General features: G+C 52.3%; 51 protein-coding genes and 1 pseudogene (2 of these 52 cut by a window edge). 28 read left to right on the top strand and 24 right to left on the bottom strand.

What is annotated here, in order from left to right:
* The 3 genes in view from LQK91_RS20660 to LQK91_RS20650 are tightly spaced (at most 29 nt apart) and all read left to right on the top strand, a layout consistent with a single transcriptional unit that may run on beyond the window.
* Nucleotides 1-785, top strand: partial view of a sucrose-specific PTS transporter subunit IIBC gene (locus LQK91_RS20660; protein ID WP_105100089.1) — the 3' portion only. 586 nt of this gene lie to the left of the window's left edge; the window shows 785 of its 1,371 coding nt (coding positions 587-1,371); its start codon lies beyond the left edge, outside the window; its stop codon occupies nt 783-785.
* On the top strand, nt 785-2,194 hold the full coding sequence (locus LQK91_RS20655; RefSeq protein ID WP_008926791.1) for a sucrose-6-phosphate hydrolase: 1,410 nt from the start codon (nt 785-787) through the stop codon (nt 2,192-2,194). The genes LQK91_RS20660 and LQK91_RS20655 overlap by 1 nt, the downstream gene beginning before the upstream one ends.
* Nucleotides 2,195-2,223: 29 nt before the next feature.
* Nucleotides 2,224-3,228, top strand: a complete 1,005-nt coding sequence (locus LQK91_RS20650) for a substrate-binding domain-containing protein (RefSeq protein WP_003850633.1) — start codon at nt 2,224-2,226, stop codon at nt 3,226-3,228.
* 33 nt (nt 3,229-3,261) lie between these two features.
* Here LQK91_RS20650 and LQK91_RS20645 read toward each other — a convergent pair whose 3' ends face one another.
* The 3 genes from LQK91_RS20645 to LQK91_RS20635 form a co-directional block, all read right to left on the bottom strand.
* On the bottom strand, nt 3,262-4,452 hold the full coding sequence (locus tag LQK91_RS20645) for a cytochrome P450 (protein WP_105100088.1): 1,191 nt from the start codon (nt 4,450-4,452) through the stop codon (nt 3,262-3,264).
* A 22-nt stretch (nt 4,453-4,474) separates the two neighbouring features.
* The gene (locus LQK91_RS20640) at nt 4,475-5,020 is read right to left on the bottom strand and encodes a chorismate mutase (RefSeq protein ID WP_008926793.1); all 546 of its coding nucleotides are present in this window, start codon (nt 5,018-5,020) and stop codon (nt 4,475-4,477) included.
* Between the two features lie 214 nt (nt 5,021-5,234).
* The gene (locus LQK91_RS20635) at nt 5,235-6,146 is read right to left on the bottom strand and encodes a hypothetical protein (RefSeq protein WP_039661953.1); all 912 of its coding nucleotides are present in this window, start codon (nt 6,144-6,146) and stop codon (nt 5,235-5,237) included.
* A gap of 478 nt (nt 6,147-6,624) precedes the next feature.
* Between LQK91_RS20635 and LQK91_RS20630 the strand changes: the two genes are divergently transcribed.
* The gene (locus tag LQK91_RS20630; RefSeq protein ID WP_003850629.1) at nt 6,625-6,834 is read left to right on the top strand and encodes a hypothetical protein; all 210 of its coding nucleotides are present in this window, start codon (nt 6,625-6,627) and stop codon (nt 6,832-6,834) included.
* A 396-nt stretch (nt 6,835-7,230) separates the two neighbouring features.
* Nucleotides 7,231-8,814, top strand: a complete 1,584-nt coding sequence (locus tag LQK91_RS20625; protein WP_003850628.1) for a sensor domain-containing diguanylate cyclase — start codon at nt 7,231-7,233, stop codon at nt 8,812-8,814.
* A 24-nt stretch (nt 8,815-8,838) separates the two neighbouring features.
* Here LQK91_RS20625 and LQK91_RS20620 read toward each other — a convergent pair whose 3' ends face one another.
* Nucleotides 8,839-10,620: a sensor domain-containing diguanylate cyclase gene (locus tag LQK91_RS20620; RefSeq protein ID WP_105100087.1), complete on the bottom strand. Its 1,782-nt coding sequence runs from the start codon at nt 10,618-10,620 to the stop codon at nt 8,839-8,841.
* 346 nt (nt 10,621-10,966) lie between these two features.
* Here LQK91_RS20620 and LQK91_RS20615 point away from each other — a divergent pair, with 346 nt between their 5' ends.
* Together LQK91_RS20615 and LQK91_RS20610 are read left to right on the top strand one after the other, a co-directional pair.
* Nucleotides 10,967-12,349, top strand: a complete 1,383-nt coding sequence (locus LQK91_RS20615) for a methyl-accepting chemotaxis protein (RefSeq protein WP_105100086.1) — start codon at nt 10,967-10,969, stop codon at nt 12,347-12,349.
* A 1,080-nt stretch (nt 12,350-13,429) separates the two neighbouring features.
* Nucleotides 13,430-15,559 carry a putative bifunctional diguanylate cyclase/phosphodiesterase gene (locus tag LQK91_RS20610; protein ID WP_008926797.1) on the top strand — a complete coding sequence of 710 codons (2,130 nt, stop codon included), beginning with the start codon at nt 13,430-13,432 and terminating at the stop codon, nt 15,557-15,559.
* Nucleotides 15,560-15,620: 61 nt separating this feature from the next.
* Here the strand turns inward: LQK91_RS20610 and LQK91_RS20605 are convergent, their stop codons facing one another.
* Nucleotides 15,621-16,187, bottom strand: a complete 567-nt coding sequence (locus LQK91_RS20605) for a GNAT family N-acetyltransferase (RefSeq protein ID WP_078805282.1) — start codon at nt 16,185-16,187, stop codon at nt 15,621-15,623.
* Between the two features lie 264 nt (nt 16,188-16,451).
* On the opposite strand from LQK91_RS20605, the gene LQK91_RS20600 reads away from it, so the two are divergent.
* The 3 genes from LQK91_RS20600 (at nt 16,452) to LQK91_RS20590 (ending at nt 19,884) form a co-directional block, all read left to right on the top strand.
* A complete protein-coding gene (locus tag LQK91_RS20600; protein ID WP_078805281.1) occupies nt 16,452-17,021 on the top strand; it encodes a pyridoxamine 5'-phosphate oxidase family protein in 570 nt (189 codons plus the stop codon).
* A 291-nt stretch (nt 17,022-17,312) separates the two neighbouring features.
* Nucleotides 17,313-18,785 (top strand): DUF2382 domain-containing protein, encoded by a 1,473-nt coding sequence (locus tag LQK91_RS20595; protein WP_078805280.1) that lies wholly within the window; start codon nt 17,313-17,315, stop codon nt 18,783-18,785.
* Between the two features lie 502 nt (nt 18,786-19,287).
* A complete protein-coding gene (locus LQK91_RS20590) occupies nt 19,288-19,884 on the top strand; it encodes a helix-turn-helix domain-containing protein (RefSeq protein WP_003850609.1) in 597 nt (198 codons plus the stop codon).
* A gap of 221 nt (nt 19,885-20,105) precedes the next feature.
* Here the strand turns inward: LQK91_RS20590 and LQK91_RS20585 are convergent, their stop codons facing one another.
* Both LQK91_RS20585 and LQK91_RS20580 read right to left on the bottom strand, forming a co-directional pair.
* The gene (locus LQK91_RS20585; RefSeq protein ID WP_003850608.1) at nt 20,106-20,552 is read right to left on the bottom strand and encodes an SgcJ/EcaC family oxidoreductase; all 447 of its coding nucleotides are present in this window, start codon (nt 20,550-20,552) and stop codon (nt 20,106-20,108) included.
* 685 nt (nt 20,553-21,237) lie between these two features.
* Complete coding sequence (locus LQK91_RS20580; protein ID WP_078805279.1) at nt 21,238-21,441, bottom strand: hypothetical protein; 204 nt, start codon at nt 21,439-21,441, stop codon at nt 21,238-21,240.
* A gap of 743 nt (nt 21,442-22,184) precedes the next feature.
* Here LQK91_RS20580 and LQK91_RS20575 point away from each other — a divergent pair.
* Nucleotides 22,185-24,719: an excinuclease ABC subunit UvrA gene (locus LQK91_RS20575; protein ID WP_105100085.1), complete on the top strand. Its 2,535-nt coding sequence runs from the start codon at nt 22,185-22,187 to the stop codon at nt 24,717-24,719.
* Nucleotides 24,720-24,836: 117 nt separating this feature from the next.
* Here the strand turns inward: LQK91_RS20575 and LQK91_RS20570 are convergent, their stop codons facing one another.
* The 7 genes from LQK91_RS20570 to budA all read right to left on the bottom strand — a co-directional run bounded on the left by LQK91_RS20570 (nt 24,837) and on the right by budA (nt 32,026).
* A complete protein-coding gene (locus LQK91_RS20570; protein WP_003850603.1) occupies nt 24,837-25,091 on the bottom strand; it encodes a Txe/YoeB family addiction module toxin in 255 nt (84 codons plus the stop codon).
* On the bottom strand, nt 25,088-25,339 hold the full coding sequence (gene yefM / locus LQK91_RS20565) for a YoeB-YefM toxin-antitoxin system antitoxin YefM (protein ID WP_003850602.1): 252 nt from the start codon (nt 25,337-25,339) through the stop codon (nt 25,088-25,090). The genes LQK91_RS20570 and yefM overlap by 4 nt, the downstream gene beginning before the upstream one ends.
* A 103-nt stretch (nt 25,340-25,442) precedes the next feature.
* Nucleotides 25,443-26,756: a CitMHS family transporter gene (locus LQK91_RS20560; RefSeq protein WP_033762133.1), complete on the bottom strand. Its 1,314-nt coding sequence runs from the start codon at nt 26,754-26,756 to the stop codon at nt 25,443-25,445.
* A 339-nt stretch (nt 26,757-27,095) separates the two neighbouring features.
* Entirely contained in the window at nt 27,096-28,547 is a 1,452-nt protein-coding gene (locus LQK91_RS20555; RefSeq protein WP_105100084.1) for a flagellin, read from the bottom strand.
* Between the two features lie 205 nt (nt 28,548-28,752).
* Nucleotides 28,753-29,526: a (S)-acetoin forming diacetyl reductase gene (locus tag LQK91_RS20550; RefSeq protein WP_003850595.1), complete on the bottom strand. Its 774-nt coding sequence runs from the start codon at nt 29,524-29,526 to the stop codon at nt 28,753-28,755.
* 23 nt (nt 29,527-29,549) lie between these two features.
* The gene (gene alsS / locus LQK91_RS20545) at nt 29,550-31,229 is read right to left on the bottom strand and encodes an acetolactate synthase AlsS (protein ID WP_003850593.1); all 1,680 of its coding nucleotides are present in this window, start codon (nt 31,227-31,229) and stop codon (nt 29,550-29,552) included.
* 14 nt (nt 31,230-31,243) lie between these two features.
* A complete protein-coding gene (gene budA / locus LQK91_RS20540; RefSeq protein WP_105100083.1) occupies nt 31,244-32,026 on the bottom strand; it encodes an acetolactate decarboxylase in 783 nt (260 codons plus the stop codon).
* Between the two features lie 104 nt (nt 32,027-32,130).
* Here budA and LQK91_RS20535 point away from each other — a divergent pair, with 104 nt between their 5' ends.
* Both LQK91_RS20535 and LQK91_RS20530 read left to right on the top strand, forming a co-directional pair.
* Complete coding sequence (locus LQK91_RS20535; protein WP_105100082.1) at nt 32,131-33,024, top strand: LysR family transcriptional regulator; 894 nt, start codon at nt 32,131-32,133, stop codon at nt 33,022-33,024.
* Nucleotides 33,025-33,107: 83 nt separating this feature from the next.
* Entirely contained in the window at nt 33,108-33,353 is a 246-nt protein-coding gene (locus LQK91_RS20530) for a hypothetical protein (RefSeq protein ID WP_003850587.1), read from the top strand.
* Between the two features lie 59 nt (nt 33,354-33,412).
* Here the strand turns inward: LQK91_RS20530 and LQK91_RS20525 are convergent, their stop codons facing one another.
* The 4 genes from LQK91_RS20525 to LQK91_RS20510 form a co-directional block, all read right to left on the bottom strand.
* Complete coding sequence (locus tag LQK91_RS20525; protein ID WP_105100081.1) at nt 33,413-36,457, bottom strand: efflux RND transporter permease subunit; 3,045 nt, start codon at nt 36,455-36,457, stop codon at nt 33,413-33,415.
* Nucleotides 36,454-37,587 (bottom strand): efflux RND transporter periplasmic adaptor subunit, encoded by a 1,134-nt coding sequence (locus tag LQK91_RS20520; RefSeq protein WP_105100080.1) that lies wholly within the window; start codon nt 37,585-37,587, stop codon nt 36,454-36,456. Before LQK91_RS20520 ends, LQK91_RS20525 begins: the two co-directional genes overlap by 4 nt.
* Nucleotides 37,588-37,680: 93 nt before the next feature.
* Nucleotides 37,681-38,850, bottom strand: coding sequence for a sensor histidine kinase (locus LQK91_RS20515; RefSeq protein ID WP_003850582.1), 1,170 nt, complete (start codon nt 38,848-38,850; stop codon nt 37,681-37,683).
* A complete protein-coding gene (locus tag LQK91_RS20510; protein ID WP_105100079.1) occupies nt 38,847-39,542 on the bottom strand; it encodes a response regulator in 696 nt (231 codons plus the stop codon). The genes LQK91_RS20515 and LQK91_RS20510 overlap by 4 nt, the downstream gene beginning before the upstream one ends.
* Before the next feature lie 128 nt (nt 39,543-39,670).
* On the opposite strand from LQK91_RS20510, the gene LQK91_RS20505 reads away from it, so the two are divergent.
* Nucleotides 39,671-40,459, top strand: coding sequence for a MipA/OmpV family protein (locus LQK91_RS20505; RefSeq protein WP_105100078.1), 789 nt, complete (start codon nt 39,671-39,673; stop codon nt 40,457-40,459).
* An 8-nt stretch (nt 40,460-40,467) separates the two neighbouring features.
* Nucleotides 40,468-40,590 (top strand): hypothetical protein, encoded by a 123-nt coding sequence (locus LQK91_RS22015; protein WP_003850579.1) that lies wholly within the window; start codon nt 40,468-40,470, stop codon nt 40,588-40,590.
* A gap of 70 nt (nt 40,591-40,660) precedes the next feature.
* Here the strand turns inward: LQK91_RS22015 and LQK91_RS20500 are convergent.
* The 3 genes and pseudogenes from LQK91_RS20500 to LQK91_RS20490 form a co-directional block, all read right to left on the bottom strand.
* Nucleotides 40,661-40,828: pseudogene (locus LQK91_RS20500) on the bottom strand (family 1 glycosylhydrolase); the annotation flags it as partial.
* A 164-nt stretch (nt 40,829-40,992) separates the two neighbouring features.
* A complete protein-coding gene (gene fabF, locus LQK91_RS20495; protein ID WP_008926810.1) occupies nt 40,993-42,276 on the bottom strand; it encodes a beta-ketoacyl-ACP synthase II in 1,284 nt (427 codons plus the stop codon).
* Nucleotides 42,277-42,513: 237 nt separating this feature from the next.
* Nucleotides 42,514-43,128: a TetR/AcrR family transcriptional regulator gene (locus LQK91_RS20490; RefSeq protein ID WP_105100077.1), complete on the bottom strand. Its 615-nt coding sequence runs from the start codon at nt 43,126-43,128 to the stop codon at nt 42,514-42,516.
* 194 nt (nt 43,129-43,322) lie between these two features.
* Between LQK91_RS20490 and LQK91_RS20485 the strand changes: the two genes are divergently transcribed.
* From LQK91_RS20485 to LQK91_RS20465, 5 genes are all read left to right on the top strand, one after another.
* Nucleotides 43,323-44,267, top strand: a complete 945-nt coding sequence (locus LQK91_RS20485) for a winged helix-turn-helix domain-containing protein (protein WP_105100076.1) — start codon at nt 43,323-43,325, stop codon at nt 44,265-44,267.
* Nucleotides 44,264-44,755, top strand: a complete 492-nt coding sequence (locus tag LQK91_RS20480; protein WP_105100075.1) for a FidL-like protein — start codon at nt 44,264-44,266, stop codon at nt 44,753-44,755. Before LQK91_RS20485 ends, LQK91_RS20480 begins: the two co-directional genes overlap by 4 nt.
* A 712-nt stretch (nt 44,756-45,467) precedes the next feature.
* The gene (locus LQK91_RS20475) at nt 45,468-46,058 is read left to right on the top strand and encodes a helix-turn-helix domain-containing protein (protein ID WP_008926814.1); all 591 of its coding nucleotides are present in this window, start codon (nt 45,468-45,470) and stop codon (nt 46,056-46,058) included.
* Nucleotides 46,059-46,090: 32 nt separating this feature from the next.
* Nucleotides 46,091-46,726: a helix-turn-helix transcriptional regulator gene (locus LQK91_RS20470; protein WP_105100074.1), complete on the top strand. Its 636-nt coding sequence runs from the start codon at nt 46,091-46,093 to the stop codon at nt 46,724-46,726.
* A gap of 239 nt (nt 46,727-46,965) precedes the next feature.
* Nucleotides 46,966-47,214, top strand: coding sequence for a putative hemolysin (locus tag LQK91_RS20465; protein ID WP_105100073.1), 249 nt, complete (start codon nt 46,966-46,968; stop codon nt 47,212-47,214).
* Between the two features lie 487 nt (nt 47,215-47,701).
* On the opposite strand, the gene LQK91_RS20460 is transcribed toward LQK91_RS20465, so the two are convergent.
* Together LQK91_RS20460 and LQK91_RS20455 are read right to left on the bottom strand one after the other, a co-directional pair.
* Nucleotides 47,702-48,139: a PACE efflux transporter gene (locus tag LQK91_RS20460; protein ID WP_105100072.1), complete on the bottom strand. Its 438-nt coding sequence runs from the start codon at nt 48,137-48,139 to the stop codon at nt 47,702-47,704.
* Between the two features lie 248 nt (nt 48,140-48,387).
* Nucleotides 48,388-48,513, bottom strand: coding sequence for a LacI family DNA-binding transcriptional regulator (locus tag LQK91_RS20455; RefSeq protein ID WP_003850568.1), 126 nt, complete (start codon nt 48,511-48,513; stop codon nt 48,388-48,390).
* 104 nt (nt 48,514-48,617) lie between these two features.
* Between LQK91_RS20455 and LQK91_RS20450 the strand changes: the two genes are divergently transcribed.
* The 4 genes from LQK91_RS20450 (at nt 48,618) to LQK91_RS20435 (ending at nt 51,624) form a co-directional block, all read left to right on the top strand.
* The gene (locus LQK91_RS20450) at nt 48,618-49,631 is read left to right on the top strand and encodes a Gfo/Idh/MocA family oxidoreductase (RefSeq protein WP_008926818.1); all 1,014 of its coding nucleotides are present in this window, start codon (nt 48,618-48,620) and stop codon (nt 49,629-49,631) included.
* A 143-nt stretch (nt 49,632-49,774) separates the two neighbouring features.
* Nucleotides 49,775-50,311, top strand: a complete 537-nt coding sequence (locus LQK91_RS20445) for a tetratricopeptide repeat protein (RefSeq protein WP_003850566.1) — start codon at nt 49,775-49,777, stop codon at nt 50,309-50,311.
* A gap of 87 nt (nt 50,312-50,398) precedes the next feature.
* Entirely contained in the window at nt 50,399-50,914 is a 516-nt protein-coding gene (locus tag LQK91_RS20440; protein ID WP_231001660.1) for a sigma-70 family RNA polymerase sigma factor, read from the top strand.
* The gene (locus LQK91_RS20435) at nt 50,845-51,624 is read left to right on the top strand and encodes an anti-sigma factor family protein (protein WP_003850564.1); all 780 of its coding nucleotides are present in this window, start codon (nt 50,845-50,847) and stop codon (nt 51,622-51,624) included. The genes LQK91_RS20440 and LQK91_RS20435 overlap by 70 nt, the downstream gene beginning before the upstream one ends.
* Before the next feature lie 35 nt (nt 51,625-51,659).
* Here LQK91_RS20435 and LQK91_RS20430 read toward each other — a convergent pair whose 3' ends face one another.
* Nucleotides 51,660-52,229, bottom strand: coding sequence for a YceI family protein (locus tag LQK91_RS20430; protein WP_003850563.1), 570 nt, complete (start codon nt 52,227-52,229; stop codon nt 51,660-51,662).
* Nucleotides 52,230-52,916: 687 nt separating this feature from the next.
* On the opposite strand from LQK91_RS20430, the gene arnB reads away from it, so the two are divergent.
* The 4 genes in view from arnB to arnD are tightly spaced (at most 1 nt apart) and all read left to right on the top strand, a layout consistent with a single transcriptional unit that may run on beyond the window.
* On the top strand, nt 52,917-54,053 hold the full coding sequence (gene arnB, locus LQK91_RS20425; RefSeq protein ID WP_078805307.1) for a UDP-4-amino-4-deoxy-L-arabinose aminotransferase: 1,137 nt from the start codon (nt 52,917-52,919) through the stop codon (nt 54,051-54,053).
* A gap of 1 nt (nt 54,054) precedes the next feature.
* Nucleotides 54,055-55,038, top strand: a complete 984-nt coding sequence (arnC, locus tag LQK91_RS20420; RefSeq protein ID WP_003850561.1) for an undecaprenyl-phosphate 4-deoxy-4-formamido-L-arabinose transferase — start codon at nt 54,055-54,057, stop codon at nt 55,036-55,038.
* Nucleotides 55,035-57,014, top strand: a complete 1,980-nt coding sequence (gene arnA / locus LQK91_RS20415) for a bifunctional UDP-4-amino-4-deoxy-L-arabinose formyltransferase/UDP-glucuronic acid oxidase ArnA (protein WP_003850560.1) — start codon at nt 55,035-55,037, stop codon at nt 57,012-57,014. The genes arnC and arnA overlap by 4 nt, the downstream gene beginning before the upstream one ends.
* Nucleotides 57,014-57,671, top strand: partial view of a 4-deoxy-4-formamido-L-arabinose-phosphoundecaprenol deformylase gene (gene arnD / locus LQK91_RS20410; protein ID WP_003850559.1) — the 5' portion only. 245 nt of this gene lie beyond the right edge of the window; the window shows 658 of its 903 coding nt (coding positions 1-658); its start codon is at nt 57,014-57,016; the stop codon falls past the right edge of the window. Before arnA ends, arnD begins: the two co-directional genes overlap by 1 nt.

Raw genomic sequence — 57,671 nt, 5'->3', positions numbered from 1 at the left:
GCGTGGCAGCCGGTTTCCACACGATGAACTTCTTCGGCATTGAAGTCGCGATGATTGGCTATCAGGGCACGGTATTCCCGGTACTGCTGGCGGTGTGGTTCATGAGCATGCTCGAAAAACAGCTACGTCGGGTAATACCGGATGCGCTGGATTTGATCCTGACCCCGTTTCTGACGGTGATTATCTCCGGATTCATTGCGCTACTGATTATTGGTCCTGCGGGCCGTATGCTGGGTGATGGCATCTCCTTTGTCCTCAGCACGCTGATTGCGCACGCCGGATGGCTGGCCGGGCTGGTATTTGGTGGGCTTTACTCGGTGATTGTCATCACCGGCGTCCATCATAGCTTCCACGCCATTGAAGCGGGACTACTGGGCAATCCTTCAATCGGCGTGAATTTCCTGCTGCCCATCTGGGCGATGGCGAACGTGGCTCAGGGCGGTGCCTGTCTGGCAGTGTGGTTCAAAACCCGTGATGCGAAGATCAAGGCGATTTCGTTGCCCTCCGCGTTTTCTGCATTACTGGGGATCACCGAAGCGGCCATTTTTGGTATCAACCTGCGGTTTATGAAGCCCTTTATCGCCGGACTGGTGGGCGGTGCGCTGGGCGGTGCCTGGGTCGTGTCGGTTCATGTTTCTATGACCGCGGTCGGGCTGACCGGACTACCGGGCATGGCGATTGTCCAGGCTGGTTCTCTGCTGAATTATGTCATCGGCATCGCAATCGCCTTTACCACCGCGTTTGTGATTTCATACCTGCTCAAATACAAAACGGATTCTGAATAATGGCCTCATCAACACGTCTTGCCACCATTCTGCAGGCGGTGATGCAGGGTATGCCAAAGGCGCTGGGCGACAGCCATTATCCAGGCTGGCATCTGGCTCCGGTCACCGGGTTACTGAACGATCCTAATGGATTTATCCATTTCAACGGTGACTACCATCTTTTCTACCAGTGGAACGCGCTCGGCTGTGCGCATCAGCACAAATGCTGGGGACACTGGCGTTCAGCCGATCTGCTGCATTGGGAGCATCAGCCCATTGCCCTGATGCCGGATGAGGAGTATGACCGCAGCGGCTGCTACTCCGGCAGCGCGGTAGACGATAACGGTCAGCTGACGCTGATCTATACCGGCAACGTCAAGTTTGATGATGGTTCGCGTACGGCGTGGCAGTGTCTGGCGCAGCAGAACAGTGCGGGGGGTTTTGACAAGCTCGGCCCGGTTATTGCTGTACCGGAAGGGTATACCGGTCACGTTCGCGATCCCAAAGTATGGCGCCATGAAGATTACTGGTACATGGTGCTGGCCGCGCAGACGACGCAGTTACAGGGCAGGGTATTGCTGTTGCGTTCTGACAATCTGCGGGAGTGGCAGAATCTCGGCGAGATTGCGGGAAGCGAACGGGGGGGTCTGGACGCGGCAGGCTATATGTGGGAGTGCCCGGATATGTTCACGCTCGGCGACAGCACCTATCTGATTTGCTGTCCTCAGGGCGTAGTACCCGAAGAGAAGCGCTATCTGAACAGTCACGCCTGCGCCTGGCTGAGTGGTTCGCTTGATTATCAGCAACCTCTGTATCAACACGGTCCGCTTAACGAAATGGATGCAGGGTTTGAATTTTATGCCCCGCAAACTACGTTGACCGCTGACGGGAGACGTCTGCTGGTGGGCTGGATGGGGACGCCGGACGGTGAAGAGATGGCTCAGCCAACCGTGGCACAGGGCTGGATCCACCAGATGACCTGTGTGCGCGAACTGAGCTCACGCAATGGGCGGCTCTGTCAGCAGCCGGTGGTGGAACTGCAGGCGTTGCGGGAGAAAGAGCAGCACTATAAGGGGCGTGCAGATGATGCGCCACCTATGGGCGCAGAGCGGCTGGAGCTTGAGCTGGAGAGTCGGGGCGACGTTGAACTCAATTTTGCGAATACGCTGATCCTGACATGGCAACAGAATGAACTGCGGCTTGCCCGTCGCAGCCTGGTAACGGGTGAGTGGACATACCGCTACTGGACCGGAGTCGCTAGTCGGTTACAGATCCTGTGTGATCACTCCAGTGTTGAGATTTTCATTAACGATGGGGAAGGGGTGATGAGTAGCCGCTATTTTCCAGACCATCCTGCGTTGCTAACCCTGCACGGGCACGCAGAACTGCAGGTCCGCTACTGGTCGTTACGCCGCTGCATGGTAGAATAAGTACTTGTTTCACTAAACGATGCCTTGCCGTGAGAAAAACAAAACGCGTTACTATCAGTGACATTGCCGGGCTTGCCGGGGTTTCAAAAGCCACGGCCAGCCTGGTGCTTAACGGCCGTGGCGAAGAGTTACGGGTCGCGAAGGAGACGCGTGAGCGGGTTCTTACGCTTGCCCGCGAACACCATTATCAGCCCAGCATCCACGCCCGGATGCTGCATGATGCCCGCAGTCATACACTGGGGCTGGTGGTGCCAGAAATCACTAACCACGGCTTCGCTGCCTTTTCTCATGCACTGGAGAATCTTTGCCGCGCGTCCGGGCTGCAGCTGCTGATTTCCTGCACCGACGAAAATGCCGGTCAGGAGATGGTGGTGGTCAACAACCTGGTCGCGCGGCAGGTCGACGGACTCATTGTTGCCTCCAGTATGCTGACCGACAGTGACTATGTCAGTCTCAGCGAACAGTTGCCGGTACTGCTGTTTGACAGGACCATGAACAATACTAAGCTGCCCTGGGTCATCACCGACTCGATAACGCCTACAGCTGAACTGGTTGAAAAGCTGGCACGCGCCTGCCCGGAGGAGATCTACTTTATGGGTGGACAGTCTGATCTCTCCCCGACCCAGAATCGTCTGGCGGGATTCAGGGAGGGGCTGGCTCGGGCGGGTGTGACGCTGCAGCCTGAGTGGATTATTCAGGGTAACTACCACCCTGGCAGTGGCTATGAAATGTTTGCAGCGCTCTGTAACCGGCTGGGCCGACCGCCCAAAGCGATGTTTACCGCCGCCTGCGGTCTGCTGGAGGGGGTTCTGCGTTACATGAGCGAGCATAGTCTGCTGACCAGCGACATCCGTATCGCCAGTTTCGATGATCACTATCTCTATGATTCACTTTCCATTCCGATCGATACGGTAGAGCAGAACGTTCCGGCACTCGCGCAGGCCTGCTTCACTATGCTGACGACCATGATTGCCGGAGAGGATCCCGTTAACAGCCAGCTTATCCTGCCAGCTACTCTGCGGCTGCGTGTCTGATCATCGGTTCTTCTGGCCCGACAATACAATACCTCACCATTCGACCGGCAGAGCGTTGACGCCGCGTAAATTGGCCCTGTGATTGCGGCGAACGCCAGCGGTTATGGGGCGCAACTCTGGTAACCGGGTCAGTAATACATGAAGGGCTACTTCCATTTCTGCAAGGGCCAGCCGGTAGCCCATGCAGTGATGAATTCCGCCACCAAATGCCAGACAGCGTCCTTCATGCCGTCGGATATTCACTCGTTCTGGCGAGGTAAATACCCGCGGATCGTGATTAGCTGCGCCCAGACTCAAAAAGAAGCGGGTTCCGGTCGGGATCAACTGACCTGCCAGCTCTATCTCTTCCAGAGTCGTCCGGTAGAGCATCTGAACCGAACTATCGTAACGCAGACACTCCTCTATGGCATTGGGTATCAGCGCAGGGTTCCGTTTCAGGCATGCCAGTTCCTGTGGATGGTCATGCAGGGCCAGAATGGTGTTGCAGATCATATTTGATGTGGTCTCATGGCCGGCAAGAAACAGAAGTACTACATTGGCGATGATCTCATCGTGACTTAGTCGGTCGTCTTCACTGCCACTGCGCAGAAACAGCGACACCAGATCATTCGCCGTGCTGTCACGGCGGGAGACGATCAATGCGCTGAAGTATCTTTCCAGCACAGCAAAAGCGTCAGCGGCTTCGAGCAGGTCTGCCTGACTGATTTGAGGATCGAAAACTTTCACCAGCACAGAGGTAAGGCGCCCCAGTTCCGGCGCGTCGGACTCTGAGATATCCAGCATCCTGCAGATGATGCGCACCGGCAGTGGAAAAGCGAATGCCTGAGCCAGATCGCAGGCGCGACGGTCTGCCAGCGCATCAACCAATTCATTCGCTACAGTCAGTGCCATCTCTCTGAGAGGTTTGATCTCCCGGGCGCTAAACGACTTCATCACCAGTCCTTTCAGCCGGGAATGCTCTGGTGGATTAAGCACCAGAAACATTCTGCTGATCCCCTGAAACAGCGGCATGTCGGCGGCATCATGACCAAATCTCAGCCTGACACTTTCCATATAATTTTTACCAACCCGACGATCGTTCAGCAGCGCTTCTACGACTGCATGACTGCCGCTGATGATGATCTTATCTCCGGCAGGAATGAGCGGTCCCTGCTGATGCAGTTTGCGGTAAAGCGGAAAAGGATTGTCTGAGTAGTCGGGATTCATGAGTTCCTGTAGTTGCATAGCTCACTCCGCTGCCTGAGGATTAACGCAAACGCTTAATGCGGCCGAGGGAAGCGAAAAGGCTGTTTTTATCCTGCTGACTGAGGTGGGGTGCCGTCAGTTGTGACATCAGGAACGCTTTATCTTCTTGTGAGAAGATACCGGTCATCAGACGCTGGCTGATTGCGGTAAGGAGCTGAGTATCCAGCTTCTCTATTTGCTGCCTGGTCTCGGCCAGATCCGGAATGGGGCGATCACTGTCCGGGACTGAGAGCCAGTCTGCGCGATAGCGATACTGAACTGCTTTGCTGGCATTCATTAGCGCGTGAACAAACGGCTCCACGGAGTGGGGTTCAAGCCCGGCCTGCTCAGCGTTCTGCAGCATGTGATCCAGCACCACCTGCTCACGTGGCAGATCCTCAATAGGTAAATGATGCTGTGCTTTATAACCTGCCACCACTTTCATTACCTGCATACGTTCATTCAATGCGCCAGAAAGAGCGCTCATAGAAACAGAGGAAACCGAACCTGCAAAAACGTTACTGCACATAAAGAGGGAAGAGAAAAAAATAGCCACAAAGTGAGTCATTTGCCTGCTCCGTTGATAAAAGCTGGCACTAATTTAGGCACGAAAAGATAACCCCGTGTGATTATTTTATTGTCAAAATGTGAATGGTGTGAAATGTCAGCTAAATACAAGCAGGTTATTAATTTTAATGTATTTTTTTAAATTTTTAGTCATGAAAGCTTCACATTCATTTGGCACACTGACAGGTTCGATTGAGCGGGTGTTGAGGGTGAGATCAAATAATGACCCGGTCGGGACCTAAATCGGCAGGGGCAAAAAACTGATATTTCAGCACGCAGCGTCGTCCGGCACTTTGTGCGCTTCGAACAGAAGGAAAATTGCCTGGAAGGATGGTGCCAGTCAGCAGCTCCTGCACACCAGGGTGATGACAAAGTTGTTGCAGTAAACGCTGCTGTGCACATGCGGCGAGTCCGCGTCCTTGATAAGCGGGTATAATCACTTCATCCATAATCTGAACGCCCTCAATAAAGGCCAGTCGCCGGCGTTCGCAAATCATCAGCCCTGCCAGCATGCCCTGCCAGACAATCATAAGTACATGACCCGCGGCAATATCCTCACGTAATTCCTGTTTGCTCGAAGCCATCAGCTGATCACGCAGATGCGGCAGCGTGTGCCAGCTGGCACGATAGGCGTTGTTAATCATCTGAAGACAGGCGGGATAATCTCTCCGGGCAGCCTTCACCAGTGAAATGTTTTTATCGGGAGGCTTTGTAACGGCAGCCGGATCGCTGAGGAATATCAGTTGATCGGTAAAACCAATGTCGGGATGGGTCGCAGGCAACAGGACACGCAACTTTAGCGGTTTCAGCGGCTGCCACGCCTTTATGATAGCGTCAGCCACCGCGTAATCAATGACGCTGTCACGGGCCACAATTTCAATAAAAGGCTGAGCAGGATCACCACCCAGATAGCGCGGCCCGGTGAGATAACGCTGGCCATTAATCCTCAGTTCACGCTGCAAAAAAGTGTGCTGGGGCAACCCGGTTTCTCGCCAGGGAAAGGCGGCGGAAAAATGATGGTCGTGGCATCGGGTCTGCTGTTGTGCCAGCCAGCGGGCAAGCCAGTCGCTGAGACAGTCCGATGAAACAGGAACAGCACGGTAGAGCGACATCATATAATCCAGCATAAGATTCCTTATTGCCCGCCGTGAGTGATCTCCTGCCTCTTCAGCGATCTGTCTAAACCGTTGCCGGGTTAAAATGAGACTGCTGAGAGTGTAAACGATGTGCTCTGTTTATGACCATCTCAACCTGTCAGCACGAAGCATTCCTTTTCTGCAGTATGGCTGCCCTGCACTGGCGGACGGCGGAGTGCTGAAAAGCGACGCGATAAACGTCCTGTTCTGCGAACAGCTATTTCGCCGTTGTCTGAATGGAAGGAAAGCCTTAGATATAAATTTAATCAGGTCTGACTCACCTATGCTGACATGGTCAAATTAATTGACTGAATATGGCTGAGTTGCCCAAAAAAATAATGAAAAATTATAAACGAAATTTTTACGTAAATATGACGAAATCAGATAATCGGCAGCTAATAAATGGATTATGCTAAACAGGCAGTTCAATAATTATAAAGTTCCGATTTTTTAAACACCCGGGGGTTATATGGTTCATATTGATTTATGTACCAAAGATGGCGTGATGAAAGCTTATGCGTTTCAGACGCCTATGCAGGCAATGACCTTGTTAGAAAAAATTAAAAATGATGAATTTCAATGGTTTAATCTTGAGTGGGATGGGGTTCGCTTTAACTGTCCGCATCATTTTATTAAAAGACTCAGCAGCCGTTCTTATATTAAAGCGTTCTGGCGTTAAATTCTATTAAATGATTAAATTCGTGCAAATCTGTCTGTTTTTGATACTGGTCTGATTTAACTGTTTTCAGCTTATTTTATTCATTATCATAACCGGGGCAACCTCTGCCCCGTTATTCAATGCTATTGAAGGGCTTTATCATCGTGATCAGCGATAATTTTAAACATCAGGTGCATCGTGCCAAGCTTAACAGATATCATTATTACGGCTTAATCATTCGCTGCTGTTGCTTATCATAACCCTCTACACGCTAAACAATGCGTGAGTAATACAGAGCCATTTCGTGCTCAACCCCGCAATAGGTCGTGATCCCGTCTTAATCTTCTTCTGTTCTTCCCTTGACCTGTAGTGACAACTGTTACACTCAGATGACGTTTATCCTGGATCCTGACTGTAATGCGCCGTGAAAAAATGCGCCTGCGTTCGCTACTGACTTTGCTTTCCATTGGGGGCGTCATTCTGACCTCCGGTCTTCTGCTGAGCGCGTTACTGCTGTTTCAGAAAGCCAATATCGAAAACAGCCTGCTGGAAGGGAACATTGCTTATGCGCGTAAACTGGCCGATACCACCGATCGTTACCTGGCGATAGCGCAGCGTGAACTGGCCTGGAGTGCAACACAGATCAAGACGCTCGGTGATGTTCAACAACTGGAAGAGGAGACCGAGCGCTTAAGAATGCAGTCGGGCTTTTTCAATTCAGTCGTGGTCGTTAATCATGACGCCATCATTGCGGCCACCTCACCGGATAGTCTGAATCTGATTGGCGTTAAGCTGCACTCTGCGGCCAGCCTGAAGGCTATTTCGACACAGAAGCCTTTTATTTCCCCTCCCTTTACCTCTGCTGCGGGTAACTATGTGGTTTTTTTATCACAGCCTCTGTTCAGCGAGGAGGGCCATTATCTGGGATACATAGGTGGCACCATCTATCTCAAAAAACAGAGCATGCTGAGCGAAATCCTGAGCCAGCATTTTTACACCAAAGGGTCGATGGTCAGCGTGGTCAGCAATGAAGGGCTGATTATTTTCAGTCACGATCCGGCGCGTGTCGGAACAAAGATGCTGCTTAGCCTGGCATTGCAGAAGCAACTTGCCACCTCAGAAAGTGGGCACTTCACGCTGGAGAGTGATGGACAGAACTACCTCACCGGTTACGGCACGCTGCACAAAACCGGCTGGAATGTATTTATTACCGGCACGTCTGAAACGGTCAGGCATATTCTGATGCGCACGGCGGAGAGCGCAGTCTGGTTTGTTCTGGGCATTATCATCGTGACCGCGGGCGTTATTGCGTTTATGGCAGGTCGCATTGCTTCTCCACTGGAAAAACTGGCGGACAGAGTGCGTGATGGCGGCAGCGAAGCGCAGGCCGAATCACTCGCCACGGTTAAAACCTGGTATTACGAGGCTGATCGACTTAAAGAAGCGGTACAGGCTCATCGTCACGCCGTGGCGGGTCATCTGGCCGCGCTGAACGATGAAGTGATGACCGATCCCCTGACCAGTCTTTGTAACCGGCGTGGATTCTCTGTACTGGCAGCGCGGTCAGACAGTGAGCATGAACAGAGTGTCATCGCCATTGATATCGACCATTTTAAGAAGATAAACGACTGGTATGGGCATGACGCAGGTGATGCGGTGCTGGTGAATCTGGCGGCGTTGCTGCGTCAGCTCAGTCGGATCGGCGATATCGTTAGCCGGTTTGGCGGAGAGGAGTTTATCCTGCTGCTGCCCCACACTACGCTGGAGGATGCGGCCCGCACCGCAGAACGAATTCGTGAGGTCGTCAGCATCACCACCTTCCCGTTTGCCGGAACAGTGACAATATCAGCAGGCGTGGCTTCAGGCGCTGAACTGGCTGGCAATCGCGAGGCTGTGCTACGGCGTGCTGATGAAGCGCTCTACGAGGCAAAAGCCGCCGGGCGTAACACTGTCAGGATTGCCGGGCCAGGCGGCTTCAGCGCATTTGGGTCGGAAAAATAAGAGGGTGGGGCGGGTGAGTCAGGCTTAGCACTTACTGCGTAATCGCCAGCCCAGCCACTCATCCAGTGCCGCTTCCGGCAGTGGTCTGGAGTAGAAAAATCCCTGAGCCTGATCACAACCAAATTCGGTCAGCGCCGTAACAGTTTCCGCATTCTCCACACCTTCAGCCAGCACCCTGTAATCGAGATCCTTAAGCATGGCAATAATACTGCGAGCGATGACACGCGATGCGGTATCAGACGCAATTTCGCTGATCAGTGAACGGTCAAGTTTGATTACGTCCAGAGGCATGCGTCGGAGATAGCTGATGTTGCTGTAGCCGGTGCCAAAGTCATCCAGTGAAATATCAAATCCACGAAGTTTAAGCATCTCCAGACCCTGTATTGCGGCCGGGCTTTCCAGAATCCGTTCTGTTTCCAGACACTCAACGCCCAGCAGCGAAACCGGCAGCTTTGCGCTGATCATCCGTTCTTCCAGCTCGTCTGCAAATCCTTCACGGGAAAAATCGCTACTGCTGACATTAATTGTGATCGGCAACTGTATATAGCTGTTACGAAGCCGGGATAGCCGGGCGATCACGTGCTCTGTGACCCACGTCGTTAACTCGCTGAGCAGCTCGGTTTGCCCGGCAAAAGGTAAAAACTGTGCAGGCGACAGTTCGCCGCGCTGCGGATGCTGCCAGCGGATCAGGGCTTCCAGTCCAATCGGTTTGCCGCTGTGCAGACAGATTTTAGGCTGATAAGCGAGCCATAATCCTTTGTCCTGGCGTATTGCCGTAGCCAGATCATGCATCAGGGTGAAATCCTGCGTGTGGCGCGTATCGGTGGCCTCACTAAAAGGCATCGAAGCAATGTCTCGGGTAATGGCTTCGTGCAGCGCACTGAGTGCGCGCCGCAGGATCTCCTTAGCGGGCAACTCTCCGGTTTTGAAACTCGCTTCCCCGGTGTGGGTCATTAATGCAACCGATAGCCCATCACCGATATCGGCACTGATCCCAGCCAGCTTCGTTGCCACCCAGTTAGCTGTGAGCCTGCTCTCCTGACGAGTCAGCAGGGCAAAGCGCCCGGTTGCTATGGTATAGAGCATTTCACAAGGTGCAGGACGCAGGCGCAGCGGCAATAGCGTGGCCACATCCTTCAGCAGGCTTTCAACTGGTCCCATTCCCATTGAACGCGCAAGTTCATAAGCGCGTGGCATATCGATACAGTCAATCAGTACCAGCCGCCGTGGGGTGGTGTCTCCGGAAGCAGCCAGGAATTGCAGATCACGAATCAAACGCTGACGGTTGGGCAATCCTGTGACGGGGTCGGAAAAGCCAGCCGAGTACCAGGCATCAAGAAAAGAGATCACCAGTGCTGCCAGCATTTTAAGCATCGCCGCCTGATCGCGACTAAAGGGGTGAGGTGCGGTATCGGTCACACACATCGTGCCCAGTATCAGACCGGTGCTGCTTTTCAGTGGCACACCTGCATAGAAACGAATAAAAGGCGCACCGGTAATCAGTGGATGTTCAGCAAAGCGGACATCAAGCAGCGTATCGGGCACCACGACAATACTGTCATTATCCACTACGTGTCTGCAGAGTGAGTCCTGTCTGGAGGATTGTGTAAGGGTGAAATTATGCGCTGCTTTAACATACTGCATCTCATCATCCAGCACCGAGATAAAGCTGCCGGGAATACCGAGTGCCTGGCTCGACAGCCGAACGAATTGTCGCAGCACATCGTCACGGCTTTCATCGCTACTACGCAACGCGTGCAGGGTCTGCGTACGGCATTCATCGCCGCCGCTTAGGCTCATAAGCATGGATTCCTCTGCATCGGCTGGTTACGGAGTGGAATTAAACAGAAAAACTAAAGGGTTTGACGACATGAATATAGGCTATTTCTGTAAAAAAAGAAGAAGTTTAATGATTTATTTTTTATCGCACCGCACGCCATCACTGGCCAGGTAAGCAAATATTTTTTCTTTAACGAAATATTTTCGTATTGCTGATTCTATTATTTCGTCGTCAAAAACTATTAATTTCTTAAATATCCTGCCAGTATACCCACTATAAACATAGCGCGCTATATAATAACGCGATAAATCAAATGGCATAATTTACTTTTACTTTCTTTACCTACACCAATGACAACATCGGGGAAAACTCATGAATTCACTCAGGCATTTCACTATTCGCCGCGTGGTACTGTGGATGATGATCGTCTCACTGGGCGTGGTGGCATTAGCTGGCGGCTTCAGCAGCCATTTCGTGCGCGACATCTATCGACAAACTGATCGTTCTGAGGAACTGACGCAACAACTACGTTTTCTGACGAACAGCGCTATTATTATGCAAAGCGGTACGGCAGCCGAGAAGAGTGCTCTCGTCGCTTTAACCCCAGCCGATGCTGGCTGGGATAACTTCCGTAATGCACTCACAGCCACACCTTCTGAATTCGCATCTGTTGCCCGCGCCCAGCTGGATAAAACCACGCAACAGTTAGCCCGGAATCAGGCCCCACTGAAAACTGATCGACATCGGCTGGAGAGCGTATTACTGGCAGCGCTGGTGGCTGTTCTGGCCTTGCTGTTGTTTTGTGACCGTTATCTGGTTGTTCATCTGGTACGTCCTGTCGGTAAAATTCGCGCTCATTTAAACATCATTGCTGGCGGTGATCTTACGCGTGAGCCGGACGATCTGGGGCGTAACTGTGTCGGGCAACTGGTGCCGCTGATCAAAGAGATGCAATACAGTCTGTTGCAGACGGTCAGTGCTATCCGCGACAACGCCGCCATTCTTCATCGTGAAGCGGGTGACATTGCCGCGGGTAACGCCGACCTTTCCGATCGGACATCGACACAGGCCGCTGCACTGGAGCAGACCGCAGCCAGCATGGAGGAGATCACGGTCACCGTGCGTCATAATGCACAAAATGCGCGTGAAGCACGTGAACTGGCTGCCACGACCACGAATACCACTCATCAGGGCGTGGAACTGGTTCAGTTAGTATCGGCAGCCATCACCAGCATCGCGCAGGGGTCTGAAAAAATCCGGCAGTTCACTACAACCATTAATGGCATTGCGTTTCAGACCAACATTCTGGCGCTCAATGCCGCCGTAGAGGCCGCCCGTGCGGGCGAGCAGGGCCGGGGTTTTGCGGTGGTCGCTAGTGAAGTTCGTTCACTGGCACAGCGAAGCGCGGCTGCCTCAAAAGAGATTGAAGAACTGATTGCCGATACCGTGACGCGCGTTGAGGATGGCCGCCGGGCAGCCGAGAGTGCGGGAACCACCATGGGAGCCGTGCTGCGTGGCGTCGATGGGGTCAATGAACTGATTGGACAGATTGCGCTGGCATCGGATGAGCAGAGCAAAGGTATTGCCCAGGTCACCGTGGCCGTTGCTGAACTTGACCGCGTTACTCAGCAGAATGCGACACTGGTTCAGCAGGTTTCCGTGACGGCAGGCAGTCTCAGTGGACAGACCCAGACGCTGGGCAGTGTGATTACGCGTTTCACTTTGCCGAATCAAGCTGTTGCCACGGTTAATTAGTATGTTACGGCCGTTGAAAAGCTGGCTGGGCGAGTGCCGATCAGGTATCGCCCGGCCAGATAACAATCAGACCGGTAAACAATGGCTTTAGGTGTCGAAATAAAAATTCACGATGATTTTTATTTAATAATTGAATGAATGCCTCACTTTACGGAGCGCGTGATCGACGTTAATCATCACCTGGTCAACATCACCCTTAGTAATGGCGATTGTTATTCTCAGTCGCGTAATCTTTATGCGGCAGAAAAATAAGATAAAACTTCAGTTAATTTATTCAGTTTTATGCATGTCTGACGCTTTCTGACAGCTGCGGATTGCCTGGCACTCTAAACTTAACTCAAATTCATATTTCCGCTGCCACCATTTCATCCCCAGTGGTTTCGTCACCGGGGCACTGAACAGGGAGTCACTCATCCGGGAAATCAGCGTTTAAGACCGCCTGTGTCCGTACAGCGTAATGGGTATGAACTGCGCGAGGCTGCTGATTTTTTCTCAGGAAAGGGTAACAGAACAATTTTGACGTTAGTCAGCGCATCTGGCAGGGCATGAAAGCATCACCAAGCCGGCGCAGGTTTGCCAGGAAAAGTATGAAGTGCTGATGTTGCTGGCCGAAGGACATCTGCATTATGAGCACCTGTCAAAGCTGGTAAAGTCAGGTTTTCAGCCTGTATTAACACTTAAGTAAAGCTATTCCAGGCCGATATAGTGAGTCAAGCGAAGCGCTTTTAGCGCTCGTCTGATAAGCCCTGGCCAGAGTTTCCTGGCGTGGTCCGCCATAAGCTGCTGATCCACTGCAATTCCTCTGCCAGGCATAACGTATTAACTGGCGTCCCTTTATCTGCGGTGCCAGCTTCATCGGGCTCATCGCGGCGATCTTTTGTTGCAGAGTTCACTGGTGGGCCTTTCTTCTGGCAACGGGTCGATAGCAAATTCTGCGTGTCCTGTCTGATTGAACGAGTCCTCTTTACGCTGTGTCGTGCCGACTGCAGCAGATAACATCAGAGGAGAGTTACGCTGAAACGTCCAGTTTATCATGATGCCGAGGCGGCTCGCCTCAACGCACTTAAGCAGTACAACCTGATGGATTCACCGCCGACCGATGCGCTGGATCGTCTGACCACGCTTGCTGCCAGGCTGTTCCGGGTGCCGGTCGCTTTTGTGTCGCTTATCGACGAGAAGCGGCAGTTTTTTGCCTCCCGCTACGGTTTAAATATCTCAGGTACATCGCGAAACGTTGCTTTCTGCCATCATACCCTGGCGCAGGGCGAGATTCTCTGCGTGCCCGATACGTTGAAAGATCCGCGCTTTCGCGACAGTCCGCTGGTTCACGGTTACCCCTTTATCCGCTTTTATGCGGGGATTCCGCTCTCGACTCCGGATGGTCACCACATTGGTACGGTCTGCCTGACCGACACTCATCCTCGTGAGCCGCTGACTGCAGAGGATCGAAAGCATCTGGCTGACATTGCCGCGCTGGTCATGGATCGCATGGAAATGCATCGTCTGGAATTATTGCGCTATACCAGTCAGCAGCGGCTTCAGGCGATCTCTTCCACCTCTCCCGACGCCATTGTCTGTACAGACCTGCGTCGCGGCATTACCTTCTGGAATCCGGCTGCTACAGCGCTGTTCGGTTACAGCGCAGAGGAGATGCGTGGTCAGTACGTCAGCGAGTTGATTCCGGCCCGCTGCCAGACTGACTACCGAAACGAACTGGCCAGGATTACCTCTGACGAAGCCGCTATTTCGCATCCTCGTTCGTTGCAGATATGGGGTGTGACGCGCGACGGTCGTGAATTCCCGGCAGAGGTCTCTTTTTCTGGCTGGCGTGAAGAAGGCGATCGGCTGGTAGGCATGATTATCCGTGATGTGACGGCTCGCTATGAGAGTGAAGCGCGGCTTTGTGAGCTGGCCTCAATAGATATGCTAACGCGTCTCGCCAGCCGTAGCGCGTTTATGGACCAGGTCGGGCAACTGACTAAAGCAGCCGTGCCTTATACATTACTGATGACCGATCTTGATGGTTTCAAAGAAGTTAACGATACGCTGGGGCATGCTGCCGGGGATGCGTTGCTGTGCCATGTGGCGGAACAGATTCGTGCGGTCTGCGCCAGTGCGGTGACGGCTGCCCGGCTGGGCGGTGACGAATTTGTGATCCTGCTAGCTGGCGGCAGCGCAGAAGCGGCAATCACGGCGGAAAGGCTGATTGCAGCCGTACAGACGCCGTTCCGCTATCACGACTCGCCGGTAGTCGTGGGTGCCAGCACCGGCATCGCCTCTTATCCGGAGCATGGGCGTGATCCCTCATCTGTCATGTCCGCGGCTGACCTTGCACTTTATCGCGCCAAAGCATCTGGGAAAGGCTGCAGTATGCTATTTATGCCCGCGTTTCGCGAAGCGGAACAGCAACGCCGCCGCTTTGAGCGCGAGCTGGAAACGGCGGTGCGGCAGCAGCAGTTTACGCTTTATTACCAGCCCCGCTACGACGTTGAAAGCGGAAAGCTTGTTGGCTGCGAGACACTGGTACGCTGGCAGCATCCGACTCGCGGGCTGCTGTTGCCCGCCGAATTTATCGGCATGCTGGTAAAGAGTCCGCTTTCCGTGACACTGGGAGAGTGGATCATTCGCAGTGCGCTGGCACAGGTCCGGCAGTGGCAGGTTCGCGCGCCTCAGCTTCGTGTCAGTATCAACCTTTTTCCGCGTCAGTTAGCCGGTAATAGCCTGGAGGCGGTGATACGCGAGAGTGCGGGCGGTGATGCCGGTTTTGTTGAGCTGGAGGTGGATGAGCCATTGCTTGCTGTACTGGTGCAGGATTTGCCTGTTCAGGTTGAGGCGGTACGCCGGACAGGCGCTTCATTCATTATCGATCATTACGGACGTACGCTAGGGGCGATTAACCTGCTTCGTTATAGCTTTGTAGCAGGCTTTAAAATTGATAAGTCGCTGACGCACGAGCTGAGTTCAAGCATGCGGGTGCGGATGATGTTCCGATCGATTACCGCGCTCGGCAAAAGCCTGGGGATTCGTGTGGCGGCAGAAGGCGTGGAAGACAAAGAGCAGGTCGCTTTTGTGACTACTGCCGGATGCGACATTATGCAGGGCAATGGCCTTTGCCGGCCAATGACGCCAGCGGACTTTGAGACGATGCTGTGCGGTGAAGAACACTATCCGCCAGTTGTCGCCAGCGGACACGACGTCATGCCCCATTAGTTGATGCGCCCGTGACAGGCAAAGTGCAGGATGAGCGACGCCAGTCCGTTACCGTGTCAGGTCAGCCTGCTGGCCGGTATTCCTGTTTCAGCAGGCCAAATAGCCAGTCATCCTGCCACTTGCCGTCGAGAAAGAAATTCTGCCGTATTGTCCCTTCATGAACAAAGCCCGCAGAAAGCAAAGTCCGGCATGAGGCCTCATTGCCTGCGGTCACCGTGGCGGTCAGCTTGCGATAGTCCAGTTGCTCAAAGCAAAAGGCGATAGTGGCATGCAGTGACTCGCTGCCATAGCCTTTGCCCTGCGCGTTGGCCGCAAGAATAAATCCAAACTCGGCAATGCCTTCTCCGCGATCGATGAACCCGCAGAAGCCAGCCATTGAACCGGTTGTTTTTTCCTCAATTACCAGACACAGCCAGTGATTACAGCCCGGATACCAGGCGGGCAGGCGGACATCAAAAGAGAGACTTCTGATCGCGTCTGCGCTGCGCGGATCGCTAATGTACTTCATTACCGTTCGATCCTGACTGACCGCCAGATAGAATGGCCAGTCTTCCTCGCGCAGCGGGCGATAGGTCAGGCGTGGCGACGTGATTTGCGGTGGCATTTCTGACGTGAATTCACCAGACATGATACAACTCCCTGCATGTCGAATCTGCAATCAATGGTGCAAAATAGCACAGCATCGCTGACCGATGGCATTCACTTTTTGCTGCTCTTCACGCGTTCTCGTCATTCTGAATTTAGTTCATTCTCTGCACAATCCTGAGTGTTGACCGCCTGTCTTCGCTGGGCGCATTTGCCGATATCGCTGCGATGAACGTTCATCTGCCCACTTCGTTGCTACGCTTTTAGCCAGATGGCTGAAAGCCGACACTGATGAGAATAATATCCAATGGATCTGAAAACGTTTGAAGCAACCGCCTGGGCGGAACTGGTGGCTGGCGCAGCCGATCCACAGAGCGGGTTTCGTTATCTGACGCTCTGTACCGTAGATAGTGCGCAGCAACCACAGGCGCGCATCGTGGTGCTGCGCCAGTGTGATGACAGCCACCGGATGCTGACATTTCATACCGATGTCCGCAGCCCGAAGTGGCAGGAGATGGCGGCTAACCCGCAGGTTAGCGTGCTGGGATATTGTCATCAGCGGCGCCTGCAGTTGCGGATGGTGGGTCGGGTTGAGTGCTATGCGGCAGGGAGTGATGTTGCCCGGTCAGCGTGGCGTGAGTTACCGCAGCATACGCAGCAGACTTACACCGGTGGACCACCGGGTGAAGTACGGGTAGCCGCTGATGAGAGACGCGAAGCGACAGCCGTGGAGTCGGGAGCGTCTCGCTTTGGCGTGGTGATCGTGCGGGTCAGCGTACTGGACGCTTATCAGCTTCAGCAAAATGATAATCAGCGTGCCCTGTTTCATTACTCTCCTCATGGAAGCTTGCAGGAAAGTGAATGGCTCAACCCGTGATGTGAGGTAGCTGATTTACGTCATACCCGGTTAACCCCTGATCCTATCTCTTTATTCTCCCCGGGAAGCAGCAAAACAGATTTGACTGTTTCCCGCTGCGATTAGTGATTTAATCTGCCGCATCGCTTAGCGTCTTTTAGCGACACTTTTACTTAAATTGACTGCATTTTTCTGTATTTTTCTATCTTTTGTAGTTCTTTGTGCCAGGCTTTAATCAGCCGGAAAGCAGTCACTTATGCTCAAGGTCAGGAAAAGTACAAATGATCGCTCTGTATCACAGGCAGGTTAACCATGAACAATCAACCTCCTGAAGAACCAGGGTCAGAGGGTAACGACCAGGTAATAAGACTGGCGGAAGAAGTCATTGAGATTTCCAGACAGCGGGTCACTGATGGCCATGTCAGAGTTACCCGACAGGTCACCGAGCATCAGCAAAAAATTGCGCTGATGCTCCGGCATCAGACAGCGGAGATTGACCGCATTCCCAAGTCGGAGCGGCTGACGGCGATGCCGGAGATCCGTGAAGAGAATGGTGTGCTGATCATTCCAATCGTCGAAGAGGAAATCGAGATTGTTCGTCATCTGGTGCTGAAAGAGGAGTGGCATATCCGCAAGGTTGTCAGCATGGAAGAGACAGAAGAGATCGTCACCCTGCGTAAACAGCACGCTTATCTGACCCGAACATCCCACTCAGAGCCGTCCAAATCCATCATCGAGGAACACAACATGGCACGTGAAACAATCGTCACAATGTTCAGCAGTCTCTCACTGGCTGAGGGTGCAAAGCGTAACCTGATTAAGGCCGGTTTCCTGGATGATGACATTGACATCATTTCCGGCGATCGCTTGCGTACTGAAGGACACGAAGCCCGTCACCCTGGTTTCTGGCAGCGCCTGTTTGGCAATACGCTGGAAGAAGATCAGGCCGAAGTCTATGAAGACGCGATGCGTACTGGCGGTGTAGTGCTGTCGCTTCGGGCGGATGAAGATGAGCTACCGCGAGCGTTAGGTATCCTTGATGCGCATGAAGAACTGACAGAACGTCGTGCTGCGTTACCTGACGACGACGTAACAAATGATGGCCTGACTGCACCCGCTAGCGGAACGTTTCAGGATAGCGCAGCAGTCGAACCACTTCATACTGAACCGGCTCATCGTGTCGCGGGTCGTACTCCATTAACCGGTGATGAAAGTAACGAAGACGTGCTGCGGCTGGCAGAAGAACGTCTGGAAGTAGGCAAACGTCTGGTCAGTGAAGGCTCAACCCGCGTTCGTCGCTACACTGTCACGGAACCCGTATCAGAAAATATTTCGCTGCGTGAGCAACATGCCGAAATCTTCCGTCGTCCGGTCAGCGGAACAGGCTCACCGGGCAATGTCGATTGGTCTGAAAAAACGGTTGAAGTGGAAGAGTCGCATGAGCAGCCTGTCATTAATAAGACTGCGGAAATTATTGAAGAAGTGGTGCTGCGTAAAGAGGCCAGCGATCGTGTCGAAACCATTAATGATTCTGTACGCCGTCAGGAAGTAGATATTGACCATGCCAGCAGAGATCCGTTAAGTGCAGACCCGGTGACCGGCAATCACACTGCGACCGATCCGCTGGTTGAGAGCACGGGTCAGGCTCGCGCTGACCATGGCTACAACACCCGTCCGGTAACACCAGGAAGTGGGCCAGCTCATAAAGACAGCTTTACAGAAAAAACTGGGGATAAAATCGCGGAAGCGAAAGAGAAGGTTGAAGACAAATTCAAAAAACCGTAATGCCATGACGGTGGATGCAACATTTTGAGTAAATACGATTACAGCGGTTTATCGGGTCGGGCATTGCCAGCCCGGTTTGCCGCAGCTGAAGCGTAAAAGATAGGTGATGTCATGGTTTTAAGAATTCCTCTTTAAAAGACGCACCCTCTCAAGACACGAATACAGTGATTCATATTGCAGTTTGATCTTGTTATTAACTGCCATCCCCTAAGCCTGGATTAAAGGTTTTTTTCTACATGATAATCACGACACAATTTTTTCTTTTAAAGGTTGTGGATATGAAAAATAGATTAGTGCTGTATTGTTATTCACATAAGTAGCATACGAGCCAGCAAGTTAAAATCTTGTGAAGTTTACGAAATCAGGGCGTGACTAAAAACAAATCAGTCATATATACAAGCGTATGCATTTGAGACTATTTTTATTTCCAGCTTATACATAAGCTGAATTATTTTTAAATACTATCTTCATTCGTTAAGGAGCAATCAAAAGGAAGTTTTTTATGTCCAGGCATGTTGCGGAAAGTCATCTTAATATCATCCATAATATGGAGCCTTACATTAAACCGGCAAGATTCGATCGACTTTCACGGGGGAAGCAGTTCTTCGATTTTTTCACTGGTCAGGAGAGAAAGGTATACCTGATTAAGGAAGGGGATTTTATTATCCGTTCAAAAAATGGAAATAAAATCATCAATATCATTACGGGGCCGTTTGTCATCGGCGCCATGCCGGCACTGGAAGCACCGCCGATATTCATTGAGAAAGTCGACTACGGAAAAATCTACAGCATTGAATATAACCAGTTCTGGAGCCTCGTAAACCATAAAGGGCTGTTTCCGGACGTTATGAAAATCATGTCAGGCTATCACACCGATCTGCTGAACTGCCTTCAGTCACATTATGCCAATTCGGAAGTGCAGGTCACTAATGCAATCAGCCGGTGGAGTGCGTTTCCGTGTCATATAAAAAAGCGATTTTCAGTGCTTTACTTTCTGACCAATAGCACTTTTTTATCCAAAAGCACGGCATCACGGGTATTGAAGAAGCTCCGGGAAACGGGCGCGGTTCAACTGGACAAAGGCAAACTGATTGATTAGTAAAGCGCACTTTCGTTTCGCAAAAGGCTGACCAGTGCGCTGAGCATCACCTTTTATCCTCGTCAGTCACTAAGACATTCCCTGCGTCACTTGCCCGGTGCCTTTACCTGAATGAGAAAGGGCACCGGGCAGGGTCACTGAACATCCAGCCTGACTGGCTGTAATAAGAAGCCATTACCGCTTTAGTTATCTCTCAGGCCGGCCTGAGCATCAGCAAAGATTCAGCCTTCCGGCATTGCGGAGGAGTGATGCGACGAGATTTTCCACGCTTTCCCATCCCAGACATAGGTAAAGGTGTAGCGCGCTTTTACTGAAGACTTATCTGCAAAGGTAAAGGTATAGACCCCGCTGTCGGTTGCCTTGTTGCAACCGGTGCGAATGGTCCGGCTCTCAATTTTACCGACAGGTTTTTTCTCCAGAAAATGCTCAAAATAATCCACACGCTCCGCATCACTCTTTCTTACTTTGTTTGAGAGGGTGGGCAGAAGAACCGCATCGCTCAGATAGTTTTCAGCGACTTTGTGGGCATCGCCGGTCTGCAGAGAGTTGTTCCAGCGGTCAAATAATCCTGCAATCTCTTGTTGATCCGTTTTTACACAATCCTGCGTAGTCTGTGCAAAAGCATTGACTGAGAAAGCAGTCAGTAAAAGCAACATACTTTTTTTCATAATCTATCCTTTTATGAAGTGTGTTAAGAAACAGGCACTGAAATATCAATTTTATATACTTCACAGCCGGTAAGTCGTTTTAGCTATTAACCATTACTGAAAATTACGGCTCCGTTTTGGCAATCAGATACACATAATTACCATAGTGTGCGCCGATTATTTTATAGTTAACCCCTTTTGCTTCCGCTTTTTTCGCGAGGGATTTTTCCGCTTCATGAATGCTCAGTCCGGTGGCTGAGCATTCATGAAGCCATCGCACCGGCTGATACGTTAAATAAAACTAAAAACGTTGATAATAAAAGAATGTTTTTACGCATAGTGAACACCTCACATTTTGAGTTTAGATAAGCTCAGAGATATAGTCTCTGTTTAATGAAAATTAAAAAATCTGATAATGACGCTATCTATTACCTGGTATATATAATTAAAATTTCATTCTGATTTTGATAAGTGCGTTTTTATTCAATTTCTGGCTATTTTGCTGCTGAGGCTCATAGGTGTAAGTGATAATTTTAATCAGCATGAACTGGTGCTCAAATTTTTTGCAAAATTTAAGTTTGGTCATTGGCAATAAGCGTTACTGAAGTAGCCAGTAATATAGTAAGCGCCACCGCTGTCGGTGAATTTTTCAGCGATAATTAAGCGCTGTTATGTAATTGAATATTCATAATATAACATCTGCTGATTAATGGTTTAATATTCCTGTATCATCAAGGAATGCACCTTCAACATCGGTCATCAGGCGCTCAGATCTGTAAAAGTAACCATTTTCATTTCCATTATCATTTGATCCGATGCGCTGATTAACTTTCCCATACATCCAGATAAGATCGATTTCATCAGGATATTCATCGCAGACATTTTCAGAAATGATAAGGTCTGTCCGCATTCAATGAATCCTTAATGCTGAATAATACTGACGAGATAAACTTTTCTTAATTTAATATTGATATCCGTCTTGCCCGATGTGAAACATCTTTATATTTCGGGGAGTGATAGTCAACGGAGGTCGGCTAACGCGATTGATAGGTAAAGTGATTTTAAATCAAATCATCCATAGTTATCACCAATGGAAAATCAGATGATTACCTTTTAACTAATTGAATATATTGATCTATTTAATTTTTGGCATTTGATTGAATGATTATTTTGGTTTGCGGGAAATAATGAGTTCTGAATAGGTAAAATAAACCAGTGGTGCTCAGCTAAAGTCTGCCGTTAAATTATCGAGGGAAATGCTAACAAGATGTATGGGGTTCATATTTAAATAACGATTGTTTTTTAAATCACGGTTTCATTAAAGACCTGCATCAGCACCTGATCAGCAAAATTATGTTTACTTCTCTTTACTTCTATTTACCAAAGTCATGCACTATTTCGCCTCTGGTTCAGACTATTAGGTTCAGGTAGTAAATGGTCGGGATGTACTGATTCAGGAGTGCGTAGCAGAATTTATCAGGAGTCATTCAACGACCTGTTGCGTTGTGAAGATAGAAATCCGTGACTACCCTTGCTGTTGCTTCAATTCTCAAACGGGCCGGATAGCCTGAAGACCCGATGAGCATCTGAAATGTTTCAATCATTAATGGCAGGCGAATGTCAGGCTGCCATGCATTTTTAAACAGGGAAATCATGACAGACCAACGCAACGCTGAACGTAACCGCGCTGATGAGCATATCGACCCTTATGTTTCGGTACAGGGTGCAAGAACGCATAATCTTAAAGATGTCTCGTTTCGGTTTCCCCGCAACGCCATGGTGGTGTTTACCGGCGTGTCAGGTTCCGGTAAATCGTCACTTGCCTTTGATACGCTTTACGCAGAAGCCCAGCGCCGGTTTATTGAGTCGGTTTCGCCCCATGCCCGCAGACTGATCGATCAGGCCGCGGCACCGGATGTAGATAATATTGATGGACTTCCGCCTGCGGTGGCTCTGCAACAGAGCCGGGCGGGTGCTCAGGAGCGCTCAACGGTGGGCAGCCTCACCCGAATTTCCGTTACGCTGCGTCTGCTGTTTTCCCGGGCAGGTGCACGACCCGACGGTGTACCTTTTATGACCGCCGATTATTTCTCGCCTAACAATCCAGAAGGAGCCTGTCCGCATTGCCAGGGACTGGGAAGCGTACACACCGTCAAAACCGACTCAATGGTGCCGGATGACTCACTGAGTATCCGCCAGGGCGCCATCGCGTCATGGCCCCGAGGCTGGCATAACAAAAATCTGCGAAGCATCCTTGAGACACTCGGTTACGATGTCGATGCGCCCTGGCATACGCTTTCATCCCGTGACCAGCAGTGGATATTGCTGACGGACGAACAGCCTTCGGTGCCGATTTTTATCGGTCTGAATGCTGAACAACGTGAAGAAGCGTTGGCTGCGGGTGAAGAGCCCGCTTATACCGGGACCTACACCAGTGCCGCAAAAATCGTACTACAGAGTTATTCGGGTGGCAGTGAGACGACGAAGAAACGGCTTGCCCGTTATGTCACGGTCACGCCCTGTTCAGCGTGCCACGGTAAAAGACTGAATCGGGATGCCTTATCCGTCACCTTTGCGGGTTATGACATTGCCAGCCTGAGTGAGCTTTCTGTCTCGGCGCTCGCAGAACTGCTGAAGCCTTATGCTGATGGCACCTCATCCAACCTGCCTGTAGAGGCTGCCCTGCGGGAGGCGGTTATCCGGATGACGTCTGATATCAGTATGCGGCTTCAGCAACTGGACACGCTGGGGCTGGGCCATCTGGCACCGGGCCGCCGGACCACCCAGCTCTCATCCGGCGAGTTGCAGCGCGTGCGTCTGGCAACCCAGTTGATATCACGATTGTTTGGCGTGCTTTACGTACTGGATGAGCCTTCTGCCGGCCTGCATCCCGATGATGTTAAAGCGCTGCTCACTTCCCTGAAAAACCTGGTGCGCGCCGGTAATTCGCTGGTGGTTGTCGAACATAATATGGACCTCATCGCCGAGGCTGACTGGCTCATTGAGGTTGGCCCGGGTCCGGGAACGCATGGCGGTGAGATCGTTTATAACGGCGAACCCGCAGGACTTAAAAACATCGCTTCACCCACGTCTGACTATCTCTTCTCGCGGAGCTATACCGGACTGCGCCAGCGCCGGCCTGCAGAGAGCTGGCTCAGGTTTGAGCAGGTCCATTGCAACAATATTTCCGCAATGGATATCGCTATTCCGCTGGCAAGAATGACAGCTGTCACCGGGGTTTCTGGTTCCGGTAAATCAACACTGTTGAATCGCGTGCTCCCGGAAATGCTCGGACGTTTTGATAAAATCGCTGACAGCGACGAGGGCGAGGAAGAGGATCTGGTGGCAGACGTCAGAGGACAGGTGGTGAGCGGAAGTGACGCCATCGGCCGACTGGTGAGAATCGATCAGCGTCCTATTGGCAGAACGCCTCGATCAAATCTGGCCACTTACACCGGATTTTTCGACATTATCCGCAGGTTGTTTGCAGAAACCCCTGCAGCGAAAGCCAAAGGCTTCAGCGCCAGCCGTTTCTCATTCAATTTACCCGCCGGACGCTGTCCTGCATGTGAAGGGCAGGGGCAGATTTCAATTGAGCTGCTGTTTATGCCCAGCGCCACCGCAACCTGCTCAGTCTGTGCGGGAGGCCGTTATAATCCCGACACGCTGGAAGTGAAGTGGAACAACCTGACGATTGCGGATGTGCTTGCTCTGACCGTGGACGACGCCACTGCGCTCTTTCACGCGTATGACGGTATTCAGCGTTCGTTAAAAGCTTTGACGTCACTGGGACTGGGATATCTGACGCTGGGTCAACCCGCCACTGAGTTGTCTGGCGGCGAGTGCCAGCGCATCAAACTCGCCTGGGAACTGCAGCGTTTACAGCGTACGCCTACACTCTATCTGCTTGATGAACCATCGACTGGTTTGCACCCGTCTGATATGGATAAGCTGCTGATTGTGCTCGATGAACTGGTAAAGCGCGGCCACACGGTGATTATGGCGGAACATACTATGCGCATTGTGGCTGAAGCGGACTGGGTGATTGATCTGGGGCCCGGCTCGGGGCTCAGGGGAGGAAAGATTGTTTCATCCGGCTTACCGGAAGAGGTGAGTCTCTCTGCAGAAAGTCTGACAGCTCCCTGGCTTTCGGCGCAGCTGAAAAAGAGGGCAGGCGATCCGGATTAATCGGGTGGCATAGCGATCTGTTGCGGGATGGGGGCCGTGTCTGGGTGCAGGAACCGTGTGATGCTTCCTGTACCGAATCACTCGGTTGATCGTCAATGTCAGGAAGGCGACTTCTGGTCAGTAGTGATAACGGCATGAGGCGATTAATAATGCCTCCTCAGTGACGGCGTAGACCAGTCGATGTTCCGCCGTAATCCTGCGGGACCAGAATCCCGCAAGATTATGCTTCAGGGGCTCGGGTTTTCCCTTGCCTTCAAAAGGCGTCCTGCTGGCATCTTTAAGGAGTTCGTTAATCTTTTTGACGGTTTTTTTATCAGTATCCTGCCAGTACAGATAATCTTCCCAGGCTTCTGCGGACCAGGTCAGTTTCACTCAATAATATCCCTGTCAGTCCCTTTACCGCTTTGCAGGCTTTCGATAGCATCCATCAATCTGCGAGCATTCTTAGGCGAACGCAGCAGATAGGCCGTCTCTTCCAGTGAGTTATATTCATCAAGCGACATCAGCACGCAGGATTCGCCGTTCTGGCGAGTGATTAACACCGGTGCCTTATCTTCAACTGTCTGAACCATCGTGGCAGAAAGATTCTGTCTGGCTTCGCTGTAACTGATTGCTCTCATAAAACCTCCGTAATGAACAATACAAGTCATTGTACAATGACTGTTGTAGTTCGGGAAGCGAATAACCGGGAACATTGCCGGCTATCCACCCGAAAGCAGAGGATTAACGGTGGAACAACGGGAAAGCACCGGTCAGCAGACCGCCAGCCATCAATACCAGACTCACCAGAATTCCCCACTTGATTGCAAAGCGCTGATGGTCACCGATGTCGACCTTCGCCAGACCCACCAGCAGGTAGACTGACGGTACCAGCGGGCTCAGCAGGTGGAATGGCTGGCCGACAATGGAAGCGCGAGCAATCTCTTCAGCGGTAATGCCATAGCTGGCCGCTGTCTGAGCAATAACGGGCAGAATGCCAAAGTAAAACGCATCATTCGACATAAAGAAGGTGAACGGCAGGCTGACAAGCGCGGTAAATACTGCCAGGTAAGGGCCAAAGCTGTGCGGGATGACCGCCAGCAAACTTTTCGCCATTGCATCAACCATACCGGTGCCGGAAAGGATACCGGTGAAAATACCGGCGGCAAAAATCAGCGCGGTTACCGCCAGAACGTTACCGGCATGGGAGCTGATGCGCGCTTTCTGCTCTTCCAGCGTGGGATAGTTGAGCATCACCGCTATCGCAAATGCCAGCATAAACAGGATCTGAATCGGCATTAACCCAACCACCAGCAGCACCAGTAGCACAGTGGTCAGGATGAAGTTAGGCCAGAACATTTTTGGCCGGCGATTGGCGGCGCACTCTTCGGCATCCCCCAGACCCAGTTCAATATTGTCGAGATGGTGATCTTTCATGGTCATCACGCCTAAACGCTTACGTTCACGAAGACCAAACAGCACTGCCATGGCCACAAGGCTAACGCAGGCCAGCAACATGGCCGGAAGCATCGGAATAAAGATGTCGAGGGCATCAATGCGCAGTGCCGCTGCGGCACGGGCTGTCGGGCCACCCCATGGCGAGAGGTTCATGATACCGCTGGCGAGGTTGACCAGACAGGTCATCATCAGCACATTCATACCCAGCCGGTGATAGAGCGGCAGGAACGCGGCGATAGCGATCATATACGTCGTGGAGCTGTCACCATCCAGTGAAACCAGCAGGGTCAGCACCGCCGTGCCGACCAGCACTTTCAGGGGATCGCCGCGCACCATCCGGAGAATAAAGCGCACCAGCGGATCAAACAGTCCGGCATCAATCATCAGACCAAAATAGAGAATGGAGAAAGTCAGCATGACGCCGGTAGGAGCCAGCTTCTTGACGCCGTCCAGCATCATGTCACCCAGGCCCGCGTAAAAACCGCCAATCAGCGCAAATACGGTTGGTATCAGAATCAGCGCAATCAAGGCTGACATGCGTTTGGTCATGATCAGATACATGAAGCAAACAACCATGGTAAAACCCAGTATTGTCAGCAAAATAACAGCCCTCGCAATGGCGTAAAAGTAATGAAAAGTGCTTATGACCGCAGGAAAATTCAGGTAATTACTTAGTCTGGTAACGATTAACCTGTTGTTTTAGTTAATCCTGCGCAGGATGGTGATATTAAATTGTTATCAGCATTTAGCATTTATTTAACAAAAAAAGGTGATGACGACCATTCTTAAACGAATCTTAAACGAGTTTGTGTGACTGGGATCAAAGCGTGACGAGGGGTAACCGGGGATTTCGGGCCAGCAGAGGGCCGAATCAGGCGATGTTAATGGAGAAGAAACAGGGAAAACGGCTGAGGCAGGACGCCCTGCCGGTTAAAAGTATTAGCTGCCTAACAGCTGAATAATCATTTCAGGTGTTTTGTTCGCCATTTTACTGACGGCAGTCTGGCCCTGCTGAATAATCTGGTTACGAGCCAGCTGACTGGCTTCTTCTGCATAGTCCGCATCCTGTATGCGGCTGCGAGCTGCTGAGGTATCCACGCCCTGCTGCGCCAGCACATTACGGTTTGATTCGTAACGGTTAATCTTCGCGCCATAAGTCGACTGATAGCCGCTGATCTTCGCCAGCGCGCGCTCCAGCGCTTTCATGGTGCTGGAGATGTCCTGACTGTTCAGCAGTGTTGTGTTGTTCAGCCCCAGGGTTTTGGTATCTGACGGTGTAGCCGGGATGGTATCCGATTGCACTGGCTGACCATAATCTGCGCTGGTGACCACTTCCAGAGGACGACTCTCATGTGGCGGCGTTTCAGGCACGCCTTTAGGTTCGGGCAGTTTTCCCCAGGTCAGATTACCCGTGAAAGAGCCATTGCCCACCACCACCACAATCAAATCTTCGTTTACAGTATCCAGCGTGATGCGCTCAAGCCGGTTACTGGTGATGGTCCCGTTATTGAAATCGCCGCTGGCGACATCTTCATAACGATCGCCATCACCGCTATACGTGATGTTCATGCCGTTATAAGTGCTGCTGTTGCTGCCCGCCAGCGCCCAGCTTGTACCGCCCTCGAGCAGTTGCGAACTGTCATATGCCGCACCGCTGCCAAAACCGTTTTTGCTGGTCAGCAGGCGGGTATCTGCGGTAGCCGCATTGGTGATGCCTTTGCTGGCCCAGGTGTAATCGGGCGCACTGCCATCCAGCGGTGTACCGACCAGATGCTTACCGTCGCGGGTAAAGAGCTGGAGATCGTCATCCATACCCAGCGAGTCGATGGTGATGCTTATCGCTGTCGAGCCTGCCGGAATATAGGCCAGCGGGATCACGCCGGAGGTAAAAGAGTAATTCTTGCCTGGAACCGGGAACTTCGTGTTGATAGGGTCAATGTTACCCAGTTTCGCAGGAGGCAGATCGGGATTATTGGTCGCCAGCGGATAACGCCCGAAAATCTCGGTGTGATCCGCGATGTCATTGATGCCTGCCAGAATCTGCTGATATGCACCGTTGACGCTCTGCCTGTCCGCATCCGATAGCGTGCCGTTGGCTGCCTGAACCGAAAGCGTGCGGGCCTGGATCAGCAGATCGACAATGCTACCCAGGCCGCCGCTGGCGGTCTGGGAATAGCTGATAGCGTCATTGAGGCCGCGCGCTACCACCGCATCGGCGTTGATATTGGCCGTCATGCGGTTGGCAATCGCCTGACCTGCCGCATCGTCTTTCGCACTGTTAATCCGCATCCCTGATGATAACCTTTCAACCGTTCGTCCCAGAACAGAGTCAGTGCTGTACCGCATTTTGTTCGTGATGGCGGCGGGCTCGTTATGGTTGATCGTTAACATGGTCGCTTTGAACAGGGAGAGGAGTCTCTGTTTTATCGGCAGGATAATAAGCAGCTTTAATCTCTCAGGCGACAAAAACGCAGGTCTGGCGCGATTAAACGGTCAACAGGCTGATGGCTAACCGTTTTTAAGATAAAAGAAACTAATGTTTTAATGGGTGCGGAAGCAGAGCCTGCTGCGCCGGAACGAAGCAGGCGAGGGCAGATCAGTTAAACACCATGCCGCCATCAATCAAAAGTGACTGGCCAGTCATGTAATCGGAGTCGGGACTGGCGAGGTAGGCGACGCAGGCGGCAACATCTTCCGGTTCAGAAAGACGTCCCAGCGTAATACGTTTCGCAAATTCCTCCGTGCCGTAACCGGCGGGCTTTCCAGCTGCTTCGGAAATCTGTCTGTCGATCTCTTGCCACATTGGTGTTCTGACAATACCCGGACAAAAGGCATTTACCGTGATCCCGGCAGGCGCCAGATCACGCGCGGCGGTCTGTGTCAGGCCGCGCACGGCGAACTTGCTTGAGCTGTAAACCGCCAGCTCCGGATTACCAACGTGACCCGCCTGGGAGCAGGCGTTGATGATTTTGCCACCGTGACCTTCTGCAGCAAACGCTTTAATCGCGGCCTGCATACCCCAGATCACCCCTTTGACATTGACGTTGTAGACCTTGTCGACCACCGCTTCGGTAATCTCCGCAATTGGCGTGGAGGGCGCAATACCTGCGTTGTTAACGATGACGTCAAAACCACCCAGTGCGAGACGAGCCTCTTCGACTGCGGCCAACACCTGATCGCGCTGCGAGACATCGACCTTCAGGGCTATCGCTTTTCCGCCCAACTGGTTGATCTTGTCTGCGACCTGGCGGGCGGTCTCCTGATTGAAATCGGCCACCGCGACCGCCAGTCCATCTTTCGCCAGACGCAGGGCGATCGCTTCACCAATGCCCTGGCCTGCGCCAGTCACAAATGCCACTCTGTTTTTCATCATGATTTCCTTTTTACATGAACTTAAAGAAGCTGACTCAGATGCAGCTGGCCCATCAGTAACGGGTTGTCAGCGTAATCAACAGGCACAGCCACAACTGCAGGTCCCTGAACATCCATCGCTTTTCGCAGCGTAGGCTCCAGTTCTGCTGCACTGGTCACCGCAAAGCCCGCAGCCCCAAATGCTTCTGCGTAGGCTTTAAAATCAATCGGGCCAAAATGAACACCAGAGACGCGGTGATATTTCTTCTCTTCCTGCATCGCCACCATGTTGTAGGCGTTATCAACCCAGACGATGTGCAGAATATTTGCTTTTAACCGGACGGCGGTTTCCAGCTCCATGCTGGACTGCAGGAAGCCGCCATCACCTGAAACCGACACCACTTTGCGTTGCGGATCGACCAGCCAGGCGCCAATCGCCCACGGCAGGGCCACGCCCATGGTCTGCTGACCATTGGAGATCATGATCTGGCGGGCGCGGAAGCTGTAGAGATAGCGGGCGATCCAGATGTGGAAGCTACCCATATCAACGGTGAGGCTGACATCGCTGTTAATAATGTCCTGCATGGCGCGCACGATGCGCAGCGGATGCAGGGCAAACTGATTGAGGCTGGCACCCTGCATTGCCAGTAATTTTCGTTGCTGCTGGCGATCGTCAAGAATAGAGGCAGTTTCTGCAGTCAGTTGCCGTGGCGCAGTAATACGCGCAGCCAGTTTACGCACCGTGGCCGCGATATCCCCCACCAGCTCCGCATCGGGCAGATAGCGGTTGTCGGTCTCTGCGGGTATCACGTCGATATGAATCAACGTGGCATTGCCGCTGTTCCACATCGCCGGTTCATATTCTACCGGGCTGTAGCCGATGGTCATGATCAGGTCAGCCTGTTGCAGCAGCCGGTCGCCTGCCTGGTTATTAAACAGCCCGACACGCCCGGCAAAACGTGAGAAGTGATCCTGTCTGACGGCCCCGGCTGCCTGATAGGTGCTGGTGACCGGAATATGACTACGGGTCAGCAGCTCGTCGATGGCTTCGCTGTTCTCCGTCTGGCTCGCCATCAATCCCAGCAGGATAACCGGATTTTTAGCCCCGGCAATCGCCCTGCTGACTGCCTCAATCATCGCGTCTGGCGCGGCACCTAACACCGGACGGCCTTTACTGCTCAGCGCTTTGCCGGTCACCGGCTGATCGACAATATCCTGTGGCAGGCTGATAAAGGCACCGCCGCCGCGGCCATGTTCCGCATGGCGAAACGCATTTGACAGGCATTCAGAAAGCGCAGAGGGATCGGTCACTTCAACCGCATATTTGGTGATCGGGCGAAACATCGAAACGGTGTCCATGCTCTGATGAACCTGCTTTGCACTGTCGGAACGTTTCACCTGGCCGCCGATAGCGACCACCGGATCACCTTCGCTGGTGGCGGTAGCCATACCGGTGATCAGGTTAGAGCAGCCCGGCCCTGAGGTAACCAGCGCCACACCCGCGTTGCCGGTGAGACGGCCAACTGCGGCGGCCATAAACGCGGCGTTAGCTTCGTGGCGAACCGGTATGGTCTGAATGGATGAGTCCAGCAGCGAGTCAAAAACCTTATCGATCTTTGCGCCAGGGATGCCAAAGACATGCTGGACACCCTGTGCCTCAAGTTGCGCGACCACCAGGTCAGCGCCACAGGTCCAGAGCGTGGTATCGGTTGAAGTTTTCATCGTCATTCCTCTGATTAGCTTTCTACCGCTCGGATCGCGGCGTCAAGATTGGCGGGGTTCAGGTCGGCATTGAGAAAGTCACTGTCCTGCGGCAGATCCACGACCAGCTTGCTGATGGCACCAAAGGTCAGGGTGCCCTGTTCCAGCGCGTAATCGAGAATGTGGCCGCCGCCTTCGCGGTCGTCGGTAATAAAATGTTCGTGATAGCCCGCAACGTTAATGCCCTGCATATATTGCGGCGTGCGGAATCCAATCAGTTCCCCCGCACGCTGGCTAAAGGAAAAGGTAGGCTGATCGTCCAGCACTTCCGGCATGGATCGATACGGGCGGCACTGGCACGGCACGGTGCGGGTATCGACGCGGCTGAAACGACCGCTGATGCGTAGCGCACAGAACTGGTTATCGGAGGTGATTTCGCTGTCGATCACCCGATGGATTTCCTCGCGTGACAGCGGCCGGTCAAACTCAAACAGGTGCTGCGGCTTGAAAAAGGTCATGACCGCAAACGGAGTTTTCTGCGCCGGATCGGCTGGATGCGCGCTGCCGTCGGCGTGCAACTGATAGACTTTGCTGTCAAACGCGATCATCTCGCCATCCAGCCGGTTGAAGGTGCCCAGGCCGAAATCCCCTTTGCGCAGCAGGTCGGCAATGCGGACATTACCGTCATAGACGCCGCTCAGCAGCGCACTCATTAAAGAGGTCTGATAGATAACACTTTCTGGCGCATCCTGGGAAAGCGTTAAGACAGTATGTTTTAGTTGATCCTCGCAGGAACAATCAGTTACACAATTGCTCATTTGATGCCTCGTCGATTAACCGTTAAGCCGTGTTAACCTAATGGTGAACCGATTCAGTCGGTGGGTCCAATAGCGAAACCTGTTAACTTTGAGACGTTTTTGATATGGAACTTCGCCATCTGCGTTATTTTGTTGCCGTAGCCGAGACGCTTCACTTTACCCGAGCCGCTGAATTGCTGGGGATATCGCAGCCGCCACTGAGTCAGCAGATATTGCGGCTGGAGCAGGAGATCGGCACGCCATTGTTGAAGCGGCTGACGCGCGGGGTTGAACTCACTGAAGCGGGAGAAGCGTTTCTGGCGGATGCCCGACAGATTGTGCAGCTGGCCGATCAGGCGCTGGAAAACGCGCGTGGCATTGCGCGCGGGATCAGCGGTCAGTTGTCGCTGGGATTTGCCAGTTCGGTGGCGTTTAATTCGCGCATCTTCACGCTAATCCATAAGTTTAAGAAACGTTATCCCGCGATGACGTTGCTGACGCGTGAAGAGAATATGGCGTTGCTGATGCAGGATTTACAGGAGGGATTACTGGATGCGGCCTTTATCCGGCTGCCGTGCGAAAGCAGCAAAGCGTTTAATCTGCGTGTCATTTCCACCGAAAAAATGCTGATTGCGCTGCCGCGTTCTCATCCCTTAAGCGGTACACCCACTGTGCCGCTCTCCGCGCTGGCGGATGAAACCCTGATCATTTTCCCGCGTGACGTCTCGCCGAGCCTGTATGAGCTGATTGTCACTGCCTGTCTGCGGGCGGGCTTTTCGCGCCACACCTTCCAGCAGGCGCCGCAAATCACCACGTCGTTGGGTATGGTCGCGGCCGGCTGCGGGATTGCGCTGGTGCCGGAGTCGATGCGCTGCGTCGATAACCCCGACGTGAGCTTCTGCGATATCGAAAACAACACGCTGTTTACCGACGTGGCCTTTGCCTGGCGTCGGCTTCATCCGTCAAAAGCGGTGCTGCATCTGCTGGCAATGCTGGCAGAACTGCCTGCGCCACACTAAGAGATGGGTTGATAAGCGCCAGCTATTGTAATGAAAACAATAACCAACTGGCGGCACGAAGCCGGGATGCCAATAATCGGTGCATGACTATATATCGCGTAAGAGTCGGGTTTCATAACCCGTCAGCCCTGACATTCAGGCAACTGGATGAAATTCTGGAGCCGCAGCGATTCTGGAGAACAGATTCGGCAGGCGGCCAGTTCCGCTATTTCATGGAGTATGAGTACCAGTCTGACGTGCGTGACCTTTGTTCGGTCTGCTCGCTGGCCTACAGTCAGGCCTGCAAAGTCAGAAAGTGCCCACTGATTCTGGTCGAGGTGATGAACTGAGGACGTCCGGCGATTCTGCTGTTCCTGGTACAGAATCGCCGGACTTTTTTTGAACGGATTTAACGTGAACGGCGTTCCATCATCAGACTTAACGCAGCGGGCAATACCGTAAGTGTCACCAGCGTACCGCTCACCAGCCCACCAATAATCGCCAGTGCCATCGGCCCCCAGAAAACCTGATGAGAAATAGGGATCATGCCCAGGATTGCGGCACACGCGGTCAGCACGATTGGACGCGCCCGGTGATGGGCGGCCTGCCGGATAGCTTCACCAGCGGCAAGTCCGGCGCGGCTGTTCGTATCCACTTCACTGATCATAATCACGGCGTTGCGGATGATGATTCCCGCCAGTGCAATAATCCCCAGCAGCGCCACAAACCCCAGCGGAGTACCCGCAGGCAGCATTGCGGATATGATGCCTGGCAAACCAAACGGTGCCATGCTTAGCGCCAGCAGCATGCCTGAGAAACGTTGCAGCTGAATCATCAGCAGGATCAGCATGGCGCAGATCGTTACCGGCAACAGAGCAAACACAGAACCGTTGCCTTTGTCTGATTCTGCCGCCACGCCACCTTCTTCAATACCATATCCGGCAGGCAGTGAAGCACGCAGAGCGGCGACACCTGGCGCGAGCTGTTGCGAAACCTGTTCAGCCCGCTGACCGGGTGCGATATCGGTCTGTACGGTGATGTAAGCCAGCCGCTGACGGCGCCAGATCACCGGGTCGTCCACCCCCCAGTTCAGCGTCGCGACCTGCCGCAGCGGAATTTTTTGTCCGCTGGCATTGGTAATCATCAATCCTGCCAGCAAGTCAGTGTCCTGGCGCGCCTTGTCATCGCCGCGCAGCACCACATCGATCAGGCGGTTGCGATCGCGCAGCGTGGTCACCACGCTGCCGGACATCAGCGTATTCAGCGCGGTGGCTATCGTGTCTGATGAGAGTCCAGCCGCGCGGGCCGCTGTCTGGTTTACTGCCAGCCTGATAACGCGTTCTGGCTCTCCGGCGGTGAGATTGACACCCCGGGTCAGCGGTGAGCGAGCAAGCTGTGCCGCCAGCCGATCGGCGACCTGCCGAACCTGTGCATTGTCCGGACCGGTGATGCGATATTTCAGTGGCCAGCCAACCGGCGGCCCCAGCTCAAGCGGTGAGACGCGAGTACTGATATCGTTAAAATCTGCTGCCAGTTTTTGTTCCAGCCGGCTGCGCAGCCGATCGCGCACGGTGAGATCTTTTGCCACCACCACCAGCTGCGCGATGTTTTCATTATCCAGCAGCACATCCATCGGTAGATAGAAGCGGATTGCACCTGAGCCAACGTAGCTGGTGAAGTTCGCCACATCCCGGTCATTCTGGAGCATTTTTTCAAGTTGTACGGTACGACGCAGGGTTTCGGCCTGCGCGGCATTGGCGGGCAGCGTCAGGCTGACCAGCAATTCGGGGCGGTCTGACGCCGGGAAAAACTCACCCTGCATAAAGGTGGTGGCATAAAGGCTGACTAACAGCACTGCCATTGCCACGCCCATTGTCACCAGTCGGTTACGCAGAATCACGTCCAGAAGTCGGTGATAAGTGCGCGCAAGCACGCCCGGCGACGGGTGGGCTGTTATGTGCTTTACAGACAGCAGCCAGCAGCCGGTGAGTGGAGAAAAGATTACTGCGACCACCCACGAGCAAAGCAATGCAAGCGCAATCACCACAAACAGCGAATAGCAGTACTCTCCGGCACTGGAGGCAGCGAACCCGACCGGAATAAAACCCGCAATCATCACCAGCGTGCCGGTCAGCATAGGGAATGCGGTGGTTTTGAACGCATACGTCGCGGCCTGCCACTTACTGTCGCCTGCTTCCAGCCGCGCCACCATCGCTTCGACAGTGATCATCGCGTCATCCACCAGCAGCCCCAGCGCAATGATCAGCGCACCCAGTGAAATTCGTTGCAGGCCGATGCCCGCCAGCAACATGCCGGTAAAGGTCATGGCCAGCACCAGCGGAATGGCCGCTGCCACCACCAGACCAGCACGCAGTCCCAGCGAGACGAAAGAGACGGCTAACACGATGACGACCGCTTCGCCCAGTATCCGGACAAAGCCGCTGACCGCATTTTTCACCACGGATGACTGGTCAGCCACGCGGGTCAGGGTGATGCCGTGCGGTAACTGACTGGCCAGTGTCTGCATGCGCTGGTTAAGCTGCTTGCCGAAATCGAGCATGTTGCCGCCTGGGGCCATGGAAATCGCCAGCCCGATAGCCGGAACGCCGTTAACCCGAAACGTGGGTGCCGGGGGATCGGCAGGTTGAAGAGTGATGGTAGCCAGTTCAGTCAGCGGGATGAAACGCTCTCCGATATGCAGGGTAATTGCCCGCAGGTTTTCGACCGAGGTCAGGGTGCCACTGACCCGCAGCGCAATGTTCTCGCGGTCGGTTCGCAGGCTGCCCGCGGGTACCACGTCGTTCTGCGCTTTGATGGCGTCGCTGACCTGCTGTAAATCGAGTCCCATGCCGTTTAGCTTGCGCGGGGAAAAGGCGATAACCACCTGCTGCTCCTGCACACCCAGCAGGGTGGTTTTTCCGATGTCGGGCAGACTCGTCAGACTTCGCCGCAGGTTATCGACCCGATCGCGCAACTCTCTGGCGGTAAAACCATCAGCCGTAAACCCATAAATTGTGCCGAAGGTGTCATCAAACTCATCGTTCACTGCCGGACCCTGCACGCCCTGAGGCAGTGAAGCGGCAACGTCTTTCATCTTTTTACGTAACTGATACCAGGTGCCAGCCACCTGAGAGGGTGGTGTGTCATCACGCAGGTTGACATATATCACCGTTTGCCCGGCGCGGGTTTCGCTCTCAACGGCGTCCAGCGACGGGATCTCCTGTACCTTCTGTTCCAGTACGTCAGTGACCAGTTGCACCATATTGTCCACGTCCGCGCCCGGCCACTGGGCCGAGATGACGGCAGTTTTGATGGTAAACGCCGGATCTTCATTGCGGGAGAGACGTTCATAGCTCAGTACACCTGCCGCCATCACCAGCAGCATGAAAAAGATGACCAGTTGCTGATGCGCCAGCGCCCAGCCAGAGAGGTTAAAGCCAGCCGGTTTTTTCATGGCGCCTCCTGCATCAGCGAGACCTTTTCGCCGGGCTGCAGGGTATTAACGCCGGCCGTCACAACGCGCTCGCCCGGCTGGATCCCGGCAGTTACAAAGATTTGATGCGCGTTAAAGCGGGCAAGGACTACCGGACGAAGCTGCAAGCGTGACGCTGCATCAACAACCAGCAGCGCGGGTTTGTCTGAGAAACGGGTCAGAGCGCTGGCGGGCAGGGCGATCACTGGCGGTTGTGCATCGGGCAGGCTGACGGTGACCGTGGCACCGGGTGCCATCGCCTCAGGTGGATTTATCAACGAGATGCGCAGTCGCCACGTGCGGGTCTGCGGATCGGCTTGTGGGCTGATGTCACGCACCGTGCCGCTGGCCTGCACGGTGGGATCGGCGAGCAGCGTCACCTTTAGTGGTATTTGGCCGTCAGGACGCAAAAGCGCTGGTGTGGTCAGGTCAAACACCGCATCGCGTGCATCTCCCGCTGCCAGCGTCATCACATTTTGTCCAGCGCTGACCACCTGGCCAGGCTGAACCGTGATGGCGGTGATCCGGCCTGCGGTGGGTGCAGTGAGTTGAGTCCAGCTGAGAGTGTCCTGGGCATTTTTTAGCGCTGCTTCGCTGCTGAGACGGCGTGACTGCGCGCTTTGCCAGTCTGCCTGGGCGCTGTCAAGCTGGCTGCGGGCGATGGCGCCACCGGGCATCAACAGCCGCATTCGATGAAGATTAAGTGCGGCGACCCGTTCGGCGGCGCGAGCGCTGTCGAGATCGGCCTGTGCGCTACTGAGCTGATTACGTGACTGATCATTTTCCAGCGCTGCAAGCGGTTGTCCGGCGCTGACGCGATCGCCCAGTTCAGCCGCACGACTCACGACCCGGCCATCCAGCCTGAAAGCAAGCGCGACCTCTTCATGGGCGCGGATTTCTCCGGTCAGCACCAGTGAAGCATCACTTCCGAGCGGCGGAACAATCACCGTTTTAACTGGTCGCGGCGGGGCAGCGGGCGGGGCAGAATTATTGTCCCGGCAGCCAGTCATGATGAGCACGCCAAGCAGCACAAACATGGCTGGTGCAAAGATCTGAACACTAAAAAGGTGACGCCACACCTGGCGGGCAGCATCCGGGATTAAATCAGTCATAGCCGGGTTCCTTTAATGAGTTGTGCTCATTGAACCCGGCTTGTGTCCAGAAACGTTGCATGAACCATCAAGAAATGGTCAAGCCAGAACAATTTATCTCCCCGGCAGCGTTATCCCGATTAACAGGCCGCCGTCAGCGGGTAACGTGGCGCGAAGTGATCCGCCGTGCGCCTCGATGATAGCTTTGGCGATCGACAATCCCAGACCGCTGCCGCCAGAGTGGCGAGCACGAGAGGAGTCAGCCCGGGTAAAGCGATCAAACAGCTGCGGCAGAAAGTCCGGCTCTACACCCTGACCATAATCGCGAAAAGTCAGGGTAACCGCCCGATCGTTCTGGCTGGCGGAGATCAGCAACGCCCCCCCGTCCGCCGCGTAGCGCAGCGCATTCTCACAAAGGATCGTCACCACCTGGCCCAGGCGGAATGCATCGGCATCGAGCATCAGAGCCTCTGGTGCGATGACGCTGATGGTCACACCTGCCTTTTCTGCCTGCGGCAGCAGCCAGCCCGTACGCTCGCGCAGTAACTCACTGAGATTAAACCGTTCCCGGTTCAGGACCAGCTGACCGGCATCCGCCAGTGACAACAAATGCAGTTCATCGATCAGTCGGCTGAGCTGCGTCAGTTGCTTCATGATCATTGCCAGTTGCTGCGGCTCCGCTGGAAAGACGCCATCCAGAATACCCTGCAACCGGCCCATCGCCGCCGTCAGGGGTGAGCGAAGTTCATGTGCCATCGCCACATGCGAGGTGCGCAGCTCGCGCTCGTAACGCGCCAGTTGCTGCGTCATCTGATTAAAATCTTCGGTAAAGCGCACCAGCTCCTGCGGAGCTTCTTTTACCACTGCGGCTGTTCGGCCAAATTCCCCTTTTGATACCGCGCGCGCCGCGGTCGCCAGCTGGCTGAACTGCGTGGAGAGTGGGCGCGCGAAACGCAGTGCCATAAACACCATAAACGGGATGGTGACGACCACCAGCGCAATCACAGTAAACCAGTCCGACGAGGCCAGCGACGGATCAGAAAAAGTGAGCCCCCACCATTGATCCACGATCTGGTGAAAGCGTGCCGGGTCGCTGGCAGGATGGCGCCGTAGCTGTGAAAACTCCTCCAGCAGTGCGGGTGGCATACGGTAATAGACCCAGTACGCCTGCACCGCGAAGCGCAACCACATACAGAAGGCGATCAGAATGACACTGCCAATCGCCAGAAACATGACCCTGACGCAGATCCAGCGCCACAGAGAGTTGTAGATGTTTTTATTCATGGCTGTCTGAACCGGTAACCCACGCTACGCACCGCAGGTAACACGTCAGAGATGCCTGCAGCTTCCAGTTTACGGCGCAGGTTGTAGACGTGTGTATCCACCACCCGCTCCAGCGCATCGCTTTCCGGCAGACAGTGCTCCAGCAGAAACAGACGGGTAAACGGACGCGTTGGTGCGCGCATCAGGGTGACCAGCAGGGAAAATTCAGTGGGTGTCAGATCGAGACGGCGCGATGTGCCACTGTCGCATTCAATTACGGCTGTGAGGGCGATCGGATCAACGACCAGACCGGCCCAGCGCAGGATTTCGGTGACCGGCGCGCTATTCTGACTGCGGCGCAACACCGCCTGCACGCGCGCCACGACTTCGCCTGGATGATAGGGCTTGACCACATAGTCATCAGCGCCATAGCGGAGTGCACCGATGCGGTCCGGCGCATCGCTCATCGCCGTCACCATGATCACCGGCGTATCGTCGCGACGTCGCAGTGAGGCCAGCACTTCGGTGCCGTTCATGCCAGGCAACATGATATCCAGCAGGATCAGATCGGGCTGCCAGCGTCTGGCGGCATCCAGCCCGCCAGGTCCGTCACCGACAATCATAACCTCATAATTTTCACGTTTCAGATAGGCCTCAAGGACGCCGGCCGCGTCAGCATCATCTTCAATAATCAGGATACGTTTTAGCTGCATTTCAGATCACCTTGACTGTTTCTTCATAAATCCCTGGTCGTTCATTGACACTCGCCCCGCATACTCCGGCCAGTGACGCGGCCCTGAATCCCTCAGCTCCGCACCTGATGTGATAATGAGGAAACGAGATGATAACCGGAAAAATAACGCTTCACATGGTCTGTTTTTCACTGGCATTAAGCGCGGCTGCCGCAAGAGCGGATGACAGTGCCACGCCTTCGTCCAGTGTGACGGTGGGCATTGCAGGCATCAATGCACCGCGTTACAGCGGCGCAGATAAGCAGCACTGGCAGCTGACGCCGATTATTCAGGCGCGCGACGGGGCTTTCTTTCTCGATTCGCAAAAAGGGATTGGCTACGATCTACAGGCAGATAATGGGTTGTATCTGGAACATACCCTGGGCTATGGGTTAGGCCGATCTGACCGCAATTCCTCATGGCGTGACGGTGATGACCGGCTCAGGGGCATGGGAAAGATCGATGCCACGGTGAACACCGCGCTTGCGGTGGGATGGTCAGTCACACCATGGTTTGTGCTGGAGGGCAAAGCGACGCTGCCACTAAGTGACAGTCAGGGCGTGCAGTATCGGACATCCGTAACGTTGATTCCCTGGCAGACCAGCGATGATACGGTGGCACTGCAGGTGGCAGGTCTGTTTGGCGACGGACGTTACATGAACACCTGGTACGGTGTTAACCGCGAGCAAAGCGCGCGTAGCGGTTATGAACGTTATGACGCGGCGGGTGGATTTTATGGCACCGACACCAGCCTGACCTGGAGCCATCAGTTCACGCCCGCCTGGGCTGCCAGTGTCATCGGTGATTACACATGGCTGGATAAACATGCCTCAGATAGCCCGATTGTCGCGCGGCACAATGGCGCATCGGCAACCCTGGCATTGAGTTATACCTTCTGAATGGCACCATGAAGAAAAACGGGATGCGCAGCCACCGTCGTTTGCTTGCTGCGCTGATTCTGTTGTATCTGCTGGTTTATGCAGTGATTGTTGTGGCGTTGAGTCTGTTCGATGCGCCGGTACGGGGATAGGGCACTGCAGCGGCTATGAGTTGGTGTGAGGCGCAGCGAGGATTATCATCATTCAGCCGCAGGTGGGTGAAAATGCTGCAACGACCTGATGATTTTTCCTGTCTTCCTGTTCCGGCATTGCCATCGGCATATCGAAGTGAAACAGCGTAATAAAGGGAGTCATACCCTGTGCCAGCAGTTCATCAATGCGCTGGTTACAGAAGACAACAGCCTCCTGACTGACGTAGTCGGTGCCATTGTTGAAAAAAAGGAGAGGATCGGGAAGTCAGGAAGGGTTCAGGTTTATGACGCTATTGCTGACGGAGAGCCTCTGGAATTATCCAGCAAAGCGTGATCTTCTGGAGACTTAAACCCTGCGCGACCAGGATGTCTGGTGGCGCAGGTTGAGTCTTTACTATGACGTCAATGCCACTTACGAAGCAGGAGGCTGGCGTTGACGCCGCCAAAGCCGAAACCGTTCGACATGGCATAGGTCAACTCCGCCGGGCGTGCAGTGAGCGCCACCAGGTCAAGATTGCCTGCTGCGTCATCGGGATGATGAAGGTTCAGTGTCGGCGGGATAAGCTGCTGACGCAGCGCCATCAGGGTAAATATCGCCTCAACGCCGCCCGCTGCACCCAGCAGATGGCCGGTGGCAGATTTGGTTGAAGAGATCGCGACCTGTGAATTATCGCCAAATACAGCTCGAATAGCGGCCAGCTCGCCGTGATCGCCAACCTGTGTTGAGGTTGCATGAGCATTGATGTGATGAACGTCATCCGCGCTGATACACGCCTGGCGCAGAGCGGTTCTCATTGCCCGCGCAGCGCCACTGCCATCTTCCGGACCTGCGGTAAGATGGTAAGCATCGGCGCTGGTGCCATAACCGATAATTTCCGCCAGTGGCGTCGCACCCCGAGCCTGGGCATGGGCAAGCGACTCGATCACCAGCAAACCAGCACCTTCGGCCATCACAAAGCCGTTTCTGTCGCGATCAAACGGACGTGATGCGAGATGCGGATGCTCCTCATAGCCCGTGCATAGGGCACGCGCTGCCGCGAAACAGCCCAGCGTTACGCGATCCAGCGCCGCTTCTGTCCCGCCACAAATCGCAATGTCCGCTTCGCCGCTTCTGATTAACCTTGCTGCATCACCAATAGCCTGCACGCCTGCGGCACAGGCTGTAACCGGTGCGCCCAGCGGGCCGGTAAAACCGTATTTAATAGAGACATGACCCGCGGCCATATTGGCCAGAAACGAGGGGGCAGTGAAGGGCGAAAGTCTGCGCGGACCGCGCCCATCCGTGGTGCGCACGGCGTCAGCAATTGCGCCAAAACCGCCGACGCCGGAGGCAATAATCGTCGCGGTGCGTTCACGCGCGGCCTCATCTTCAGGATGCCAGCCCGCCTGAGCCAGCGCTTCTTCTGCCGCAAGCAGCGCAAATTCAATAAATCGCGACATTTTCTTACGCTCTTTCGGCGCAATGAATGACTCCGGGTCATATCCCGCCAGCGGATCTTCATCAATGCCTGGCACAAGGCCACCTACTGAAATCCCGGTGCCGGCAGTGAGTGTGTCGGGCAGCGTGCGGATACCGGACTCACCCGCCGTTAATCGCTGCCAGACGTTGTTAACGCCACAACCTAATGGCGAAACGACGCCCGCGCCGGTAATCACGATGCGTTGTGATGAGGATGAGTGACTCATGAGGTTGCTCCCGTAAGCTGTGCGGGCAGCGATTGACATGCTGACGCGGAGAGGTGAAACGCGCCTGAAGCGCAAATAGCGACGCCCAGCACAGGATAGTGCGATGGACGCGCGCAGAGATGGAACATCACAGGCTGAGATAAGCGAAGTAGCATCAGAATCCAGAGCGATGACAAAACAAGTCGCTATATTTGATCTGGTGACTAATTAAGTCAATAGTCACATTATGCGGAATGCTCAGGGCGCCAGGCTGCGTAATACCAGCGCTGCCAGCTGCGCAGAGGCTTCCTCAGCGTCGTCAAGACTGTACTGGAGCAATACCGGACTGGCATAAGGTTTAAGAACCCGATAGATCGCTTCTGCTGCTTCATCAGCCGGTGTTTTACGCTCAAACTCACCCGTTTCGCGCCCCAGGCGCAGTATTTGCAGAATCAGGTGAAGCAGTCGCTCTTCATGAGCTGAGGCTGATGGCCAGCGATCGCGAGATGCCACAGCGGCAATATCGTAGAGTTTGCGTTCATGAAAAAACAATTCAGTGCCGGTGGCAGAAAGCGTGCGAAACAGCCGTCGCAGTTGTTCTGATGCCCCAGGTGCATCAACCATCGCTTCTTCGACACGCTGCATAATCATCGCCAGCCGATTGGCACATATTACTTCTCCAATCGCCTGTTTAGATTCAAAAAATTTATAGATATATGCTTTCGAAAAACCAATAGCTCTTGCGAGATCAGAAACCGTCGTTTTTTCATAGCCATAATGTGCAAAGTGTTGCATGGCAGCATCAACAATCTGGTCACGAACGTTGTGCCCGGCCGGACCACGTGTCGCATTTTCTGTTACAGACTGGATCATTGTTAAAACCTGACAGAGTAAAGGTGGATGAAAACTCAGTGACCACTGTTATTAATGGTCACATGTTAGGCTGAGCTGCGGTGAAAATCTACAGTCCGGATAAGATGGAGAGAGTCTGGCACTGTTTATGCGACTCAGTACCTCATCGGTGAGAAGGATCAAACAATCGAATCTCCTCTGGATACGCCATAGTAGTGCCAGCTAAACATCATCTTAGTGAAATGTCAGATTCAGGTTTCTTGAGTGCTTCTTTAATTGAGCTGAATTATACTGTCGGGAATGAAGGAAAATTCAGTGGTTTTTTAATGATTTACATTATTGATGGCCAGATCACCTACAATTCTGACGACTGTACCCTCACGCACATGCCTACCCAGGAAACGCTGAGTCTGAGTATTTCTTCTGGTCGTCTTTTTGAGCAGCTACTGAATTCTCAGGGAGAAGTCCTGGCACGCGAAATCCTGCTGACTGAAGTCTGGGATAAATATGGCCTGCGCGGCTCAAACAGTAATCTGAATCAGTATCTAAGTATGCTGCGCAGAGCGCTCGCCGCTTATGGCTGTGAAAATTTAATTATCACCATTCCGAAAATTGGCATCAGACTCAACACTGACATCAGCATTGAACGTGAAAGCCCACAGGCTACGGATGTGACAGATGCCCAAACGGATGAGGTGAACGCTGAAGATTCTGGTTCAGTGGAGAAAAGCCACACTCTATTAACTGAGTCTGTTAATCAGGATGTCAATGTCAAAAAACCGCTCCTCAACTTCAGTAAGATGATTTTTTTCATTATTATATTGGTGTTACTGGGCAGTTCTCTCTGGTATTACGCGGGGCCTGGCTTTGATGAAAAGAGTTACTCTATGAGTACCATCAAACTGGAAGGCGGCTGCGAAGCTGTGATATTGCAAGGGCTCAATGTTTTTGAAAAAAAATCATTTAATAAAGAAATTACAGAAATCCTGAAAGAAAATAATCAATCCTGTATACCAGGACGCCGTATCTATTTTGATAAAAAAACCTCATTAACGACGACTAATTATGGCAGAACGATGCTCTCTGCATGCAATCTTAACAGTAGTGGTCATATCGTTTCCTGTGACAACTTCTATTATCTGGACTGGAGAACGTCTTGAAACGAAATGCCACGCTGACAATATCCCTGGCTGCACTTTTACTGGTGATTTTTACAGGATTTAACTTTTTCAAATCCCGGGCTAACGATCTGCCTTTCCGCTGCTCAGCATTCAGTCGCTACGAGCTAAGCCGTCATGATGCTAGTAGAATTGAGTTTGCTGTAACACAGGATCTGCGTTTTATCGATTCTGATACAGGATATCTGTTATTAAATGGTCAGGTTACAGTTGATGATAAGATTACAGGACTTAATCGGCGTATTGCGTTAAGTCAGGGCCGGAAAATAGACAGTGATACATACCGTTATAAAATCACAAAGATGATCACTTCTACGAATGATTCAACACCAGACGATGTCTTTAATATCTTGCTGGCTGAGATTACACTCGACCCCAATTATTTGCAGCTGGACTTCACCCGGCTAAATGGGAATGCTTATCTTATAAGTGGTCCCCTTTCAAGTTTATTTACCTGCCAGCGGTATTAAACCCGTCAGTTTTTAGTGGGAATTATACCCGTAAGATAGAATGCTCTTACGGGTATTTTTCTGATGCCATTTTTCAGGCGCAACGTAAATCCCCGATTAGTAATAAATATAGGCGTTCAGATGAGCGTTTTTTTTGGTTTTTAAAATCCCGTTTGCCAGAGTATTGATAATACGGATGGTATGCATTCTGCCATCAAGATTTCAATGCGAGGACAAAAGCGGATCTTACCAAAATAGAGAGTGCAGAGCTTACACTATGTACACCTGCAGGTAAGATAGGGTGCTGGGTGCAAAATCTCCTTTTGGAACTTTAACCTATATTGAGGCATTAAAATAGAATAAAAACCTAATTATTAGATTGTTGTGGATTTAAATGTCCATTTTGGGAGCGGTGTGTCCTAATTAAGCCTGACGGATGTTTTGTTTTTTATCAATACAGGACTTCACAATGATGGCTGAATATTTTTATTCTCAACTTTGGCTATATCTCAACACTGTAAGGCTTTTTTGTATGCCTGATATGACGAATCGATAACCTGTATGCTCAGGTGATTATGATTTCCTGAGAAAACGACAACGCTATCATTTACTTCGTTAAAATTCTGACGTGTGCTTTTGTCTGCTAATTTACAAGCATTTAAGTGGTGTAATGATATTTACTGATTTTTCTACTAATCACTAACCTTGTGTTAGTCAGATTGAGTTAATTATTATGTTTAGAGTAACCGAAAATCATGAGCGGGTCATTGATGCATTAGCCGGATATACCCAGGCTGCAAATCCAGATGAGATTTCGCGTGGGAAGCGTCGCTATCATCTTACTAAAGATAATCTACGCCGAATTATGTTCATTCTTGATGGTGATTTCTTACTCAAGTTAAAGGGCGATCATAAGGTGTTGAATGTCTTATCGGCTCCCTTTGTTGTCGGAGTTACGCCAGCACTCGATGAACCTCCCGTTTATCTGGAAAGGATTGATTATGGAAAAGTCAGTTTTATTGATTACGATCTATTCTGGCAACTGATCTTCGAGAAAGACCTTTTCAATGACGCTATGTCTATTTTATCTGGCCAATATTCTGACCTGATGAACTATATACAGTTATCTAAAAATAATTCCTATGATGAAGTGGTTTCCTTAATCCGGCATTGGGAAAAGCTACCACCGCACCTGAAAAAGCGATTTTCAGCACTTTGTCTGATTCAAAGTAGTTCACATCTTTCAAAAAGCTCAATTTGCAGAGTGCTGAAAGAATTGAAAGAGAAAGGTGAACTCACCCTGGTTAATGGCAAGTTTACCTGATTATTTTAACTTTTGAGATGCTTAAGGAAAAAATGGATTTTAAAGTTGTTTGTACAAATGAAAACTACTTCTTTCGGTTGGGCATCTCAAAAATAATTGAGGAGGCATTACTATCTGATTCATCTGTGGAGTTTTTACGAACTGACAGTTCACAAAGTCTGGGCCTGGCCGATTTTATACTCATTAATGCTGCTCAGTGGCGTCTTTATATGTGTCAGCCGGCTTACCGTGCTCGGAAGCCCGGTAGCATTATAATAGTGTTCACTGACAATGTAGAAGACATCACCCTTGAGCAACTTCCTGTATGCTATCACTCTATTATTATTATTTCGCGCAATGATTCCATTCGGGATATTCACGAGAAAATCATTCGCTTCTGGATCGGTCATCAGGGAAACAAACAAGGTTTTCTACCGTCATATTGCGCAGGCTGTGTTTTTGCACGTGTGACGATAGTCCAGTTGCAGGTGCTGAGTTTTTTAAAAAAAGGGTATAATGTCGGGCAAATAGCTAAGCATCTTAATCTTTCAGTTAAAACTGTTTACACACATAAGTATAATGTAATGAAAAAGTTCTCACTCAACGGTGACAGGCAATTTAACGCATTTATCAATGATCTTTCTGTGTTTGAGCTTTATAAAGGAATTATTGATACCCCAGAGCCTTAATCGACAATGTCTCTTTTTGATGTGGTTCGGTTGTTCTTTTTTTGTTGGGTGAGAGGAGTGACAAACTTATGACATCGTTATGAAAGAGTTTAATGAGAAGATGCTATCGTTATAAAAATTAATACACGTTTCAGAATGCTGAAAATACCTAAACAACTTCATTTTTCGAATAATAAAAAGTATGTGAGAATTAGCCTGTTAATTAAGAGTGTGCCTGAAATTAATGTTGAGAGAGTTAAATGGAAGTCGCCAATAAAATAGCAATCTGTTCTCTGATGCTGGCTACCGTGCAAATGAGTGGCTGCACGTCTCACAATGCTGAACCACAGCGCCTGATAATGCGTAATCCCGCCAGCGAGTGGTGTCTTCAGCGCGGTGGAAAGCTGGTGCAGGAGGCATCATCCAGCGGCAGTACGCTCTATTGCGTTTTGCCATCAGGAGAAAAGATTGAGCAGTGGGCATTATTTCATCGTGATCAATCGAAATAGTTCCTGGATTATTCGATAGTCAGCATGATGATGCTTAACTTTGTTGTATTATAAATAGTTTTGCCTGGTTTTATCATGGATATTTATTAATTACCGTTCCGTTATTCAATGAGTTTTCTTTTCAACTGAACTGATTAACGTTTCTGGCCTCATTCCTGTAACAGGAAATGAGGCTGAATTTTTTTATTAAGTGCAGTCGCTGAAAATAATTTCTTTTATGAGTTGTTTTGCCGGGTGTGCAATTAAAAAAATCTTAAAAAATTAACGGAACAACACACTCCGACTCCTGTTTCTGGACGCACTTTTCTACAGGTCTCTTTCGTTATTATTCTAGTTTTTTGATGGTGTTTTTTCGCTGAAAGAAAATTTATGTTTATAATTTATTTCTGCATATCTAAATTTCGGGATGCTAAAAATTTCGAAAGAAGAAAGTTTGTTTAATTTGTTCAGATAAAAGGATTTATTCATTGTGCTATCTGAAATTAATTTAACTGTTCTTTTTACGAGCAGCACTAGCGTAATCCCAAATCAGATTAAACAGGTAAGCATAGACCAGAAAAAACAGCACCAGCCCGCATTCCAGTTTCAGCGCTGCGAGTAGCGTAATATTCAGCCACCATGCTGCAAAAGGTATCAGCACCACTAACAGTCCAGCCTCAAACAAAACGGCATGGAGGCATCTCATTCGCCAGTCTTTTTTAAATCCTGTTCGGAGCTGGATGCTGTCAAACATCAGATTGAACAGGTAGTTCCATCCCATTGCCAGCGTTGATGAGACGATCGTCAACAATGCCGATTGTGCGGGGGCAGCTGAGGCCCAAATCATCAGGATAATGAATACCAGCACATTGGCAGCAACTTCGAAAACAACCGCGTGCAGCACTCTCTCTTTGGTGGTGCGCACCGGGGATAAATAGTGTTCCAAAGCAAACTCTCATTGATTAGTCAGGCACCGTAATGGGTGCAGGAAAAATGCAGGACTATCCTGCCATCAGTATCTGAATGCTAAAACGTTCTGCAGGGTGCCCCGTTGTCGGTTTCAGAGCAACTATGTTGCTTCGGCTTTTGTTTCGGCATGACTGCGTTCCATATTCGCTGTGATGATAACAACTCTTGAGCGGGGTAAACTATTAAAATGCCAAATGAATCCTAAATAGATTTATATTTTAATTTTTATAAAAATGTCAGTTTTGAGGTCTGTTTAACAGGGGTGCCAATCTTTCTGAAACATTCATTGAGCACCCGAACCACGGTTGCCAGCCCAACCCCTGCCCTTAGGGCAACGTCTTTCAGCGACATGTCCGCTCCTTTGAGGTAAACACCTCAAAACACCATGCGATGAGTTTAAGACGCCGCGTTATCCTGCTGGTTCAGCTTTCTGCTGGACTATGACGGAGTTCAAAATGAATAAAAAGCAACGTGTTGCCCTGTTGGGATGTGGCTTTATTGGCGAAGTTCATGCCACGAATCTTCAGGCGCATCCTGAGGTTGAACTGGTTTGGGTGGCCGATGCAGAACCTGCACGCGCTGACGCGTTCGCGACGCGCTTTTCGACCCGTGCAGCATCCGTGAGTGAGGCGATCAATGATGCAGAGATCGATATGGTGTTAATCGCCAGCGCAACGCCGACTCATGCCGATTTGCTGGAAACCGCCGCCCGTGCCGGTAAAGCAATCTACTGTGAAAAACCGATCGATCTCTCTCTTGAGCGTGCACGCTCAGCTGTGGCTAATGTCCTCCCTTACAACGTACCAGTCACTGTGGGGTTTAATCGCCGTTTCGATGTCAGTCATCAGCAGCTTAAACAGCAACTCCGCCTGGGGCGGATTGGGCCGGCAGAACTGATACAAATGGTCTGCCGCTCTTCGGCCATGCCGCCGCTGAGTTATCTGAAAGCTTCCGGTGGCCAGATGCGCGATCAGGCTATCCACTTTTTTGACCTGCTGCGCTGGCTGACTGAAGATGAGGTCACGGAGGTTGCTGCTATGGGGGCAGCGCTGGCGTTACCCGCGATCAGCGAATTTGACGATGTGGATACCAGCACGTTGCTATTGCGGCTGCACGGCGGGGCGCTGGCACAGCTGGACAATGCTCGCCGCACTGGTTATGGCTACGATGAACGTATCAGTGTGATGGGACCGCTCGGGATGCTCGAATCGGCTTCTCAGCCACAGCGGGGAGTCAGCTGCTATCAGAGTGCGCAGATTCTGCAGCCGGGGCTGCTACCCGACTGGTTTAGCCGGGTGCAGCCCACTTACTATGCCCATCTGGATGCGTTTATCCGCTCGCTGAATGGTGAGCAGATTGACGATCTGCCGAACCTTGAGGATGGTCTGAAAGCACAGGCAATTGCGGAAGCCGCCGTAATTTCGCTGGCAGAAGGGCGCTTTTGCCAGGTGGAAAAACTGCTGATTTGATCAGGCATGGCAGGCTGATAAAAAATAATTTTATTTTTATCGAATAGAAACCGGCGCTGAGGTGTTTACCGTACAGCGCCGCGATAGCGGACTGCATCCGGCGGACTTTATTGCCTGCCTCACAGACCCGATAAGGATAAATTATGACAACGCGTTCTGGTATTTCTCTGCTTGCTGTTCCGGCTCTATTGCTGATGCTGCACTCTCCGCTGAGTATGGCGATGGGTGATAATGACAGTGATAAAAAAACGCCCGACTGTCCAAAAGGTCAGGTCTATGACAGTCATACGAAAAGCTGTGTGCCCGAAAAAACCAGCAAGTTGAGTGACGATGATAAAACGCGCTATGCCTATCATCTGGCAAAAAAGGGCGAATATCAGGCGGCGCTGAACCTGCTGGATACACTGAAAAATCAGGATACGCGCGAAGCCTGGAACTACCGTGGTTATGCCACCCGCAAGCTGGGGCGTACCGACGAGGGTATTGGCTATTATCAGCGCGCCATTGCGCTTGATCCTCGTTACGCTAAAGTGCGTGAATATCTGGGCGAAGCCTGGATGATTAAAGGGCGTCCTGATCTGGCACGCGAACAGTTAAAAACCATTGCCGGGATTTGTGGTACAGATTGCGAGGAGTACCGCGATCTGCAAGCCGCGATCAATGGCCATCCTGAGGTCTGATGCGGCAGGGAGGAGCGAAAAATCACTCACAGTGACATCCGTCAGCACCTTGCGGAACATCTGACGCGGCTCTGGCGTTATGGCTATGTGTTGTCACACAACCGTGACATGGCAGAAGAGCTGGTACAGTCAACCTGCGTGCGCGCGCTGGAACGCAGCGCGCAGTTCATGCCGGGCACGCGTATTGATCGATGGCTGTTTTCCATCCTCCATTCCATCTGGGTTAGCGATTTACGCGCACGAAAAGTGCGGCAGGGGCAGGGATTTGTGGATCCCGATGCGCTGCTGGCCGCGGATAATCACGCCACCAGCGACGACAATCGCCATTTCCAGCGCATTATGCAACACGTTAACGCCTTACCCGAGGCACAGCGAAATGCGCTGTTTCTGGTTTACGTGGAAGGACTAACCTATCAGGAGGCAGCAGAGACGCTGGCTGTCCCGGTTGGCACCATTATGAGCCGTCTGGCCGCCGCACGCGCCACGCTAGCCAGACAGCCGGCGACCACGCCCTCACCGAAGGAGAAACGGAGATTAACAGGGAAACTTTTACGCCGCCGTGGCGCGATGAGGCGATTGTCGCCTGGCTGGATGGTGAGATGACGCCGCGAGAAGCTGCGCAGTTTGAACAGGCGATGGATGAGGATGCTGAACTGGTCGAGCGGGTTGCGCATTTTCAGCACACCAGTCTCGATTTTGAACAGGCTTTTTCGCCGCTACTCGAACAGGCACCACAGGCCAGAATGGCCCAGCGCCTGGCGACCATTCCGGCACCCGAGGTGGCCACCGGGTATAGTCGTCGCGCGCTTATTGCCGCATCGGTCAGCTTTTTACTGGTGGGCAGCGGCATTGGTTTTCTGGCAAGACCCTCAGATGATGGGAAGGATGAAAGTCAGAATATCCGCGATCTGGAGGCGCGCTATATGTCGCTTTACAGTGCTGAAACGCTGGCCGATACCCCCAATGACGCCGCAATGCTGCAGAGAGGTCTCGACCGTACACGGCTGGATTTAGGACTGGAGCTGCACCCGCAGCAACTTCGCCTGCCAGGCGCTGAACTGAAAATGGTGCGGATCCTGCGTTACGAACGAACGTCGATTGCACAGATCGCCTGGCTGCATGCTGATTATGGTCCGATGGCGCTCTGTATCTCGCCTGCACCACAGGATTCGAACCCGATTACTCAGGAACAGCGCCACGGCATGCAGCTGGCCTGGTGGAAGCGCGGTGGCTATCAGTATGTGTTGATAGGGCGTAATCCCTCTGCTCAGTTGGCTGCCATCGCTGAAACATTGGTGACCACGCTCAGTTAAAAAAGTCTGTCCCTGAGCGCTTGCTTCAACAGCGATTATCTGGCCTGTGCGGCAATAATCAGCGCAATGTTTACCCGATCATCAACCACTCCAACCAATCGATCCATTCCAAAGGCAGAGCGGGATATCGCGGTGGAGGCATGCAGCGCCAGAGAGCGTGACGCCGGATCAATTGTTTTACCACTGTCCAGTGAGGCCTGCATCACCACTGACCGGCTGACATTTTTAACCGTTAGCACGCCAAAAATACGGTAGTTACCCTCACCCAGTGAGGCAACACGACTGCTCACAAAGTGAATCTGCGGGTAACGCTCCGCATCAAAAAAGAGATCGCTTTTCAATTGCCAGGTCAACAGACTGTTCGATGCCACCAGTGTGCCCACTGGAATATTCACTTCGATACGATCGTCATGGTCTTCATCCGGATTAAGTGTCACCGTGCCAGACACACCCTGTAGTCTGGCTTGCGAAAAATCGTGACCAAAGGCACGCCATGAGAGGCCAATCGATGTTTTATCAGGTGTTATGGTATAGGTTACTGGCGCGGCGTAAAGTACCGGACTGAGCAGGGCGAACAGGGTGCATAAACAGGCGACACGCATCATCACAATTTTCTCTTTTTTAGGCAGACCAGACGTTAACGCCTCAAACCACGATCTTATTCGATTTTTTTAGCACTGTTTTCACCCTTCAGGCACAGGTAATCTGACAAATATTAACTGACTGTCACCTTAGTTTCACCAAAGTGTAATAATTATTGTTAGGGCTGAACATTAATAACGAACAATATTAAGAATACATTAAGACGCTTTTATCGGCGGATGTTTTCGGTGAAATTAACAGGATACTGATTTGATCAGGAGTTGCCTGGTGTGTCTGGATTTATTTTCAGTAAAATCATTTAGTTGTATTGAATCTCAGATATTGCTTCTCTGGTGGGTGGGTTTATGATCTGAGAAGTGGCAGCCCTTGCGATCTTAAACAAAACATCAATAAATCAAAAATTGAGAGCGGAGTCATTATTATTAACTTAAATGTGAACTTTTTCGTAAAACCTTAACTCACTCTTCTTTCATTTTATTGCAATGAACACTATTCATTTAATGTTCAGTTAAGTTTCATACGTTAGTTTGTATTAGCAGTCCGGTAACCTCAATTCCAGAACGGGAAAATAAGGTGTCGATAACGCCATAACCGGATGTTGATAATTCGCTATTTCAATTCTTTTGCCGGCGTTGTGTCTGATTAACAACGCTCGACAGCTAATGAGTTTGATCTGCAGGAGTTTTAGCATGGATTTTTTGCCATTTTCCCGCCCTTCATTTGGTGATGAAGAGCTGGCTGCTGTTAAAGCGGTATTTGACTCCGGGTGGATAACAACAGGCGCTAAATGTGCGGAACTGGAGCAGGCTTTTGTACAACTGACTGGCAACCAGCACGCCATTGCGGTGAGTTCTGCCACAGCGGGGATGCATGTAACGCTGATGGCGATGGGAATCGGGCCTGGCGATGAGGTCATTACGCCGTCCATGACCTGGGTCTCCACTCTGAACCTGATCACGCTGCTGGGCGCCACGCCGGTGATGATTGATGTCGATCCTGACAACCTGATGGTGACGCCGGAACTCATAGCTCAGGCGATTACCTCACGTACCCGCGCGATTATTCCGGTGCATTACGCTGGTGCTCCCGCCGATCTCACGCCAATCTATCAGCTTGCTGAGCAGCATGGCATCGCCATTATTGAAGATGCGGCTCACGCGGTGGGCACGACTTATCACGAGAAGCCAATCGGGCATCGCGGCACGGCTATTTTCTCTTTCCACGCCATCAAGAATATCACCTGTGCGGAAGGCGGCCTGGTGGTGACCGATGACGCTGCTCTCGCCGATCGTATTCGCAGCCTCAAGTTTCATGGCCTGGCGGTTGATGCTTTTGATCGCCAGACCAAGGGGCGTCTGCCACAGGCAGAAGTGATGATGCCGGGCTTTAAATATAATCTGCCTGATATCAGCGCAGCCATTGCGCTGGTGCAGTTACAGAAGCTACCCGGTTTTATTGCTCGCCGCCGTGAGATAGCTGAGCGCTATCTGGAAGCGCTGCACACGCTGCCGTTTACGCCATTGTCACTGTCTGCCTGGCCACATCAGCACGCGTGGCACCTGTTCATTATTCGCATTGATGAGCAGCGCTGCGGTCTGACGCGTGATGCCTTTATGCAGGCACTTAAGTCGCGGGATATAGGCAGCGGATTGCATTTCCGTGCGGCGCATACCCACAAATATTATCGCGAACACTATCCCGATTTACGTTTACCTGCCAGTGAACTGAATAGCCAGCAGATGTGTTCGATTCCGCTGTTTCCGTCAATGACGGATCAGGATATCGAGCGTGTGATTCAGGCTTTACATGACATTGCCGGAGCCTGAAATGCGCGATATCAAACCGATCAATATGCTCTCCGTGGTCATCCCGGTCTATAACGAACAGGAAAGCCTGCCGGAGTTGCTGCAGCGGACCAGCGCGGCATGTGACGCCATTGAAATTGAGTATGAAATTCTGCTGGTTGATGACGGCAGCAGTGACCGTTCAGCCGAACTGATTGAACAGGCTGCCATCATTCCCGGCAGCCGCATAACGGGCGTACTGCTCAATCGCAACTACGGTCAGCACTCCGCCATTATGGCCGGATTCAGCCAGGTCCGTGGCGATCTGATTGTGACACTGGATGCCGATCTGCAGAACCCTCCGGAAGAGATCCCGCGACTGGTTGAAGCTGCGCGTCAGGGTTATGACGTGGTGGGTACAGTCCGCCAGCAGCGTCAGGATACCTGGTTCCGTCGCAAGGCCTCGCGCACGCTCAACCACCTGATTCAGCGGGTCACCGGCAAAGCGATGGGCGATTACGGCTGTATGTTGCGTGCCTATCGGCGCCATATCGTCGAGGCGATGCTCAATTGTCACGAACGCAGTACGTTCATTCCGATTCTGGCCAACACCTTTGCCCGAAACACCATTGAACTGCCGGTGCTCCACGCTGAGCGGGCCTTTGGCGATTCGAAATACAGCTTTATGCGCCTGATCAACCTGATGTACGACCTGGTGACCTGCCTGACCACCACGCCGCTGCGATTGCTCAGCGTAGTAGGCAGCCTGATTGCACTCTCCGGCTTCGCTTTCTCGCTGGTGCTTATCGTATTGCGACTCTTTTTCGGTGCGGCATGGGCGGGAGATGGCGTTTTCGTCCTGTTCGCCGTGCTGTTCATGTTTATCGGTGCCCAGTTTGTGGGTATGGGACTGCTCGGGGAGTATATCGGGCGAATTTATAACGACGTTCGGGCGCGTCCGCGCTATTTCGTTCAACGCATTGTTCAGGCTCCTGAAGAGCCTTCAGTACAGGATACTCAATCATGAAGACCGTTGTTTTCGCCTATCACGATCTGGGCTGTGTCGGCATCAATGCACTGCTTAGCGCAGGCTATGAGATCACCGCCATTTTTACGCACAACGATGTGGCTACCGAAAATCACTTTTTCGGCTCAGTCGCGCGTCTGGCGGCAGAGCACGGCATTCCGGTCTATGCACCGGACGAGGCGAATCACCCAATCTGGCTTGACCGCATCCGCACCATGGCGCCAGAAATGATCTTCTCCTTCTACTATCGCCATCTGCTGAGCGATGAGATCCTGCAATGCGCTGAAAAGGGGGCTTTTAACCTGCACGGTTCACTGCTGCCAAAATACCGCGGTCGGGCGCCACTCAACTGGGCGCTGGTCAACGGTGAGACGGAAACCGGCGTTACGTTACATCGCATGGTGAAGCGTGCGGATGCCGGTAATATTCTGGCGCAGCAGAAGGTGGCCATTGAGGATGCAGACAACGCGCTGACGCTGCATCGTAAACTGACCCAGGCTGCAGAGCAGTTACTTAACGACGTCTTACCTCGCCTGCGCACGGGTGAGGTCAGTGAGACGCCACAGGATGAGAGTCAGGCGACCTGTGTTGGCCGTCGCACGGCCGAAGATGGCCGCATCGACTGGAATCAACCCGCAGAGAAGATTCACAATCTGGTCAGAGCGGTTACCGATCCGTGGCCAGGCGCCTTCGCCTTCGCCGGTTCGGTTAAATTTATCGTCTGGAAGAGCCGGGTTCATACGCACCCGCATCAGGCGAAGCCAGGTACGGTGATTTCTAAGCAGCCATTCCTGATCGCCTGTGGTGAGGGTGCACTGGAAATTCTCACCGGACAGTCCGAGCATGGCGTTTACATGAATGGCAGCCAGCTGGCGCAGAGCCTGGGCATGGTGCCTGGCGCACTGCTCTATTCAAAACCGCAGTCGGCGCTGCAACGTCGTACACGCGTGCTCATCCTCGGGGTTAACGGCTTTATTGGTAATCATCTCACCGAGCGTTTATTGCAGGATGAGCATTTTGAAGTCTATGGCCTGGATATAAGTTCAGACGCCATCAGCCGCTTCCTGGAACATCCGCGCTTCCATTTTGTTGAAGGGGATATCGCTATTCACTCCGAATGGATTGAGTATCACATCAAAAAATGTGATGTCATCCTGCCGCTGGTGGCGATCGCTACGCCGATTGAATACACCCGTAATCCGCTGCGCGTCTTTGAGCTCGATTTCGAAGAGAACCTGAAAATCATCCGTGACTGCGTGAAGTATCAGAAGCGCATTATTTTCCCATCCACCTCTGAAGTCTACGGCATGTGTACTGATGCCAGCTTCGATGAGGATAGCTCGAATCTGGTGGTCGGGCCGATCAACAAACAGCGCTGGATTTATTCGGTATCGAAACAGCTGCTGGACCGTGTGATCTGGGCTTATGGCGAAAAAGAGGGGCTGCGTTTTACCCTGTTCCGTCCGTTCAACTGGATGGGACCGCGTCTGGATAACCTCAACGCAGCACGCATCGGCAGTTCTCGCGCGATCACGCAACTTATCCTCAATCTGGTTGAAGGTTCACCGATTAAGTTGATCGACGGCGGCAAACAAAAGCGCTGCTTTACCGATATTCAGGATGGTGTGGAAGCATTGTTCCGCATTATCGAAAACAAGCAGCAGAATTGTGATGGTCAGATCATCAACATCGGTAATCCGGACAATGAAGCCAGTATCAAAGAACTCGCGGAGCAGTTGCTGGCCAGCTTCGAGCGTCACCCGCTGCGCAGCCAGTTCCCGCCGTTTGCCGGTTTCCGCGAAGTGGAAAGCAGCAGTTACTACGGTAAAGGCTATCAGGATGTGGAGCACCGCAAACCGGCTATCCGCAATGCGCGTCGCCTACTTGGCTGGACGCCAACCGTCACGATGGATGTCACTATCGACAACACGCTCGATTTCTTCCTGCGTACCGTTGAGCAACAGGCTGATAAGTGATGAAGAAGATCGGTCTGCGGATTGACGTAGATACCTGGCGCGGCACGAAGCAGGGTGTGCCGGCGCTGCTTGAGCTCTTCCAGCGTCACGCAGTGCGGGCCAGCTTTTTCTTCAGCGTGGGACCGGACAACATGGGCCGCCATCTCTGGCGGCTGGTGAAACCGGCGTTTCTCATGAAGATGCTGCGCTCCCGCGCCGCATCACTATATGGCTGGGACATTCTGCTCGCCGGAACGGCCTGGCCGGGAAAGCAGATGGGACGTGGCCTGCGGAACATTATGCAGGATGCCACACGCCAGCATGAAGTCGGTCTGCATGCCTGGGACCACTTTGCCTGGCAGACCTGGGCGGGTGTCTGGCCGCAGGATAAACTGGTTGAGCAGATAGCACGCGGCACCGAAACGCTCAGTGAGATCCTTGGTCATCCTGTCAGCTGTTCGGCCGTTGCAGGCTGGCGTGCTGATGGTCGGGTCGTTGCCGCCAAACAGGATTTTGGCTTTCACTACAACAGTGACTGCCGCGGCAGCGGGCCATTCAGGCCCATACTGCCAGATGGCCAGATCGGCACTGTACAGATTCCGGTGACGTTACCCACATGGGATGAAGTGGTTGGCCGTGAGGTCAGCGCAGAAGGCTATAACGATTACATTCTGGCGA

It is taken from the genome of Pantoea sp. MHSD4 (genome assembly GCF_021043305.1).
In the GTDB taxonomy this organism is placed as follows: Bacteria; Pseudomonadota; Gammaproteobacteria; order Enterobacterales; family Enterobacteriaceae; genus Pantoea; species Pantoea eucalypti.
This window is presented reverse-complemented; position numbering and strand designations above follow the sequence as displayed.

Excerpts from the sequence above, each read along its gene's own strand:
- LQK91_RS20475 (WP_008926814.1), top strand. The coding sequence starts at position 45,468 with ATGTTTAGAGTAACCGAAAATCATGAGCGGGTCATTGATGCATTAGCC.
- LQK91_RS20625 (WP_003850628.1), top strand. The coding sequence starts at position 7,231 with ATGCGCCGTGAAAAAATGCGCCTGCGTTCGCTACTGACTTTGCTTTCC.
- fabF (WP_008926810.1), bottom strand. The coding sequence starts at position 42,276 with ATGAGTCACTCATCCTCATCACAACGCATCGTGATTACCGGCGCGGGC.
- arnA (WP_003850560.1), top strand. The coding sequence starts at position 55,035 with ATGAAGACCGTTGTTTTCGCCTATCACGATCTGGGCTGTGTCGGCATC.
- LQK91_RS20620 (WP_105100087.1), bottom strand. The coding sequence starts at position 10,620 with ATGCTTATGAGCCTAAGCGGCGGCGATGAATGCCGTACGCAGACCCTG.
- LQK91_RS20465 (WP_105100073.1), top strand. The coding sequence starts at position 46,966 with ATGGAAGTCGCCAATAAAATAGCAATCTGTTCTCTGATGCTGGCTACC.
- alsS (WP_003850593.1), bottom strand. The coding sequence starts at position 31,229 with ATGAAAACTTCAACCGATACCACGCTCTGGACCTGTGGCGCTGACCTG.
- LQK91_RS20550 (WP_003850595.1), bottom strand. The coding sequence starts at position 29,526 with ATGAAAAACAGAGTGGCATTTGTGACTGGCGCAGGCCAGGGCATTGGT.
- arnB (WP_078805307.1), top strand. The coding sequence starts at position 52,917 with ATGGATTTTTTGCCATTTTCCCGCCCTTCATTTGGTGATGAAGAGCTG.
- LQK91_RS20585 (WP_003850608.1), bottom strand. The coding sequence starts at position 20,552 with ATGAAAAAAAGTATGTTGCTTTTACTGACTGCTTTCTCAGTCAATGCT.
- LQK91_RS20645 (WP_105100088.1), bottom strand. The coding sequence starts at position 4,452 with ATGCAACTACAGGAACTCATGAATCCCGACTACTCAGACAATCCTTTT.
- LQK91_RS20615 (WP_105100086.1), top strand. The coding sequence starts at position 10,967 with ATGAATTCACTCAGGCATTTCACTATTCGCCGCGTGGTACTGTGGATG.
- LQK91_RS20430 (WP_003850563.1), bottom strand. The coding sequence starts at position 52,229 with ATGATGCGTGTCGCCTGTTTATGCACCCTGTTCGCCCTGCTCAGTCCG.
- yefM (WP_003850602.1), bottom strand. The coding sequence starts at position 25,339 with ATGAGAGCAATCAGTTACAGCGAAGCCAGACAGAATCTTTCTGCCACG.
- LQK91_RS20630 (WP_003850629.1), top strand. The coding sequence starts at position 6,625 with ATGGTTCATATTGATTTATGTACCAAAGATGGCGTGATGAAAGCTTAT.
- LQK91_RS22015 (WP_003850579.1), top strand. The coding sequence starts at position 40,468 with ATGAAGAAAAACGGGATGCGCAGCCACCGTCGTTTGCTTGCTGCGCTG.
- arnC (WP_003850561.1), top strand. The coding sequence starts at position 54,055 with ATGCGCGATATCAAACCGATCAATATGCTCTCCGTGGTCATCCCGGTC.
- LQK91_RS20640 (WP_008926793.1), bottom strand. The coding sequence starts at position 5,020 with ATGACTCACTTTGTGGCTATTTTTTTCTCTTCCCTCTTTATGTGCAGT.
- LQK91_RS20470 (WP_105100074.1), top strand. The coding sequence starts at position 46,091 with ATGGATTTTAAAGTTGTTTGTACAAATGAAAACTACTTCTTTCGGTTG.
- LQK91_RS20605 (WP_078805282.1), bottom strand. The coding sequence starts at position 16,187 with ATGTCTGGTGAATTCACGTCAGAAATGCCACCGCAAATCACGTCGCCA.
- LQK91_RS20590 (WP_003850609.1), top strand. The coding sequence starts at position 19,288 with ATGTCCAGGCATGTTGCGGAAAGTCATCTTAATATCATCCATAATATG.
- LQK91_RS20505 (WP_105100078.1), top strand. The coding sequence starts at position 39,671 with ATGATAACCGGAAAAATAACGCTTCACATGGTCTGTTTTTCACTGGCA.
- budA (WP_105100083.1), bottom strand. The coding sequence starts at position 32,026 with ATGAGCAATTGTGTAACTGATTGTTCCTGCGAGGATCAACTAAAACAT.
- LQK91_RS20515 (WP_003850582.1), bottom strand. The coding sequence starts at position 38,850 with ATGAATAAAAACATCTACAACTCTCTGTGGCGCTGGATCTGCGTCAGG.
- LQK91_RS20450 (WP_008926818.1), top strand. The coding sequence starts at position 48,618 with ATGAATAAAAAGCAACGTGTTGCCCTGTTGGGATGTGGCTTTATTGGC.
- LQK91_RS20445 (WP_003850566.1), top strand. The coding sequence starts at position 49,775 with ATGACAACGCGTTCTGGTATTTCTCTGCTTGCTGTTCCGGCTCTATTG.
- LQK91_RS20575 (WP_105100085.1), top strand. The coding sequence starts at position 22,185 with ATGACAGACCAACGCAACGCTGAACGTAACCGCGCTGATGAGCATATC.
- LQK91_RS20595 (WP_078805280.1), top strand. The coding sequence starts at position 17,313 with ATGAACAATCAACCTCCTGAAGAACCAGGGTCAGAGGGTAACGACCAG.
- LQK91_RS20600 (WP_078805281.1), top strand. The coding sequence starts at position 16,452 with ATGGATCTGAAAACGTTTGAAGCAACCGCCTGGGCGGAACTGGTGGCT.
- LQK91_RS20535 (WP_105100082.1), top strand. The coding sequence starts at position 32,131 with ATGGAACTTCGCCATCTGCGTTATTTTGTTGCCGTAGCCGAGACGCTT.
- LQK91_RS20510 (WP_105100079.1), bottom strand. The coding sequence starts at position 39,542 with ATGCAGCTAAAACGTATCCTGATTATTGAAGATGATGCTGACGCGGCC.
- LQK91_RS20655 (WP_008926791.1), top strand. The coding sequence starts at position 785 with ATGGCCTCATCAACACGTCTTGCCACCATTCTGCAGGCGGTGATGCAG.
- LQK91_RS20530 (WP_003850587.1), top strand. The coding sequence starts at position 33,108 with ATGACTATATATCGCGTAAGAGTCGGGTTTCATAACCCGTCAGCCCTG.
- LQK91_RS20490 (WP_105100077.1), bottom strand. The coding sequence starts at position 43,128 with ATGATCCAGTCTGTAACAGAAAATGCGACACGTGGTCCGGCCGGGCAC.
- LQK91_RS20520 (WP_105100080.1), bottom strand. The coding sequence starts at position 37,587 with ATGACTGATTTAATCCCGGATGCTGCCCGCCAGGTGTGGCGTCACCTT.
- LQK91_RS20610 (WP_008926797.1), top strand. The coding sequence starts at position 13,430 with ATGGATTCACCGCCGACCGATGCGCTGGATCGTCTGACCACGCTTGCT.
- LQK91_RS20525 (WP_105100081.1), bottom strand. The coding sequence starts at position 36,457 with ATGAAAAAACCGGCTGGCTTTAACCTCTCTGGCTGGGCGCTGGCGCAT.
- LQK91_RS20635 (WP_039661953.1), bottom strand. The coding sequence starts at position 6,146 with ATGCTGGATTATATGATGTCGCTCTACCGTGCTGTTCCTGTTTCATCG.
- LQK91_RS20455 (WP_003850568.1), bottom strand. The coding sequence starts at position 48,513 with ATGTCGCTGAAAGACGTTGCCCTAAGGGCAGGGGTTGGGCTGGCAACC.
- LQK91_RS20580 (WP_078805279.1), bottom strand. The coding sequence starts at position 21,441 with ATGCGGACAGACCTTATCATTTCTGAAAATGTCTGCGATGAATATCCT.
- LQK91_RS20555 (WP_105100084.1), bottom strand. The coding sequence starts at position 28,547 with ATGTTAACGATCAACCATAACGAGCCCGCCGCCATCACGAACAAAATG.